This window comes from Dyella flava (genome assembly GCF_016904955.1).
GTDB classification, from domain to species: domain Bacteria; phylum Pseudomonadota; class Gammaproteobacteria; order Xanthomonadales; family Rhodanobacteraceae; genus Dyella_B; species Dyella_B flava.
In genome coordinates, this window is the sequence record NZ_JADIKE010000038.1 from 286,554 (window position 1) to 340,548 (window position 53,995).

At 60.3% G+C, this 53,995-nt stretch carries 59 protein-coding genes and 1 tRNA gene (2 of these 60 only partly in view); 34 read left to right on the forward strand and 26 right to left on the reverse strand.

All coding sequences use genetic code 11. The features are described 5' to 3' along the window. The 7 genes from ISP19_RS16995 to ISP19_RS17025 form a co-directional block, all read left to right on the forward strand. A protein-coding gene (locus tag ISP19_RS16995) for an AI-2E family transporter (RefSeq protein ID WP_379946037.1) crosses the window boundary here: on the forward strand, positions 1-398 show its final stretch. Its footprint begins 775 nt before the window's first position; 398 of the gene's 1,173 nt are visible here — the last part of the coding sequence; its start codon lies off the left edge, out of view; its stop codon occupies positions 396-398. Next, a complete protein-coding gene (hda, locus tag ISP19_RS17000; RefSeq protein WP_204683606.1) occupies positions 395-1,105 on the forward strand; it encodes a DnaA regulatory inactivator Hda in 711 nt (236 codons plus the stop codon). Before ISP19_RS16995 ends, hda begins: the two co-directional genes overlap by 4 nt. A gap of 103 nt (positions 1,106-1,208) precedes the next feature. Next, complete coding sequence (locus tag ISP19_RS17005; protein WP_204683607.1) at positions 1,209-1,607, forward strand: VOC family protein; 399 nt, start codon at positions 1,209-1,211, stop codon at positions 1,605-1,607. Between the two features lie 58 nt (positions 1,608-1,665). Beyond that, a complete protein-coding gene (locus tag ISP19_RS17010; protein WP_204683608.1) occupies positions 1,666-2,052 on the forward strand; it encodes a VOC family protein in 387 nt (128 codons plus the stop codon). A 61-nt stretch (positions 2,053-2,113) separates the two neighbouring features. Further along, the gene (locus ISP19_RS17015) at positions 2,114-2,428 is read left to right on the forward strand and encodes an antibiotic biosynthesis monooxygenase family protein (RefSeq protein WP_204683609.1); all 315 of its coding nucleotides are present in this window, start codon (positions 2,114-2,116) and stop codon (positions 2,426-2,428) included. 25 nt (positions 2,429-2,453) lie between these two features. Further along, on the forward strand, positions 2,454-2,789 hold the full coding sequence (locus ISP19_RS17020) for a VOC family protein (protein ID WP_204683610.1): 336 nt from the start codon (positions 2,454-2,456) through the stop codon (positions 2,787-2,789). A gap of 28 nt (positions 2,790-2,817) precedes the next feature. After that, positions 2,818-3,207, forward strand: a complete 390-nt coding sequence (locus tag ISP19_RS17025) for a VOC family protein (RefSeq protein ID WP_204683611.1) — start codon at positions 2,818-2,820, stop codon at positions 3,205-3,207. A 68-nt stretch (positions 3,208-3,275) separates the two neighbouring features. Here ISP19_RS17025 and ISP19_RS17030 read toward each other — a convergent pair whose 3' ends face one another. Next, positions 3,276-4,079: an inositol monophosphatase family protein gene (locus ISP19_RS17030; protein WP_204683612.1), complete on the reverse strand. Its 804-nt coding sequence runs from the start codon at positions 4,077-4,079 to the stop codon at positions 3,276-3,278. A 145-nt stretch (positions 4,080-4,224) separates the two neighbouring features. Here ISP19_RS17030 and ISP19_RS17035 point away from each other — a divergent pair, with 145 nt between their 5' ends. Further along, entirely contained in the window at positions 4,225-4,986 is a 762-nt protein-coding gene (locus ISP19_RS17035; protein ID WP_204683613.1) for an RNA methyltransferase, read from the forward strand. A 144-nt stretch (positions 4,987-5,130) separates the two neighbouring features. Here ISP19_RS17035 and ISP19_RS17040 read toward each other — a convergent pair whose 3' ends face one another. Beyond that, on the reverse strand, positions 5,131-6,450 hold the full coding sequence (locus ISP19_RS17040) for a hemolysin family protein (RefSeq protein WP_204683614.1): 1,320 nt from the start codon (positions 6,448-6,450) through the stop codon (positions 5,131-5,133). 156 nt (positions 6,451-6,606) lie between these two features. Here ISP19_RS17040 and ISP19_RS17045 point away from each other — a divergent pair, with 156 nt between their 5' ends. Then, positions 6,607-7,236: a DUF47 domain-containing protein gene (locus tag ISP19_RS17045; RefSeq protein WP_204683615.1), complete on the forward strand. Its 630-nt coding sequence runs from the start codon at positions 6,607-6,609 to the stop codon at positions 7,234-7,236. Between the two features lie 57 nt (positions 7,237-7,293). Further along, positions 7,294-8,418, forward strand: coding sequence for an inorganic phosphate transporter (locus ISP19_RS17050; protein ID WP_204683616.1), 1,125 nt, complete (start codon positions 7,294-7,296; stop codon positions 8,416-8,418). Positions 8,419-8,467: 49 nt separating this feature from the next. Here the strand turns inward: ISP19_RS17050 and ISP19_RS17055 are convergent, their stop codons facing one another. Then, a complete protein-coding gene (locus tag ISP19_RS17055) occupies positions 8,468-8,872 on the reverse strand; it encodes a hypothetical protein (protein ID WP_204683617.1) in 405 nt (134 codons plus the stop codon). 68 nt (positions 8,873-8,940) lie between these two features. On the opposite strand from ISP19_RS17055, the gene ISP19_RS17060 reads away from it, so the two are divergent. Next, on the forward strand, positions 8,941-9,282 hold the full coding sequence (locus tag ISP19_RS17060; protein WP_204683618.1) for an MGMT family protein: 342 nt from the start codon (positions 8,941-8,943) through the stop codon (positions 9,280-9,282). A gap of 84 nt (positions 9,283-9,366) precedes the next feature. Next, complete coding sequence (recQ, locus tag ISP19_RS17065; RefSeq protein WP_204683619.1) at positions 9,367-11,181, forward strand: DNA helicase RecQ; 1,815 nt, start codon at positions 9,367-9,369, stop codon at positions 11,179-11,181. A 98-nt stretch (positions 11,182-11,279) separates the two neighbouring features. On the opposite strand, the gene ISP19_RS17070 is transcribed toward recQ, so the two are convergent. The 3 genes from ISP19_RS17070 to ISP19_RS17080 all read right to left on the reverse strand — a co-directional run bounded on the left by ISP19_RS17070 (position 11,280) and on the right by ISP19_RS17080 (position 12,616). Beyond that, positions 11,280-11,618 (reverse strand): hypothetical protein, encoded by a 339-nt coding sequence (locus tag ISP19_RS17070; protein ID WP_204683620.1) that lies wholly within the window; start codon positions 11,616-11,618, stop codon positions 11,280-11,282. Positions 11,619-11,753: 135 nt separating this feature from the next. After that, positions 11,754-12,095, reverse strand: coding sequence for an MliC family protein (locus ISP19_RS17075; RefSeq protein ID WP_204683621.1), 342 nt, complete (start codon positions 12,093-12,095; stop codon positions 11,754-11,756). 128 nt (positions 12,096-12,223) lie between these two features. Further along, entirely contained in the window at positions 12,224-12,616 is a 393-nt protein-coding gene (locus tag ISP19_RS17080; RefSeq protein WP_204683622.1) for a thioredoxin family protein, read from the reverse strand. Between the two features lie 193 nt (positions 12,617-12,809). Here ISP19_RS17080 and ISP19_RS17085 point away from each other — a divergent pair, with 193 nt between their 5' ends. After that, on the forward strand, positions 12,810-13,535 hold the full coding sequence (locus ISP19_RS17085; protein ID WP_204683623.1) for a cytochrome c biogenesis CcdA family protein: 726 nt from the start codon (positions 12,810-12,812) through the stop codon (positions 13,533-13,535). A gap of 72 nt (positions 13,536-13,607) precedes the next feature. Here ISP19_RS17085 and ISP19_RS17090 read toward each other — a convergent pair whose 3' ends face one another. Beyond that, the gene (locus ISP19_RS17090) at positions 13,608-14,027 is read right to left on the reverse strand and encodes a PepSY domain-containing protein (protein ID WP_284384714.1); all 420 of its coding nucleotides are present in this window, start codon (positions 14,025-14,027) and stop codon (positions 13,608-13,610) included. Positions 14,028-14,276: 249 nt separating this feature from the next. On the opposite strand from ISP19_RS17090, the gene ISP19_RS17095 reads away from it, so the two are divergent. From ISP19_RS17095 to ISP19_RS17125, 7 genes are all read left to right on the forward strand, one after another. Then, positions 14,277-17,684 carry a hybrid sensor histidine kinase/response regulator gene (locus ISP19_RS17095; protein WP_204683624.1) on the forward strand — a complete coding sequence of 1,136 codons (3,408 nt, stop codon included), beginning with the start codon at positions 14,277-14,279 and terminating at the stop codon, positions 17,682-17,684. 69 nt (positions 17,685-17,753) lie between these two features. After that, a complete protein-coding gene (locus ISP19_RS17100; protein ID WP_204683625.1) occupies positions 17,754-19,085 on the forward strand; it encodes a TIGR00341 family protein in 1,332 nt (443 codons plus the stop codon). Positions 19,086-19,221: 136 nt separating this feature from the next. Further along, entirely contained in the window at positions 19,222-19,872 is a 651-nt protein-coding gene (locus tag ISP19_RS17105; RefSeq protein WP_204683626.1) for a response regulator, read from the forward strand. Positions 19,873-20,087: 215 nt separating this feature from the next. Further along, entirely contained in the window at positions 20,088-20,276 is a 189-nt protein-coding gene (locus ISP19_RS17110) for a hypothetical protein (RefSeq protein ID WP_204683627.1), read from the forward strand. A gap of 472 nt (positions 20,277-20,748) precedes the next feature. Continuing rightward, positions 20,749-21,324, forward strand: a complete 576-nt coding sequence (locus ISP19_RS17115) for a fimbrial protein (protein ID WP_204683628.1) — start codon at positions 20,749-20,751, stop codon at positions 21,322-21,324. Between the two features lie 110 nt (positions 21,325-21,434). Further along, a complete protein-coding gene (locus ISP19_RS17120) occupies positions 21,435-22,142 on the forward strand; it encodes a fimbria/pilus periplasmic chaperone (RefSeq protein ID WP_204683629.1) in 708 nt (235 codons plus the stop codon). Between the two features lie 201 nt (positions 22,143-22,343). Next, complete coding sequence (locus ISP19_RS17125) at positions 22,344-24,986, forward strand: fimbria/pilus outer membrane usher protein (RefSeq protein WP_204683630.1); 2,643 nt, start codon at positions 22,344-22,346, stop codon at positions 24,984-24,986. 757 nt (positions 24,987-25,743) lie between these two features. On the opposite strand, the gene ISP19_RS17130 is transcribed toward ISP19_RS17125, so the two are convergent. Together ISP19_RS17130 and ISP19_RS17135 are read right to left on the reverse strand one after the other, a co-directional pair. Then, complete coding sequence (locus ISP19_RS17130) at positions 25,744-27,579, reverse strand: AAA family ATPase (protein WP_204683631.1); 1,836 nt, start codon at positions 27,577-27,579, stop codon at positions 25,744-25,746. Positions 27,580-27,628: 49 nt separating this feature from the next. Then, positions 27,629-27,976: a hypothetical protein gene (locus ISP19_RS17135; protein WP_204683632.1), complete on the reverse strand. Its 348-nt coding sequence runs from the start codon at positions 27,974-27,976 to the stop codon at positions 27,629-27,631. Between the two features lie 229 nt (positions 27,977-28,205). Between ISP19_RS17135 and ISP19_RS17140 the strand changes: the two genes are divergently transcribed. Further along, positions 28,206-30,041, forward strand: coding sequence for a hypothetical protein (locus ISP19_RS17140; RefSeq protein WP_204683633.1), 1,836 nt, complete (start codon positions 28,206-28,208; stop codon positions 30,039-30,041). 165 nt (positions 30,042-30,206) lie between these two features. On the opposite strand, the gene ISP19_RS17145 is transcribed toward ISP19_RS17140, so the two are convergent. The 5 genes from ISP19_RS17145 to ftsY all read right to left on the reverse strand — a co-directional run bounded on the left by ISP19_RS17145 (position 30,207) and on the right by ftsY (position 33,848). Then, positions 30,207-30,282 (reverse strand) — tRNA-Phe (locus tag ISP19_RS17145). Between the two features lie 48 nt (positions 30,283-30,330). Then, complete coding sequence (locus ISP19_RS17150; RefSeq protein WP_204683634.1) at positions 30,331-30,615, reverse strand: oxidative damage protection protein; 285 nt, start codon at positions 30,613-30,615, stop codon at positions 30,331-30,333. A 22-nt stretch (positions 30,616-30,637) separates the two neighbouring features. Next, a complete protein-coding gene (gene mutY / locus ISP19_RS17155) occupies positions 30,638-31,687 on the reverse strand; it encodes an A/G-specific adenine glycosylase (protein ID WP_204683635.1) in 1,050 nt (349 codons plus the stop codon). Further along, on the reverse strand, positions 31,684-32,772 hold the full coding sequence (locus tag ISP19_RS17160) for an AsmA family protein (protein ID WP_239556889.1): 1,089 nt from the start codon (positions 32,770-32,772) through the stop codon (positions 31,684-31,686). Before ISP19_RS17160 ends, mutY begins: the two co-directional genes overlap by 4 nt. Continuing rightward, positions 32,772-33,848 (reverse strand): signal recognition particle-docking protein FtsY, encoded by a 1,077-nt coding sequence (gene ftsY, locus ISP19_RS17165; RefSeq protein WP_204683636.1) that lies wholly within the window; start codon positions 33,846-33,848, stop codon positions 32,772-32,774. Before ftsY ends, ISP19_RS17160 begins: the two co-directional genes overlap by 1 nt. Before the next feature lie 73 nt (positions 33,849-33,921). Here ftsY and rsmD point away from each other — a divergent pair, with 73 nt between their 5' ends. The 7 genes from rsmD (at position 33,922) to ISP19_RS17200 (ending at position 39,830) form a co-directional block, all read left to right on the forward strand. Next, positions 33,922-34,497 (forward strand): 16S rRNA (guanine(966)-N(2))-methyltransferase RsmD, encoded by a 576-nt coding sequence (rsmD, locus tag ISP19_RS17170; RefSeq protein WP_204683637.1) that lies wholly within the window; start codon positions 33,922-33,924, stop codon positions 34,495-34,497. 32 nt (positions 34,498-34,529) lie between these two features. Beyond that, a complete protein-coding gene (coaD, locus tag ISP19_RS17175; protein WP_204683858.1) occupies positions 34,530-35,063 on the forward strand; it encodes a pantetheine-phosphate adenylyltransferase in 534 nt (177 codons plus the stop codon). Further along, on the forward strand, positions 35,056-35,562 hold the full coding sequence (locus ISP19_RS17180; RefSeq protein WP_204683638.1) for a hypothetical protein: 507 nt from the start codon (positions 35,056-35,058) through the stop codon (positions 35,560-35,562). Before coaD ends, ISP19_RS17180 begins: the two co-directional genes overlap by 8 nt. Positions 35,563-35,759: 197 nt before the next feature. Then, positions 35,760-36,014: a YfhL family 4Fe-4S dicluster ferredoxin gene (locus ISP19_RS17185; RefSeq protein WP_204683639.1), complete on the forward strand. Its 255-nt coding sequence runs from the start codon at positions 35,760-35,762 to the stop codon at positions 36,012-36,014. After that, positions 36,011-37,726: a gamma-glutamyltransferase gene (gene ggt, locus ISP19_RS17190; RefSeq protein WP_204683640.1), complete on the forward strand. Its 1,716-nt coding sequence runs from the start codon at positions 36,011-36,013 to the stop codon at positions 37,724-37,726. Before ISP19_RS17185 ends, ggt begins: the two co-directional genes overlap by 4 nt. 184 nt (positions 37,727-37,910) lie before the next feature. Further along, entirely contained in the window at positions 37,911-38,759 is an 849-nt protein-coding gene (locus ISP19_RS17195; protein WP_204683641.1) for an MBL fold metallo-hydrolase, read from the forward strand. A 24-nt stretch (positions 38,760-38,783) separates the two neighbouring features. Next, on the forward strand, positions 38,784-39,830 hold the full coding sequence (locus tag ISP19_RS17200; RefSeq protein ID WP_204683642.1) for a TMEM43 family protein: 1,047 nt from the start codon (positions 38,784-38,786) through the stop codon (positions 39,828-39,830). Between the two features lie 25 nt (positions 39,831-39,855). Here ISP19_RS17200 and ISP19_RS17205 read toward each other — a convergent pair whose 3' ends face one another. The 4 genes from ISP19_RS17205 to cdd all read right to left on the reverse strand — a co-directional run bounded on the left by ISP19_RS17205 (position 39,856) and on the right by cdd (position 42,509). Continuing rightward, on the reverse strand, positions 39,856-40,422 hold the full coding sequence (locus tag ISP19_RS17205) for an NUDIX hydrolase (RefSeq protein ID WP_204683643.1): 567 nt from the start codon (positions 40,420-40,422) through the stop codon (positions 39,856-39,858). Between the two features lie 43 nt (positions 40,423-40,465). Beyond that, positions 40,466-41,383, reverse strand: a complete 918-nt coding sequence (locus ISP19_RS17210) for a 5'-3' exonuclease (protein ID WP_204683644.1) — start codon at positions 41,381-41,383, stop codon at positions 40,466-40,468. After that, positions 41,380-41,949 (reverse strand): nitroreductase family protein, encoded by a 570-nt coding sequence (locus ISP19_RS17215; RefSeq protein WP_204683645.1) that lies wholly within the window; start codon positions 41,947-41,949, stop codon positions 41,380-41,382. Before ISP19_RS17215 ends, ISP19_RS17210 begins: the two co-directional genes overlap by 4 nt. 146 nt (positions 41,950-42,095) lie before the next feature. Then, positions 42,096-42,509 (reverse strand): cytidine deaminase, encoded by a 414-nt coding sequence (gene cdd, locus ISP19_RS17220; protein WP_204683646.1) that lies wholly within the window; start codon positions 42,507-42,509, stop codon positions 42,096-42,098. A gap of 169 nt (positions 42,510-42,678) precedes the next feature. Here cdd and ISP19_RS17225 point away from each other — a divergent pair, with 169 nt between their 5' ends. Continuing rightward, positions 42,679-43,779, forward strand: a complete 1,101-nt coding sequence (locus tag ISP19_RS17225; RefSeq protein ID WP_204683647.1) for an NAD(P) transhydrogenase subunit alpha — start codon at positions 42,679-42,681, stop codon at positions 43,777-43,779. Between the two features lie 404 nt (positions 43,780-44,183). Beyond that, complete coding sequence (locus ISP19_RS17230; protein WP_204683648.1) at positions 44,184-45,257, forward strand: acyltransferase family protein; 1,074 nt, start codon at positions 44,184-44,186, stop codon at positions 45,255-45,257. 116 nt (positions 45,258-45,373) lie between these two features. Here the strand turns inward: ISP19_RS17230 and ISP19_RS17235 are convergent, their stop codons facing one another. From ISP19_RS17235 to ISP19_RS17245, 3 genes are read right to left on the reverse strand one after another with little or no spacing between them, the layout of a single operon-like run. Then, positions 45,374-45,892 carry a DUF3106 domain-containing protein gene (locus ISP19_RS17235; protein ID WP_204683649.1) on the reverse strand — a complete coding sequence of 173 codons (519 nt, stop codon included), beginning with the start codon at positions 45,890-45,892 and terminating at the stop codon, positions 45,374-45,376. Between the two features lie 3 nt (positions 45,893-45,895). Further along, positions 45,896-46,288, reverse strand: a complete 393-nt coding sequence (locus tag ISP19_RS17240; protein ID WP_204683650.1) for a hypothetical protein — start codon at positions 46,286-46,288, stop codon at positions 45,896-45,898. Then, a complete protein-coding gene (locus tag ISP19_RS17245) occupies positions 46,285-46,872 on the reverse strand; it encodes an RNA polymerase sigma factor (protein WP_239556891.1) in 588 nt (195 codons plus the stop codon). The genes ISP19_RS17240 and ISP19_RS17245 overlap by 4 nt, the downstream gene beginning before the upstream one ends. A 204-nt stretch (positions 46,873-47,076) precedes the next feature. Between ISP19_RS17245 and ISP19_RS17250 the strand changes: the two genes are divergently transcribed. Together ISP19_RS17250 and ISP19_RS17255 are read left to right on the forward strand one after the other, a co-directional pair. Continuing rightward, complete coding sequence (locus ISP19_RS17250; RefSeq protein ID WP_204683652.1) at positions 47,077-47,385, forward strand: NAD(P) transhydrogenase subunit alpha part 2; 309 nt, start codon at positions 47,077-47,079, stop codon at positions 47,383-47,385. Then, complete coding sequence (locus ISP19_RS17255) at positions 47,385-48,839, forward strand: NAD(P)(+) transhydrogenase (Re/Si-specific) subunit beta (RefSeq protein WP_204683653.1); 1,455 nt, start codon at positions 47,385-47,387, stop codon at positions 48,837-48,839. The genes ISP19_RS17250 and ISP19_RS17255 overlap by 1 nt, the downstream gene beginning before the upstream one ends. On the opposite strand, the gene ISP19_RS17260 is transcribed toward ISP19_RS17255, so the two are convergent. Continuing rightward, positions 48,836-49,279 carry a hypothetical protein gene (locus ISP19_RS17260; RefSeq protein ID WP_204683654.1) on the reverse strand — a complete coding sequence of 148 codons (444 nt, stop codon included), beginning with the start codon at positions 49,277-49,279 and terminating at the stop codon, positions 48,836-48,838. The genes ISP19_RS17255 and ISP19_RS17260 overlap by 4 nt on opposite strands. Positions 49,280-49,479: 200 nt before the next feature. Between ISP19_RS17260 and sufT the strand changes: the two genes are divergently transcribed. After that, positions 49,480-50,037 carry a putative Fe-S cluster assembly protein SufT gene (gene sufT, locus ISP19_RS17265; protein WP_204683655.1) on the forward strand — a complete coding sequence of 186 codons (558 nt, stop codon included), beginning with the start codon at positions 49,480-49,482 and terminating at the stop codon, positions 50,035-50,037. 46 nt (positions 50,038-50,083) lie between these two features. Here sufT and ISP19_RS17270 read toward each other — a convergent pair whose 3' ends face one another. Then, entirely contained in the window at positions 50,084-50,572 is a 489-nt protein-coding gene (locus tag ISP19_RS17270) for an asparaginase domain-containing protein (RefSeq protein ID WP_204683859.1), read from the reverse strand. Between the two features lie 61 nt (positions 50,573-50,633). Then, positions 50,634-52,277 carry an acyl-CoA dehydrogenase family protein gene (locus ISP19_RS17275; RefSeq protein ID WP_204683656.1) on the reverse strand — a complete coding sequence of 548 codons (1,644 nt, stop codon included), beginning with the start codon at positions 52,275-52,277 and terminating at the stop codon, positions 50,634-50,636. Positions 52,278-52,394: 117 nt separating this feature from the next. On the opposite strand from ISP19_RS17275, the gene ISP19_RS17280 reads away from it, so the two are divergent. After that, complete coding sequence (locus ISP19_RS17280) at positions 52,395-53,180, forward strand: acyl-CoA thioesterase (protein ID WP_204683657.1); 786 nt, start codon at positions 52,395-52,397, stop codon at positions 53,178-53,180. Here the strand turns inward: ISP19_RS17280 and ISP19_RS17285 are convergent. Further along, entirely contained in the window at positions 53,177-53,533 is a 357-nt protein-coding gene (locus tag ISP19_RS17285; protein ID WP_204683658.1) for a DUF2069 domain-containing protein, read from the reverse strand. The two genes, ISP19_RS17280 and ISP19_RS17285, sit on opposite strands and share 4 nt — an antisense overlap. Next, a protein-coding gene (gene wrbA, locus ISP19_RS17290; RefSeq protein WP_204683659.1) for an NAD(P)H:quinone oxidoreductase crosses the window boundary here: on the reverse strand, positions 53,530-53,995 show its 3' portion. It continues 134 nt past the right edge of the window; only the last 466 of its 600 coding nucleotides appear in the window; its start codon lies off the right edge, out of view; the stop codon is at positions 53,530-53,532. Before wrbA ends, ISP19_RS17285 begins: the two co-directional genes overlap by 4 nt.

Sequence of the window (53,995 nt, forward strand, 5' to 3'; positions counted from 1 at the left end):
CCGCGGCGATCATTGCCGTGCTGGTGCAATACGGTGACTGGACGCATCTGCTGCTGGTGATCGGCGTCTTCGTCATCGGCCAGTTGCTGGAAGGCTATGTGCTGGTGCCGCGGCTGGTCGGCGAGAAGATCGGTTTGCATCCGGTTGCGGTGATCTTTGCGGTGCTTGCCGGCGGTTATCTGTTCGGCTTCCTCGGCGTGTTGCTGGCCTTGCCGGCGGCTTCGGTGATCCTGGTGCTGCTGCGCTATCTCGCCGAGCGCTACAGGATGAGCGATTTGTATACCGAAGAAGGTGAGCCCGATTCCGTGATCGCCGAGGTCGTCGTCAGCGAAACCGCGGATGGCCAGTTACACACCGAAACCCATGCCTCTCAGGGCGACAAATCGCATAAGTCATGACCGCGCAGTTGCCGTTGAGCCTGCGTTGGCCGCGCCGCCAACGCTTTGAACATTTTTATCCAGGCGCCAATGCCGTCGCCGTGGCCGCCGTGCAAGTACTGTCGGCACAGGCGAGAGCCCCGTGGCTTTATCTGAGTGGTTCGGCCGGGAGTGGCAAAAGCCACTTGCTGCTCGCGGCCTGTCAGGCGGCTCATGAATCGGGGCGCACCGTGCAATACCTGCCGCTGAAAACGCTGCGCGATCGTGCCGTTGCCATTCGCGGCGTAGCAGGCAGCGAGTTCATCGCGCTGGATAATCTGGAAATGCTCGCCGGTGATCGCGATGCCGAACACGCGCTGTTCGATCTGTACAACCGCGCACGCGCCGAAGCGACAGCACTGATCTTCGCGGCAGAGGCGGTACCCACGCAGTTATCGCTAAGCCTGCCCGATCTGCGCTCGCGCCTCGGTGCCTGTACCCAGTTCGCCCTGAAACCGTTGGATGATGCCGAGCGCCGCGAGGTATTGAAAAACCAGGCGGCATCGCGCGGCATCGAACTGGATGACACGGTGCTCGATTGGCTGTTTGCACGCTATGTACGCGATCTGGGTGCGTTGCTTGATCTGCTTGATCGGCTGGATCAGGCGTCGCTGGCTGCGCAGCGGCGTGTGACGGTGCCTTTCCTGCGTGGTTTTCTGCGTGAGGTAAGTCCCCCCTCTGAGGGATAAGGGACTGCAGGAAATCCTCTGCCGAGGTGAGGATGCCGCCGGTCGCGGCAGACTTCTGCCAAGGAGTAATCTTGCAGTCTGAGCCAAACGCGAGGATACCGGCATGGCGCAAAGCATCACTCCTTTCCTCATGTTCGAAGGCGCTGCCGAGGCAGCGATGCGCTTCTATGTCTCGTTGTTCAAGGATGCGCAGATTGACCGGCTTGAGCGCTACGGTTCCGGCGAAACTGGCGTCGAAGGCACAGTAAAGAAAGCGGCGTTCACGCTGCGCGGTCGCTCTTTCATCTGTTCGGACAGCTCAGTGAAGCATGACTTCACCTTTACCCCATCGATATCGTTGCTGGTGGAACTGGATAGCGAATCCGAGATCCAAGAGCTGTTTCAACGTTTGTCCGATGGCGGCAAGGTGTTCATGCCACTCGATCATTATGGTTTCAGCAAGAAGTTTGGCTGGGTAAGCGACCGCTTCGGAGTGTCCTGGCAGCTCAATCTCGCTGCTTGATCTACGCAGCGCGTTTGTTTTGCGGCGTGTGCGGCGAATCGATAGAGAGGACGTCACGATGATCGATCACACGGGTGTTTCTGTCAGTGATTTTGCCGAGAGCAAGACCTTCTATTCGAAGGCACTCGCGGCCATCGGCTATGCCTTGCTGTTGGAATTTCCGGCTGCGGTAACCGGGCATACCGACGTTGCCGGATTCGGCGAGCCGCCCAAGGCGGATTTCTGGATCAGCCTTGGTGCGCCGAACCAGCCGCCTATACACGTCGCGTTTCGTGTTTCCAGCCGTGCGCAGGTCGATGCTTTTTACAAAGCGGCGATGGCTGCCGGTGGCCGTGACAACGGTGCGCCGGGCGTCAGGCCGCATTATCACGAGCATTACTACGGCGCGTTTGTGCTGGATCCGGACGGGCACAATATCGAAGTGGTGTGTCATCAGCCGGAGTGAATTCGAATGCCCAGCGGTTTTTCGTGGGCAACATTGGCCCAGTTTTAGCGGAGAGGCTTCCATGATCTGTCGCATCTGGCACGGGCGAACCTTGCGTGAACACGCCGACGAATACGCGGCGCTCCTCAAACAACTTGCCATACCCGACTATCGCTCGGTGCCCGGCAACATCGATGTCGCGGTATTGCGCCGCGACGACGGTGACGTCACGCACTTTCTGACTATCACGCACTGGGTTTCCGAGCAGTCCATTCGCGCCTTTGCCGGCGACGACCTATTGAAAGCCAAGTATTATCCGGAAGACGCCGGATTTCTCTTGGAGTTTGAGCCGTTCGTGCAGCACTTTGACGTGGTTGCCGAACAGGCATCGGGCTGACCGTGACAACTTTCGGGTGATCATCATGACGACTGCCTTCCGTTCCGCGCGCGACATCATCATTCGTACCGATGACTGGGCCCAGGCGGTATCGTTCTATACCTCGACGCTCGGTTTTCCCCAGGTCTATCGCAGTGAAAACATGGTGGGTTTCGAGACTGGTGCGTTTCGCCTTTACGTCGAAAAGGGCGAGGTGCATGGTCCGGTGTTCGAATACCTGGTGCAGGACGTGCAGGAGGCCAAGCGGGAGCTACTGGCTGCCGGTTGTACCGTGGTGGAGGAAAATGCATCCGTCCCGCGTTGCTATGTTCGCGATCCTTACGGCGTGACGTTCAATATCGGCCAGGCTCCGGCGACATAAGCGCGCTGTCTGTTGCTAAAGTTGGCGCATGCGTATTGAACACATTGCACTTTGGACTGGCGACATCGATCGTTGCATCCATTTTTATGCCACCTATTTCGGGGCCACGGCCGGCGTCCGCTATGTCAACGCCAGCAAAGGTTTTGAGTCGTGTTTCCTGAGCTTTATCGATGGTGCGCGTCTGGAAATCATGACAACGACGACGCTTGCCCTCGTGGGGGCGCCCGCAGGTGCGCAGCGCATGGGGCTGGCGCATCTGGCGATATCCGTGGGCTCCGAGCAGAACGTCGACGTGTTGACACGGCGTCTGCAGGAGGATGGTTATCCCTTGCTCGACGGACCACGGCGCACCGGCGATGGGTACTACGAGAGCGTGGTGCTGGATCCGGACGGCAATCGCATCGAGATCACGGCATGATTCGCGCTGTCGTTGCGCAAAAATAAAAGGCGCCGATGGCGCCTTTTATTTCGTCTGGACGGGGGCCTTCAGGCTTTCAGCAGCGAAGGCGTTGCGTTTGCGCCGATCGCTTCGGTCATCGCCTTGAACACATGCAGGTTGCCGGCAACGATGTTGCCGCTTTCGGGAATGCCTTCACGGCCGGCGAAGTCGCCATACTGGCCACCCGCTTCACGCACCAGCAGCACACCGGCGGCCATATCCCACGGCTTCAGGCCGATTTCGAAGAAGGCGTCGTAGCGGCCGGCAGCGGTGTAGGCCAGATCCAGCGCGGCGGAGCCGGAGCGGCGGATGTCTTCGGCCTGGGTCAGCAGGGCGCGGGTCATGGCAAGCTGCGAATCCAGATGGGCGCGCTGGCGATAGGGGAAGCCGGTGGCGATCATCGCGCCGGCCAGGCTTTCGCGCTTGCCGACGCGGATGCGGCGATCATTGAGATAAGCGCCATCACCCTTGCTGGCGGTGAACAGCTCGTCACGCAGCGGATCGAACACCACGGCATACACCGGCTCGCCCTTGTCGAGCAGGGCGATGGAGACGCAGAAGTGCGGGATGCCGCGCAGGTAGTTGTGCGTGCCGTCCAGCGGATCGATCACCCACACCAGCGGTCCCTTGCCCATGGCGCCGCTTTCCTCGGCGAGGATGGCGTGGGTGGGGTAGGCGCGGCGCAGTTCCTTGACGATCTCAGCCTCGGCCAGCCGGTCGACCTCGGACGCGAAGTCCATGCGTTGCTTTTCAACGACATTGAGGCCGTCGATGCGGTTCATGTAACGCAGGATCACGTTACCAGCGGAGCGCGCGGCGCGTACCGCGACGTTGACGGCGGGTCTGGTCATGGCTTTGGCTTGGCAAAAGAACGGGTTAGCGGCCGGGAATGGTAGCAGAGCGGGACATGAGGGGCGAGGCCGTGGTTCGCCGGCTCCCTCCCATTCCATCGCCTGTCCACTATCCTTGCCAGCCCCAGACGCATCGCTCCAGCGCATGAACACCAGTCTCGATTTGCCCAGCCGTTTCCGTTTCGTCCTTGTCCGTACTTCCCATCCGGGCAACATCGGCAGCGCCGCGCGGGCCATGCGGACGATGGGTTTCAGCCGGATGGAGCTGGTTACGCCGCATCGTTTTCCGGATCGTGAGGCCGCGGCGCTGGCGGCAGGTGCGGATGACGTGCTGGCCGGGGCAGGGGTGCACCAGGAGCTGGTCGAGGGATTGGCCGGCAGCAATCTGGCGTTTGGCCTGTCGGCGCGCCGGCGCGGCGTGAATTTGCCGGAGCTGACCCCGCGTGAGGCCGCCATGCAGGCGCTGGCCGCGGCGGAGCGGGGCGAGCAGGTGGCGTTGGTGTTCGGCAACGAGCGCACCGGGCTGGAAAACGAAGAGCTGGCCCGTTGCCATGCGATGGTGCGGATTCCCAGCGTGGATGATTTCAGTTCGCTCAATCTGTCGCAGGCCGTACAGGTGATGGCCTACGAATTACGCGTCGCCTTGCTGGGAGAGAGCATGCCGGTAGCGCCGCCTGTGCACGACGAACCACCCGCCGATGCAGCGCAGATGGAGCGTTTCTACGAGCATCTGGCGCAGACGCTGGATGACATCGATTTTCACAAGGGACGTGCGCCGACCACCATCATGTTGCGTCTGCGCAAGCTGTTTCAGCGTGCGCAGATGGATGCGCGCGAATTGCGCATGTTGCACGGCATTTTTGCCGATGCGCAGCGCATGGCGCGGCTGGCGGGAGAAAAGAAGTAACCGATGGGTATCGAGGTAGGCTGACGTAGGTTGGGTAGGTTGGGTTAGCGCAGCGTAACCCAACGATGTTTGTCGCTTCGATGGAATTCCGTTGGGTTACGCTGCGCTAACCCAACCTACCCAACCTACCCAACCTGCGCCAGCCTATTGTTCGTCGTCAGCGGCTTCAATGCGCGGCGCCGGCGTTATCAGCAGTTTGTCGATACGCGCACCATCCAGATCCATCACCTCAAAGCGGATGCCGCGCCACGCGAACACTTCGCCGGTTTGCGGAATATGCCCCAGCGCCGCCATGACCATGCCGGCAGCCGTGCGGAAATCGTGCTCGTCTTCGCCGGGCAACTGGTCCACATGCAGCAGTTCGCGCAAGTCGTCGGTGGAGATCGCTCCATCGACCAGCCAGCTGCCGTCTTCGCGTTGCACGATCGGCATATGTTCTTCGTTGCCGTGCCCAAGCTGGCTGGCGCCGACGACGGCCGCGAGCAGGTCATTGAGGGTCACGATGCCGTCGATGGCGCCGTATTCATCCACCACCAGCGCCATCGGTGTTTCGGCATCGCGGAATTCTTCCAGCAGGTCCAGTGCGCGGGCAGTGGCCGGCACGTACAGCGGCTTGGCCAAGGTACGAAACAGGTCCGGTTTGCCGGCGGTGATGCTGCCGAGCAGGCTTTTTACTTCGACCACCCCGACGATGTCGCTTTCATCGCCACGGTAGACCGGGTAGCGCGAAAAGGGCGTTTCCCGCAGTACTTCGAGGTTTTCCGCCAGCGGCGCGGTCATATCCAGCCAGGCGATGCGGGTGCGCGGGCTCATCACGCTGTCTACCGTGCGGTCGCCAAGGCGCAGCACGCGATTGACCATGGCTTGTTCGTCGGCATCCAGTACGCCCTGTTCGGCACTTTCGGCGACCAGCAGGCGGATTTCTTCTTCAGTGGCGGCGTTTTCGCCGCGATCCTGCACGCGCATCAGCTTCAGCAACAGGCCGCTGGAGCGGTTGAGCATCCACACGAAAGGTGCAGTGGCGCGGGACAGCACCAGCATGGGCATGCCGACCATGCTCGACACCTTCTCCGGCGCAGACAGCGCCAACCGCTTGGGCACCAGTTCGCCGACCACAATCTGGATGAACGAGATCACCATGAAGCCCAGCACGATGCCGATGATCCGGGTGTAGGGCACCAGCCAGGCGATGCTTCCGTTGTGCAACAGGTTCGCGATGTGCGAACCCACCGCGTCGCCGGCCACGGCACCGGTGGTCAGCATCACCAGGGTGATGCCCACCTGGACGGTGGACAGGAAGTGCTCCGGGGACTCGGCATGGCGCAGGGCGATCTTGGCGCGCTGGCTAGTGCGGGCCATCTGTTTCAGGCGGCTTTTGCGCGACGCCACCAGCGCCATTTCCGATAGCGCCAAGAAACCGTTGCACAGGGCGAGGATGAGGACGAGCGCGAGTGTGGTCAGCATCGCGACGGGGGATGGGATGCGGGCATGACGTCAGTGTAAGGCACGGCGGACGGTCAGTGCTGGGTGCGGGGCCGGGCTTTGATGCAGGCTTACGAGGCCCTCCTGTAACATGTGTGAAATATTTGCCCCCTTTTTTGCGCCCCTAGGCTGTAACGCATGTTTTCACTCCAGACGATTTTCGGCAAAGGCGACAAGTTCTATGGGCTGCTCGAACAGAGCGCCGACGCTGCCCGCGAAAGCGCCAAGGCCTTGCATGAACTGGTGACCCAGTCCAACCATGCCCCGATCATGGCGGCCTTCGCGGCCGCGCGGGCGCGCGAGAAGGCACTGGCCGGACAGATCAGCGAAGAGCTGGTGAATACCTTCGTCACCGCGCTGGACCGCGAGGACATCGAGGCGCTCAACAGCGCGCTCTACAAGATTCCCAAGAGCGTGGAAAAGTTTGCCGAGCGCTACGAGATCGTGGTCAGCCGCCTTGCCGGCGTGGATTTCGGCCAGCGCGCCCTGGTGCTGGCGCGTGCCACCGAAGTGGTCGCCGACATGATCGGCGAGCTGCGCAAGGGTTTGCGTATCGATCGGGTTAAGAAGCTGCAGGATCGCCTGCAGACCCTGGAGTCGGAAGGCGATCGCATGCTGCTGGCACCGTATCGCACGCTCTATATCGAGAATAACGACGCCATGCGCGCCATGCTGGCCAAGGACTTGTTCGAGCTGCTGGAGAAGGCCATCGACAAGTGCCGCGATGTCGGCAACATCGTCTATTCCATCGTCCTGAAGAACTCCTGAGGAATACGCCTTGCACGCTTTCCTGACTGCGTGGCGCGTCCCGACGGGAGTGGGCGCATGAGCCTTGGCCTGGTTATCGTGGTGGTGCTGATCGCACTCATCTTTACCTACATCAACGGCTTTCACGACACCGCCAACTCCATCGCCACGGTGGTGGCCACCAAGGTGTTGAGCCCAGGGCAGGCGGTGCTGCTGGCGGCGATCACCAACATGATCGGTGCGTTGTGGGGGACGGCGGTGGCCGCGACCATCGCGGCCGGGATCGTCAACACGGGCATGGTCGAGGCCGGCCCGCAACTGCTGATCTGTGCCTTGCTGGCAGCCATCGTGTGGAATCTGATCACCTGGTGGCTGGGTTTGCCATCCAGTTCCAGTCACGCGCTGGTCGGAGCGCTGGTGGGTGCAGCCATCGCCGAGTCCGGTGGACGCCTGGCGGCGGTGATCTGGGCGCAAGGCGGAGTCCATTGGTGGGAAGGCAAAGGGGTGTTGCCGAAGGTAGTGGTGCCGATGGTGATGTCGCCGATCATGGGCTTTGTGCTGGGCTTCCTGCTGATGGGCGGCCTGTACGCCCTGCTGACCTGGTTCGCCAGCAGCACCGGCTTTCTGCGCTATCTGGGGCGCACTCCGTTCGTGAACAGCTTCTTCGGCAAGGCGCAGATTTTGTCCGCCAGCGCGATGGGCCTGGCACACGGCATGAATGACGCGCAGAAGAGCATGGGCATCATCGCGCTGGCCTTGGCCGGCGCGACGGCGGCCGGTGATTTCGATGGTTTGCCGTCGTGGCTGTCGTTCCTGCAGATCCACGAATCCAGCGCGGGCGGTTTTGCTGTGCCGCATTGGGTGGCGGTGGTCTGCGCGCTCACCATGGCTGCCGGTACGGCGGGTGGCGGCTGGCGCATTATCAAGACGCTCGGCCACAAGATGGTCCGGCTGCATCCAATCAACGGTTTCGCCGCCGAAGGCAGTTCGGCGCTGGTGATTCTGGGAGCATCCGTATTCGGCTTGCCGGTATCCACCACGCATGTGGTGTCCTCGTCGATCATGGGCGTGGGCGCGGCCAAGCGCTTCAATGCGATCCGCTGGTCGGTGGTGGAGCGGATGGTGTGGGCGTGGATTCTCACGCTGCCGGTCACGGCGTTGATTGCTTACGGGTTTGTCTATCTTGCCCAGCGCTTCGGCTAGGGCCTGTTCGCGCTATGGGCGCGGGCCATGCCCATAGTGCGAACAGGTCCTAGAAGCTGTCGCCGCCGCTGACGATGGCCTGTTCGAGCTGATCGCCGAGGCTGCCCAGCTCGCCGATCAGTCGCCGCAGTTCCTGCTGGTTGAGCAGTTCGTAAGGCCGGTTTTCGCACAGGTGCAAGTACGGGGAGCCATCCAGATCGGCTACCGCCAGGAATCCGCTGCGTTGCTCCCAGTTGAAGCGCAGACAGCGCTTGGGATCGATGCCAGACAGCGGGCCAATGGGGGTGGAGATACGCAGATAGCGGCGTCCGTTCTCGTCCTCCAGTTCAGCCAGATAGATGCCCTGGTGACGGCCGTGCGGCAGCACCAGGTCAAAGCTGATCAGATACGGATCGTTCTGCCGCAAGGGATGCAGACTGCCGATCAGCGAACGCACCGCTTCGAAATGATGCATGCGACCACCCGAGTGCAACGATGGATGACTGGTACTCTGCCACGACCGACTCGTTGGTGCACCCTGTCATGAAAGCGGAATATATGAAGGTTTTCGAGGCCATTGCCGCGATTCCTCCCGGGCGCGTGGCCAGCTACGGCGCCATCGCGGCCCGCGCCGGCTTGCCGGGACGTGCGCGGCTGGTGGGCCGCTTGCTGGGCGAGGTGCCGGACGGCATGACGCTGCCCTGGTTTCGCGTTTTGCGTTCCAGCGGCCATATCGCCATGCCGCCGGGCAGTCGCGGTTTTCGCGAGCAATGCCGTTTGCTGCGTGCCGAGGGCGTGGAAGTGAAAAACGGTCGCGTGCCGCTGTCGCGCTTCGGCCTGGATGCGGATGTGGATCGCGCGCTGTGGGGGATGCCTGACGCGTAATTCGGATCATCGCGAAGCACTTTCGGCAGCTATGACTAGGCTGAAAGCGTGAGTGGTGTTGATCAGTTTGCTAGCATTTCGCCGATGCCCGCCAGTCCCCTCGATATCCTCCAGAGCGTCTTCGGTTACGCCAGTTTCCGCGGTCCGCAACAAGCCATCGTCGAACATGTCGCCGAGGGTGGCGATGCCTTGGTACTCATGCCCACCGGCGGTGGCAAGTCGCTGTGCTATCAGATCCCGGCCTTGCTGCGGCAGGGCACCGGCATCGTGGTCTCGCCATTGATCGCGCTGATGCAGGATCAGGTGGACGCACTGCGTGAAGCCGGCGTTTCTGCCGCTTATCTCAACTCCAGCCTGGACGCCCAGGAACAACGCGAGGTGGAGCGCCGGTTGCTGGCCGGTGATTTGAATCTGCTCTATGTCGCGCCGGAGCGTTTGCTGACCACGCGCTTTCTCGACTTGCTTGAGCGCACCGAAGTAGCGCTGTTCGCCATTGACGAGGCGCATTGCGTCTCGCAATGGGGTCACGATTTCCGGCCGGAATATCGCGAGCTGACGATACTGCACCAGCGATTTCCGCAAATACCGCGCATCGCACTTACCGCCACGGCCGATCCGCGTACGCGCGAGGAAATCGTTGAACGATTGGCGCTGCAGGATGCCCAGCAGTTCGTTTCCAGCTTCGATCGGCCGAATATCGGTTACGCGATTGCCCTACGTCACAATCCGCGCAGCCAATTGCTGGGTTTTCTGGATGGGCACCGTGGCGATGCCGGCATCATCTACTGCCTCAGCCGCCGCAAAGTCGATGACACCGCGGCATGGCTGTCGGAAGCGGGCATTGAGGCGTTGCCGTATCACGCGGGCCTTGATGCTGCGACACGTGCTGCGAACCAGCAACGTTTCCTGCGCGAAGACGGCATTGTGATGGTCGCAACGGTGGCGTTCGGCATGGGCATCGACAAGCCGGATGTGCGCTTCGTGGCGCATCTGGACTTGCCGCGCAGCATGGAAGGCTATTACCAGGAAACCGGACGCGCAGGTCGTGATGGCTTGCCGGCCAAGGCGTGGATGATCTACGGGCTGTCCGACGTGGTCACGATGAGCCAGATGATTGCGCAGTCCGAATCGGGCGATGAACGCAAGCGGGTCGAGCGCTCCAAACTCGATTCGCTGCTCTCGTACGCAGAGGCGACGCAATGCCGCCGCGAGCTACTGCTGTCCGCTTTTGGCGAGCATTTTCATGGTCCTTGCGGCAATTGCGACAACTGTCTGCAGCCGCCAACAACCTGGGATGCCACCATTCCCGCGCAGAAAGCCTTGTCGGCGGTTTACCGCAGTGGTCAGCGTTATGGCTCGGGTTACGTGATCGACATCCTGCGCGGCATCGATAGTGAGCGCATGAGCCAGCTCGGCCACGACCGGCTCACAACGTTTGGCATCGGCGCCGATATGGACGAAAAGCAGTGGCGTTCGGTATTCCGTCAATTGCTGGCGGCAGGACTGCTGGCCACTGACGCGGAAGGTTTTGGTACGTTGCGCCTTACCGCCGCCAGTCGTGATGTGCTCGTCGGCCAACGCGCGATCCATATGCGTGAAGAAACACGGCCCGCGCGCCGTGCCTCGCGTCGCCGCGATAGCCAACTGGTGACCGGAGCCAGCCTGGGTATCGAGGCTTACGAACAGCCGCTATGGGATGCACTGCGCGGGCTGCGTTCGCGCCTGGCCAAGCAGCACGGCGTGCCCGCCTATGTGATCTTTCATGATGCGACGTTGCTGGCGATGCTGCGCGCGCTACCGGAGAACGAAGAAGATCTCGCTTCGATCAGCGGCATCGGTGAGGCCAAGCTGAAGCGTTATGGCCGTGATTTTCTTGAGGTGATCAACGCCAAGGAGTGAAGCTGAATCAGCTTGGGAGACCTGATCGCCTCGTCACTATGCCGACATCGGTCGGATTCGGCATGTTTCAGCGATGCGCCTTAAAGGGGTGCAACCGATCATCCATGATCAGTCGCGCCACGGCTCGGGCGACCCAGCGTGCGCCGCGAGTGGCGCTTGCGCGTGGAGCCGGCATCGACACCGCTTGATCTGAATGTGGCCGTGGCGCGAGCCAGGCGTGCGTGCGGCAGGGCGGGCGATTCCGCCAGATAACGCCACTCGCTGAGGAACTGCGGCAGACGCGCCTGCGGCCAGATCAGCCGTAGCGCATCCAGTGCTGCTTCGGCCGTATCGTGACGCGCCACTTCGCGCGCCTCGAGCAACGAACGCCAGCGGTGGCCGTGCCTAACAATCCGGAACAGGCCGCGGCTCGACGGAAAAACATACTGCGACATCATCGGGGGATACTCCATGTCCGATGGTGAAAGCATGCTGTATGTCGATGACGCGATGGTTATTCCTGTGCGTCATTACGATGGCGGGCAACGGTCGGCTTGATGACGGCGTGACGTGTTTGTTAGGTCGGCGTGAATTCAGCCAGCGTGACAATTCACTTCCGGCGCGCTGGCAATGGTTTCACCCTTCGCCAACGGCGCGAGCATCCCGTCGCGCATGCCTTTGGTCCACCATTGCCAGCCATCGCCGATATAGCGAGCGCCGCTGCCGGACATGGCGACGTGCAAGGTATGGGTTTCGCCTTTGATCTTGACCAGCGCGGTATCGGTGTCTGGATACGCGGCCTGTACCACTTGCCCATCGCTGCAGGCATAGCTGGTCCAGGCAGGTGTGGGGGCGGGCGCTGTGTGATCGGCGGCCGCTGCGCAGCCCGCCAGGGTGAACAGGAATGCTGCGAGCACGCAGCTAGGGATATTCATGGCTGGCCCTCGGTTTGTCCCGAGAGCCAGCATAAAGCGACGGTGCCGTGGTGTCCTGCGCGAGGTGCCTATCTGATCTATATGACTTGGTACACCGGGGCTCCTTTCGCTACGTATCGGCCCGCGGTTCAGGGCATTGCAGACTTCGCCAACGCCTTGATCTGGTCCGGATCGGTAATGCCGACGGAGCGACCCGTCTCCTTGCTGCCGTTGAAGGCGATCAGCGTGCTCTGCGTGGTGATGCCCAGGGCGCGCTTTTCAGCCGTCTGGTTGTCGTAGTCGAGCCGCAGGATGAGCAGCTTGTCAAAAGCGGGGTCTTTCGCCATGGCGTCAATGGTGGGAGCCTGCTTGCGGCAAGTCGGACACCAACTGGCATAGGCATCCACCAGGACGGACTTGCCCGCCGTTTGCGCCGCTTTCAAGGCAGCAGTCGTAAAGGGCTGGATGGGCTGTGCCATCAGCGGTGTGGCAAAGGCCAGGCCAAGCAGACAGAGGATCGAAAGTTTGCGAAAAGCAGACATGGTCAGTTCCTGGGATGAATCCAATGGCTTATTCGTTGTCGACATGAAGGGGGTTACACGAAGTAACTCGCCCGGGCGGCAGAGCGAATGCACCGTTAGAAACCGTGAAACGAGAGCGTTAACGGTACTTGCCTTGGAGATTGAAGATGCAAAGCAGTGGTACTCATCAGGAAGATAGCGCAGGTGGCCCGGCATGAGCGGCAACCTTAATCCGCTGGTTGCGTATGCGGCAGGCGTATTGACGATTCTGTCGCCTTGCGTGATCCCGCTGGTGCCGATCGTGCTTGGCAGTGCGGCCCAGCGTCATCGGTTAGGACCGCTCGCGTTGTCGTTGGGGCTGGTGGCTTCGTTTACGCTCATGGGCTTTGCCGTGGCGACCGTGGGCGCTTCCATCGGGCTGGATAGCGAAACGGTTCGCACATGGAGCGCCGCACTGTTGCTGTTTGTCGGCATAGTCCTGGTGGTGCCCCGGCTGCAACAGTTCTTTGAGCATCTGATTACTCCGCTTGCCAATTGGGCCGGTGAGCGTCAGGCGCGGCTGGAGCGGTTCGGTTTGGCGGGGCAGGCGGGAATCGGCGTGCTGCTGGGCCTGGTATGGAGCCCGTGCGTCGGACCAACCCTGGGCGCTGCGACCGTGCTTGCCGCGCAGGGCAAGGATCTGGGGCAAGTGGCCTTCGTGATGCTGGCCTTCGCGCTCGGTATCGCCTCAGTGTTGCTGGCGATGGCCTTTGCGACACAGAGCCTGCTCGCGCGCTGGCGTGGAAAGCTGATGAGTGCAGGAGCACGTGGCAGACGAGTACTGGGTGGGTTGATCGTGCTGGTCGGGGTGCTGATCATCACCGGCACCGATCGCTATCTGGAAGCGACCATCGTCGGCGTCCTGCCTGATTGGGTGACGAACCTTACGACGTCGCTTTGATATGACGCGCCAGCTCCCGATGGCCCCACGCGCCTGGACGGTGGGGCCATGGGCATGGGGCATCGAAGGACGCTAGTTCGTACCAATGATGCGCCCCGATTGGGCGTCAATTTGCAATGACACGCGAACGCCGGCGGTATTCCTGGCTCTCACCGTCCAGATGCCATGCAGAAAATCCAGGTCATGCACATCTGTGTAGCCTTGCACGGAAAGCGATGAGCGAATATCCGCTTCGCTGATCAGTGAGATTTGTTTATTCGGATAGGCCTTGCCGGTCATGGGATCCACGCGGAGTTTCACGCGTTCGCCGTCAGCGCTGCGCGCGCGGGCCGTCCATACGCCATCCTGGAATTCCAGGTCATGTACGTCGGTGTAGCCCTGCTGCGTAAGCTGTGTGTCGACTTCCCGCTGGGTCAAGGCCTGCTGTTGTGCCATGGCGGTGCCGGCACATCCCAGCGCCAGCGCGATGATCAATGAAGCCTTCTTCTGCACGGACTTCTCCTCGTTGCTGCAGGAGACCCGAGTCTTGGCCGTTAAAGATCCATGCTTAGTGAAAAAAGTATTAGCCGGGTCAAGCCATGTTCACAGTCTCCGATCAGGAGCCATGCGACGCCTGGAGCGATCGGCTCGATCTGAATAGCCATTCGCGGCGGGTCATCCAGCGATCGTTTAACTGGTGTTGTGCGCAATCTCAGGCTAGATTGAGGACGTGTTTTTTCTTGGTCGTCACATGGGGCGTGGATGGACCAGAGTCTAAGCACGCAGGCACCGATGGGAGGGCGTTCCGGCGCCGCTTCGCAGGGAGGGCAGCTATCTGCGTTGCGCCGTTATCAGCGACGGCTGCTTTATGGCGGGGGTGGCCTGCTTACCTTGATCATCATGCTGGTATGGATTGTCGGCGCACTCTCCAGCATCGATGACTTTCATACCAGCCAGCGGCAGGTCTTCCGTGAAGGCCAGGCGGCCGCCAACGCCTTCCTCGTCCAGCGTGAAAGGGCATTTGCCAACAGCATCAATGCCAATGACATCATCTGGGCGACCCAGCAGAACTTCCTGATTCAGGCAGGTACACCTCTGGCGCATGAATTTTTGGCGCAGGGGGAACAGGCTGTGATTCCGGCGCTCAACAAGTCAAACCTGGCTTGGCTGGTGCTTGGTGATGGCGCAGCCGCCATGTCTCCTACGACACTCGCGGCTTATCTGGGAATGCTGCAGGAATATTCGGCGTACACGGCGCCGTCTTCAGATCAGTTGGTGAGCTATGCCTATGATCCATCCGGCAAGTTGCTGGTGCTGACCGGCATTCGCGATGAAGCGCAGCTGATGCAGATTCTAAAAGTGTCGACGCGCGAGCAGGCATTTGCGGCGTTAATGCGCGCGGGATCGCGCGCCAAAACCCTGGCTTCACCGGGCAAAGACATCGTCGCGGCAAACGACGCCCCGCTCGTTTCCTACTACGGTGAAAATCCACTGACTGGAAAATCTTCGCTGATCGGCATCATGACGCTGATGACGGACGGCAAGGTGTATTTCCATCGGGTGCTGTTCGAGGAAGTGGACGCCCTCAAGGCGTCACTGACCACGGCAACTTCGGGGAACTTTGGGATATTCACGCCTGACGGGCAAGCGGTGCTTGAAACCGGCGATATGCCGCCCATGTCGCCGACCGAGCGCGCGAGCTTGCTGCAGAACAGACATTTGCAGGGGAACACGTTTTCTGCGTTGGCCGTGTGGCGTGAACACGGCGCCTTCATCGTCGCCGGTCCGTTGCATGGCTTTGACTGGACGTTGCTGCACTTCTACAGCTGGCGTGATGTGCTGGCGGCCAACGGGCAGTACATGGTTATAACCGGCTCCGTGGCGCTGCTGATCCTGGCGTTGCTGTGGGCGCTGCTGTTGCGCCTTGATCGTCGTGTGTTTGCACCCGCGCTCGCCGATGCGTCGCGAGTCTATGAAAGTGAAGCCTTGAATCGCACCATTATCGAAACATCACCGGTGGCATTGTGTTTGCTGGACCCATCGTCAGGCAGGCAGATCCTGCGCAACGATGTGATGCGCAGCGTTATCGGCACGGATGAGGCCTCGGAAGTTGAGGCGCTGTTTCATCAACTTATCGCATATGCCAATGAGCAAGGGGCGCCAGCTTCACCTCACGAATTTCAGTGGACGCTGGATCTGCCCGAAGCACAGCGTCGTCATCTGCAGGTGGCGATGGCATCGTCGAGCTATCGCAATCAATCCGTGTGGGTGTGCGCCTTGCGCGACATCACCGCACAAGCTGAGCTGGAAGAGAATCTGCGCCGCGCACGCCGCGATTCCGAGCAGGCGCGAGTTGCGGCCGAATCAGCCAGTCACGCCAAGACCGCTTTTGTGGCGAGCATGAGTCACGAAATACGTACGCCACTCAACGGTGTGCTGGGTCATCTGGAGTTGTTGTCCCGTTCGTCATTGAGTCCCGCACAGCGAGAGCGCCTGGATCGCATTCGTCTTTCCGCCGATGCATTGCTCGGGATTATCAGCGACGTGCTGGATTTTTCGCGCATTGAAGCGGGGCAGCTGGATATCGATCCCATGCCGTTCGAGCTGCGACCGCTGATCGAGCAGGCCGCGCTGCTCTTTGCGCCTGCGGCGCAGCGGAAAGGGGTGAAACTGTATTTTTCGATCGATCCGGCGCTCGCCGACGGTTATGTCTCCGACGTGCATCGCCTCCGGCAGATTCTCAACAATCTGCTTGGCAACGCCGTCAAATTCACGGAGTCGGGACGCATCATCGTGCGTGTCAGCGCCGGTGAACCGACCGGCGAAGCACCGACATGGCTGCGCTTCCAGGTCGTCGATTCGGGCATAGGCATGAGCGAGCAGCAGGTGGCCGAGCTGTTCCAGCCATTTACGCAGGCCGATGCGAGTATCTCTCGCCGCTTCGGTGGCAGTGGCCTGGGGTTGGCGTTGTGCCAGCAGCTGAGCCACTTGCTGGGCGGGCAAATCCGTGCCGAGAGTACGCAGGATGTGGGCAGCGTGTTCACGCTGGATATTCCAGTCGAGCAGGTAGCTGCGACCAAGCCATCGGTCAGGCCATTGAGCGGGCTACGCGTGGCATTGCTTTCGGCGGCGGCGGAATGGCGCGCTGAAATCGGCACGTTGCTTAAGGCTTGGGGCGCGACGGTCGTGGCGGCCGGGCTTCCCGGTGACTTGAAGGGTAACGCCGCCGATGTGCTGTTGATTTTTGGCGAGCCACGTTCATGGAGTGTGGAGGAAGAGCAGGAGCTTCTTTCCTCCCAGGCACGCGTGATTCGTGCTTACGCAAACGGGCCGCTCATACCCGAACAGCGTGAAGGTGCCGTATTCGTTTCCTGTTATGCCAGTGAGGCGTTGTTATCTGCACTCCGGTTGGGAAGCGATCATGACACCGCCGTTTCGCCGCTCCAGCCAGAGTCGATCCAGACGGAAACACCGGCGAACCGCGGCAGGATCCTGTTGGTGGAAGACAATCCCGTCAATCGAGAACTCATCCAGCAGCAACTGGAAGAACTCGGCTTTGACGTGGACAGCGCCGAGCACGGCGAGGCCGGTCTGCGCAAATGGAAGCCGGCTACCTACGTGGCCGTGCTGACTGACATCAACATGCCCCATATGAGCGGTTATGAGTTGGCGCACGCCTTGCGCGAGCATGATGGACGTGTGCCGATCATGGCCATCACTGCTACTGCGCTGGCCAGTGAAAAGGCGCGTTGTCGAGAAGTGGGAATTACTGATGTACTGCTCAAGCCACTCACGCTCGAAAGCCTTAATGACGCGCTTAGTCGCTATGTCTCCGGGAGTGTGAGTATCGACGAGACAAAGCGTTCGCCAGTCCCCCACAAAGCATTTCCGGAAAAAGTCCTGCGCATCTTTGTGGAGCGGGGTACTAGTGATTTGGAGGCGCTTCGCGACGCTCTGGCCGGGCATGATGCCCAGGCGTTGATTGATGTCATCCACTCCTTCAAGGGTGCCTTGCTGATGCTGGGCGAGTCCGACGCAGCAGGAACTTGTTCCGTGCTGGAAAGCCGCCTTCGCGAGGAAGACGTGGTCGAGCTTGGCTCTGAACTGCAACGTCTCGTTGACGTGTTGGATGCCGTTGTCCAGCGATACAAAACGGATCTGGTCGAATAGGAAAGTCGCGAAATCGAAATGTGAGGTTTGTCGAACATCCCTTCATCACAACTTGACGGTCGTCCTGCCATGAACATGCAAGGCAGACAATCCCACCGACGCGGCTCCGATGTCAGGCGGTTCTGGCTCTGGCGGCGGCTGAGCATTATTCGCGGCGTGGACCACGATGCCGTGATGTCGAATGTCATGGAGGGTGGTGGTCTGACCCCGCGCTATGCCTTCATGGTGGTGATGTCTTGTGGCATCGCCATCCTCGGCTTATTGCAGTCGTCCGCGGCGGTCGTGATTGGTGCCATGCTGATCTCGCCCTTGATGGGGCCCATCGTGCAGCTTGGCTTTTCGCTCTGTGTGGTGGACTTTCGCCTGATGCGCAAGGCGCTCTATGCGCTGATGGTCGGGATTGCCCTGGCATTGTTTACGGCCATGTGCATCGTCTGGCTCTCACCCTTGAAAGAAGCGACCAGCGAAATTCTTGCGCGCACACAGCCCAACCTTTTCGATCTGCTGGTGGCTTTATTCTCGGGCCTGGCGGGTGGCTACGCGGTCATCACGCGCAAGGGTGAAACCATCGTGGGCGTTGCCATTGCTACCGCCTTGATGCCGCCGCTAGCGGTCGTAGGGTTTGGTCTGGCAACCAGCAACATGGCGATCGCTGGAGGGGCTTTCTTCCTGTTTATGACCAACTTGCTGGCCATCGCCCTCAGCATGACCTTAATTGCCAAATGGTACGGCTTCGGTGTCGAGAACTCTCCCCAACACGCGGCCTGGCAGGCGGGTGTGATTGCCGTCACTTTTATCTTGCTGGCAATTCCGCTGGGTTTGGCGTTGCGTGACATTGCCGAGCAGACATGGATGACCAAACAGACCCGGGTGGCTATCCAGTCCTACCTGGATGAACACGGGGGAAGTATCGAGCACTTAAAGGTTGAGCAGCGCAAGGATCGCTACGCGATCGATGTGGTGGCTCTCGTTCCCGCTTATCTGGATGATGCGAAAGCTAACATCGAGGCACGTCTTGCAGGGCGTCTCAAGCACAATTTTGTCGTGCAAGTGCGCCAGATGCTGGAGGCCAACAATAATATTCGCCTCAATCAAGCGGATCTGGATGATTTGCGCTTGCGTGTCGATGACCTTACACAGCAAGTTGCCGAGCTGCGGGAGCAATCGCGGCCGCTGATTGCCTTGCAGGTCAAGGATCTACTCAAGGGTGAGCCCGGCGACGTGGACGTGGATATCGATCAGAGAAAAATCAGCGTGACATTGCCAGCGACGACTCATCTCGATGAGCAGGATATCCAGGCGTTGAAGACGAAACTGAGCGAGGCTGAGCCTGGTTGGAGTATTGACGTCAACAAGCTTTCGCTGGCGGAGCAGGAGCGGAGTCGAGCGCAAACGCAGTAATCGACATCGTATCCGCCGTTACAATAGGTCGGCGTCCGACCCTCCAGACTGTTGTATGCCGAATTTCGCAGTTTGAGACGGTGCGGATCGTTGCCAAAATAAAATGGAGTGTCCAACCTTGGTTATTCGAGTGGTTGTGGCCGACGACCATCCTGTACTGCTCGCCGGCATGGAATGCCTGCTATCGGCTATCAGCGACGTGAGCGTGGCCGGTCTGGCTAAGAATTCGACGGAGCTTGTTGATCTATTGGCGCTTCACGATATCGATGTGGCGCTCATCGACTTTTGCATGCCGGAAGGCAAGTATGGCGATGGCATCGCGCTGTTGCGATTTCTGATGCGGCGTTTTCCCAGGATAAGGCTGGTTGTTGTTACTGGCGTAGAAAGTGTTCAGGTTCTGCAAAATATCCAGAAGATCACCATTGATGTGATTGTCAGCAAGGCTGACCATCATGACTGCCTCGAAGCGGCCATCCGGTACGCGTATTACCGCAATCGTTATCTCTCGCCCGAAATTCATAAGCTGCTTGAACAAGGCTTGCTTCAGGCCAAGGGCAAGGAGGGAATGCCCCTCAGTAAACGCGAGATGGAGGTGCTGCGCATGTACGCGGAAGGCTGTTCCGTTATCGACATAGGCAAGCGTGTCGGGCGCAGTCGAAAAACCATCAGCTCGCAAAAGATCTCCGCCATGCGCAAGCTCGGTTTGCAGACCGATTCTGAGATTTATGCCTACGCCATGGCTAGTGGTTTGATCGTATCTACGCAAGTCTCTCGCTGTCGCTCCTGAGTAAGGCCGAGGCGTGCCGGGTTGGCGGCGGTTCGATGGCGCGATGGCCTGCGTCAGTGGCGCGCAAAAAGGTTGTTTGTCGGCTATCACGCGTGTGTCGAGCACGTCGCATATCGGCGAATTGGGACTGGTCCGATAGCGCTTCCTGCTTGCATGGATAGGCTTGGGACTGTGCTGCGTCTGGGCGGCGAATCAGTCAAAAGTGGGGAGGGGAAGTGAAAGAGGCCGATGAAATGGAAGTCTATTCGCTGCTGCTTGGGTTTAGTGATATGAGCGAGGAGCAGCAGAAACTATTTACGGATGGGATGAACAAATATATGTATATTTCGTCAGCCCGGCGTCGCCAGTTGCGGCTGTGCTGGGAGAGGTGCTTCCCGGACTGGAATAAATATCCCGGTTCCTGATGGCTGGGAGTTCTGGCTATGCATGCGATGGGAGGTTTCGATTCGTCTTTGAATCGATGGCTTTATTCCCTTGAGACTTATTATTCCTCGCGGCGCTGGCTTGCTCTTTTTTGTCAGTAAAAAAATTCACCGCGGCGAAAAGTTGTAAACCAGATTTGGCTGAATTGGGCATCAGAACCGCCTGCGCCGCTTGAAGGGTTTGTTCGCGACTTGTGTAAGGTTATTCGGGTGATCTGACTTCGTAACGTGACGGTGATTTCCGCCGAGTCCGATAGTGCGGGTAAGACGTACTTCATACCATTTATTTGCTCGTTCTTAACTGCGAGCAAATGCGTTGTGTCGTCTTCGGGGTCATACGTTTGCGGTTCGACGCCGTGCCTTATTTCGTCGGCAACCAAGCCTGTGCCGATGGTTAAGTGCGTAAAGAAGATGGGCACGTCCAATCAAGTCATTTGAAGGAATCAAAGCATTTATGAAGAAGATTAAGCTTGGCTCTGCGCTGGCTGTCATGGGGTTGGCTGTTGCTGGTGGGGCTGCCAACGCTGCTGATGGCGGCGTTATCACGTTTCATGGTGTGGTTACCGACACCACCTGCACGGTGCAGGGCGGCTCGGGTACCGATGGCGGCGTGAACAATTTCTCCGTCGCCCTGAATGGCGTGGATGCCAACATTCTTGACCGGGCCGCCAAGACCGCGAATGCCACGGCTTTCCAGGTGCTCGTCGGTGGTCCGGATGAGCCGTCCTGTGGTGCTGGCGACGGCAAGGTGGCTTCCATGTCGTTCCTGGCTTCCAGTCCGCAGGTCGATGGCGCTACCGGCAACTTGAACAACCTGCTGACCAACGAAGCTGGCAATGTGCAGGTCCAGCTGCTGCAGCGCGATGGCTCGACTGCCATCGACCTGCGTGATCCCAACAAGGGCTTGCAGTCCGCCAACATCGTCAACCATCAAGCCACCTTGCAGTACTACGCCCAATACTACGCTACTGCCGCTGCTACTCCCGGTTTGCTCGAGACCAACGTCGTTTACGCCGTTAACTATAACTAATCGGTCTTGCGACGTCTTTGCCGGCGGTTTTCGCCGCCGGCACTTTTTCTCTATTCAGGTGATTTATGACGACCAGATTTGGGCGTCGCGCCATGGCGTGCGTGTGTGCCATGGCCGGCCTATTTGCAACTTGCAGTGAGGCGAGCGTGGTGATTGGCGGGACTCGCGTCGTGTATCCGTCAGTAGACAAGGAAGTCACCGTCAAATTCACCAACCAAGGCAAGCATCCTGCGCTGGTGCAGGTGTGGATGGATCGCGGTGATGAGAATTCAACACCTGATTCAATCAGGGTGCCCTTCACGATCATGCCACCGATCTTCCGGGTGGAGCCCGATAAGGGTCAGGCGGTACGAGTGCTCTACACCAAGGAGGCGTTGCCTGCGGATAAGGAGACCCTGTTCTGGTTCAACGTGCTTGAAGTGCCGCCCAAGACGGCCAATCAGGACGGCCAGAATCTGCTGCAATTTGCGATTCGTACACGCGTCAAGTTCTTCTTCCGCCCATCCGGTTTGCCGGGCAGCGCGGCGGACGCATTCGATCAGCTCACTTGGCAGCTGGTAAATGGCGAGGGCGGCAAGGGCGTTGCATTGCAGGTAGCAAACCCTACCCCTTACTACGTCAACTTTGCCCGTGTCGGCGTAAAGGCTGATGGGAATAGTTATATGGAACGGGGCGGTGGCCTGGTTGCTCCAGGGGGAACCAGCACTTTTCCGCTCAGTGGCATCAGCGCTCGCCCATCGGGCGATGCGAAAGCCCAGTTCGATGTGATCAACGACTACGGTGCGATCGGCTCGCATGAGAAACCGATTGCCCCCTGATTTTGTTCTTGTTCGGGTCGTCTGATTTGAATTCGAGTCGCTGATTTGAACGGCTTTGTTGTAGCCGGGTTTGTACATGCGTTTGGAGAAGCATGCATGTTGTCCGTGATGTCAGCGACCAGCCGGTGGCGTTGCCCATTGCCATTGCGCCGGGTAGTGCTGACGGTGCTGATTCTGAGTGGGATGACATCGCGGGTCTGCATGGCAGGCCCCGTGACGCCGATCAACCCGGCGGCTCCGAGTTCGCCGGTTGTTGCGGAACCTGTTTCGTTCAACAGTCTGTTCTTTCCCGGCGGCTCGGCGCCGCAAGTCGATTTGTCGCGTTTTGACCGGAGCGGGTATGTGGCGCCCGGGACTTACTACGGCGATATTTTTCTGAACAAGGCATGGCGCACGCGGGCTGATATCGTATTTGCCAATGTACCTGGCACGGACGATTCGGAGCCTTGCTACGACACGGTCGCGCTTGCAAGTTACGGTATCGATCTCGCCAAGGTCGCGTCTGATCAGGCTTATCCCGCGCGAAAATCCATTCCAAAAGGTCGTTTCTGCGGCGATATCGGTGACTACATTCCCGGTGCTTCGGCCAGTTTCGACGGCAGTGAACAGGCGCTGTCATTGTCGGTGCCGCAGATTTATATATCGCGTACCGCACGTGGTTATGTCGAGCCTTCCCAATGGGAGGCGGGCGTTGACGCCGGCGTGCTGAACTACACGGCCAACCTCTATAGCAGTGCGCAGCAAAGGCACACCAGCACCAGTGGTTATCTTGGCATCAATGCCTCGATGAACCTGGGCTCCTGGCATGCCTATCACATCGGCTCGCTTAACTGGTCCCGGGCAATGGCCACCCGCTATCAGAGCAGCGCCACTTACTTGCAGCATGATATTCCCGCGTGGCGCACGCAGTTGGTGGTGGGCGACACGTTCACCTCCGGCGACTTCTTCGACAGCGTGCGTTTACGCGGCGTGCGCCTGTATACCGACGATCGCATGCTTCCCCAGTCATTGCGCGGCTATGCGCCGGTGGTGCGCGGTGTAGCCGAAACGAACGCCCATGTGGTGATCCGTCAGAATGGATACATCATCTATGACACCACAGTGGCGCCTGGTCCTTTCGTCATCGACGATCTCTATCCCACGGGTTATGGCGGTGATCTGGATATCGAAATCACCGAGGCGGACGGCCGGGTGCGACGTTTCAGCCAGCCGTTTTCCGCAGTGCCCCAGTTATTGCGGCCCGGCGTTGATCGCTTGAGCCTGGCGGCTGGCAAGGTGAGTCAACAGAATCTGATCGATGCGCCGATCATTTTGCAGGGGACGTATCAGCGGGGGCTTAGCAATCTGCTTACTGGCTATACCGGCGCGATTATCGGTAGCGGTTATTTCTCGACATTGATCGGTACGGCTTTCAATACCCGTATCGGCGCGTTTTCCACGGACCTCACCTACGCTTCGACCAGCTTTACTGGTCAATCGACCCTTGACGGGGGCAGCTTGCGCGTCGGTTACGACAAGAATCTTGCGGGTTCGGGTACCAATCTGAGCGTGGCCGCGTACCGCTATTCCACCAGCGGGTTTGTGGGGCTCAATGATGCCGTCACCTTACGCGATGCCTATGCACGCGGTTACGGCAATGCGGTAGGGCGTCAGCGTAGCCGTATGGATATCACCCTCAATCAATCACTGGGTGATGGCAATCGCTACGGCCAGCTTTATCTCAATGGCTCGATGGCCGACTACTGGAATCAGCACGGGCGGCAGGTCAATCTCACAGCGGGTTATAGCAATAACTGGAAACGGCTTAGCTACAACGTTTCCGTGCAGCGGACGCGGGACAGTGCGTCGCAGTTCCTGCCGAGTCCGGTGATCCAGTACGGTCTGCCTGACTATTTCAATGCCTCCACCCCGCTGGCTGTTCGCGACACGCTGGTGTTCTTCAACGCTACCTTGCCGATGGGTCGCACGGACAAGTCGCCGACGCTCAGTACCATGATCAGCCACGCCAAAAGCACGGGCAGCAGTGAGCAGGCTTCCCTCACTGGCAGGGCTGGCAGTAACAACCGCGTTTCCTATGGCGCTACCGTTGGTCGTTCGGGCGATAGCAGTACGGCTGGGCTCAATGGCCAGTACAACGGCAACCGTGCCAACGTGTCGGGTTCTTATAGCTACGGCAGTGGCTACCAACAAGCGAGTATCGGTGCCACCGGCACCATCGTTGCGCACCGGGGAGGAATGACCTTCTCGCCGCCCGCGGGCGACACCATCGGCTTGATCTACGCCCCGGGCGCCGCGGGGGCACAAGTGGGCAACACCCAGGGCGCGGTGGTGGATACGCATGGCTACGCCATCGTCCCCTATCTGATGCCTTACCAAGTCAATGCGGTTGCGTTGGATCCCAAGGGCGCGTCCGCCAATGTCGAGTTGAAAAATTCCGTCCAGAACGTTGCGCCACGTGCGGGCAGCGTGGTGCGCCTGGACTACCAGGTCGATAACAGCAGTTTGTTGCTGATCGACACCCAACTTCCGGATGGCCGACCGGTGCCGTTCGGGGCGGACGTGCTGAATGAGAAGGGCGACACGATCGGAGTGGTAGGGCAGGCTAGTCGCCTGATCGTTCGCGGTGTCGATGACAACGCCACGCTTACCGTGCGTTGGGGAAGCGGGAGCGACGAAAGCTGCCGCGTGCACGTTCACCTGCCACAGGCCGGTGACAAGCTGGACGATGTGCAGACGCTGCAAGCGCCGTGCACATCGTCAACGATTGATGAATCCACGACGCAGACACCTGCCATGCAACCGTCGATTCCATCGCAAGCCGCTGTTGATGAACCGCAAGGCTGACATCGATGGTGGGCCAGAGCGTATCGCTCTAGCCAAGAGCGCGGCCATCGAAGACGACCAATGGCGTTATACGTACAGCATGTGTCAGCGAAAGCCTATATTCCGCCACACCGCCACTTCGTTACTCTAGTGGGGTCATCGATGCAGTTCGCGAAACAGCCAACACCGATGACTCAGGCAGCCATGCTTGGAGGCGCGGATCGTGAGAGTTGACGCTCCCACGACCCGCTAAATCACAAACAACTGTAGAAGAGTTGCTCATGATCTCCCAACATCATACGGCACCGCCGCGCCCCTCGGATTGCAACGATTCCGATTCTGGCCCCACCTTAAACCTCGACGGCACGCTCCCAACGCGGAGTTCGGGTCGGGAAATGCGGCAAATCCCCACATCCAGGCAGGCTGAACTTGCACTAGCCGTGCTTGCGGCTGAAGGCAAAGGCCGGGCGGACAACGCCTTCACATCCCATCGCACCGGCGAACGCAACGGCCTGCACGCCGCCCCTCACTTCCTGCATCACCTCGTCGACACGCACACCCCAGCGTAGGGTGGATCAACGCGTGTACGTATGAGGGCGGCCATGCTGGTTCGCTGAGTCAGGACAGTGCGCCATTTTCGGCACGTTGGTTGGCGACAACGTGCCGTTTTTTTTCGGGCTGGCAAACCACCCCATGTGTGATGCGTAAATGCGTAGGTTGGGTTAGCGCAGCGTAACCCAACGAATCTTCATCAAAGCGCCCAACATCGCTGCAACATTCATGGGAGCAATCCAGTAAGCCATTCTGCTAGCTCTTTGATGGCTTCAGTGGGGTGCCGCACAAGGTATTTCGTTAGCATGGCCCCATGTCTAACTTTGTCATAGGTAACCCTCTGCTCAGTAAATTCACTGAAGATGTCCCTCAACACTGTCGCCCCTTTAACAATTACGGCCCAATCCGCTGTCTCATAAGCGACTACGCTGTTCTTTTCAAAATATCGCTCCTCCTCTCCATGTTGTCGAATCCAATGCAAAACGTCCTCTTCCGTGACTGCATCGATCCGCCCCCGGTCCACCTCGTTGAGCACATGCGTTATCGCATCTGGTTCTAGCAAGTAGTTCTCGTACATACGCCTTGGAAACCAGTGCAATTTATCATTGCTCAGTCGCTGCATTTCTTTCATTTTAGACAGCGAGCGATCCTCCGGATCAAGAACGAAAGCCGTTGCCGGTGGAAGCAGCGAGGCACCCTCGGATAGACGCGCGTAGATATCAAATACGCGCCTCGCTTGCTTCGCAGCTAGCTCGTCTGTGCTAACCACTCCAAGCACCTGCACACCATGCAGAGTTCTTCCGCCGAGCGTGGTAATAAGTTCTGGGAAGCACATTTCCTCTGTCTTCCCTTCAACCCATAGTATCGAGTCGACACCAAAAACATCGCTCAAGCGAATACCAACTTCAGCCAACGTCATTCGTAGATCTTCGTGTTTGTCGGGAGAGATTGGCAGCACGATGCTCTTTGCCTCTTCGCGCCGTACGATGAACAAGCGGTCATCGCTGCCTTGCGAAACAGCTACCGGAGAATGGGTCGTGATGATGTACTGATGTTGGCGGTATTGTCGCAACACTTCCATCAGCTTTTTCACGGCCCCCGGATGCAGGAAGCTCTGCGGTTCGTCGATCATAATGATTCGCGATTTTTTGTCTTGTACGACGACATACAACATCGCCAAGACTTGCCCAATTCCCGTGCCGCTATCTCTAAGAGATACATCCAAGTCACCGCGGGACTTCTTCGGATCGACTGTTGAGACCATGACTTCGATCTCGCCGCTTGATTTTGGAATTGGGTTGATATCAGTAATATGCGGAAATATCTCGCGCAAATGGTCCATTAGCACCGAAAAAGTATGTTTGTCTCCCGACAAAAGAGTGTTTAGCACTTCAGCTAGATTGCTTGCGTCAGGTGATAGAACAGTGCTACCCCGTTGAGCGGTCGAAGAAAGATTAAGACGCTCAGCGCGAAAAGCGTAGGACCGCTCTCGCAACCACGAGGCGAGCCCTTGATGATACGTTGCATTGGGCGGGCTCATCATCGCTTTCTGAGAAAGCACGACTTTATTTGGATATCCATTGTTGGAGAACAAATGAGCCTGTCCGACCCGCTGTGGGTCACCAAATGCGCCAAAGAAGCCAGTTCGCGGCACGGGAATTTGGTTGCGACTTTCGCTGGACCACTGTGCCGTAAAGGCGCTACCCGTTTCCAACATTGCGCGGAACGCATGCATAGCTGATTGAACACTGCTGGCATTATGAGCTGGTCCCGTTGGAAGGGAAAACTCTTTCTGTTTGGAAAAATAGTTATGCAAATCATCTGCCGTTAATGCGTATTTTAAGTGACAGGCGGACACTGGATCGTCGATGTCGTCGCGATCGGGCGCAGTTTCCAAACTTCGGTGTGGCACTGCAGAATGCCGTAGGCCAATGGCCTCGATCAGTGCGCTCTTCCCGGCGTCGTTTTTACCCACAAGGATGTTAAAACATGGGCCAAAATCAATATTTATTTGGCCCTGAAAACACTTGTAATTCCCTATGGTCACACTCAATAGTTTCATTCCCCCTCCCTGTTACCGAATTTTCGGCGTTACATGCCTTGGATTGTAGTCAAATCCTAATAAAGGGGGCAGGGTGGAGTTCCCAGGATTTAGTGGGCACGGGTTCGATTGCGGCTTGAAGGCGGTTTGTCCCAAGTGCACGCTGCTGTTGAAGATGAGTGCGTATGTCGAGCAGTTGATCGTCGCTGAGGGCGGTTTTGAATAGCTCGCGATAGGCGGCATGCCGATCGGTAGGTTCCACGCCGAGGGCCAGGTATTCGTCGTGTGGATGGATCAATGGATCGCTGGTTCCTAGAGCATTGGCGTGGAAGCTGGTCCAGCGATAATCCTGTGGAATAGCTACCATGGCAGCCCTTAGCGGAGGGTCGGCTATATCGAGGCGAGGTTGGCGTGGCATGATCAAGCTTCCGGTAGGGCGGCCCGAAAGCTTGGCGGTTTATGGGTGGGAAGTTAGTCGGTCAACTCCGCATTTGTGTGTAGGAAAAGTGTTCTGACGTCTTTGTTCTCGACGTCATCGAAGGGAGGCGTTCATGGGAAGGCGAGTCTGGCGGATAACGCGAAGTAGAATTTTTAATTCTGACGAACATCACTTCAATAATTGCGGTCCCAAAAGGCTACATCCTGATATGCAGATGCTGAAAGACATACGTTCAAACTTACTTAAAACGTTTCGGTTCCGACACGGAATATCGTGGCTCATACTAATCTCGATGGTGCTAGGACTAACGCTTGTGCTGAGCGTTGGATCAGCAGTTCAATCCTGGATTGTAGGGATAGCCAGTTCGAATCACGCATCTATCTACGAAAGTGTCTACCACGACAACCTGATCCAGCCGATCGATTACCGATCTTGGATTCTTTGGGTTCTCTGCATTGACTTTCCAGTGATGGCTATTGCAATCGTCGCCTTAGGCCTCACAGCAGTGACGGCAAGGCGCATCTCGCTACACTTGACCGTATGCACGATGATTGTCCTGACGTTGGATGACGCCATCAGAACTGCAATGGCGCATACAATCACTGTGGCAGACATGGCGGTGAATATTGTATGCAATGCGGCAGGGTCAATCTTTATTGCGGCATGGGTCATCGGCACATTAAAAGTTGCCGGATTCCTCGCGTTGAAAATGAGGACTGACAAGGGAATCGTAAACGTCTTCGCGCTACTTACACCTGTGCTCTTTGGCTTGCTTACTACTTCAATTGTCTTCGAGACTTGCAAGGTAATGTTCGAAGCTGTGCCGATTAGACTGCAGGCGACATTGCGTCCCGGGGCGTCCGCTTGGTACTCGCGTAAGATTGATGCGGCATTACTTGAGAGAGATGACCAGCCTGCAGATCCTTCTAGGGGATCTGAAATTAGCTCGGGGCCGTTCGACTGGTATCCGGTGCACAATTTAGATGGTCAGGTCTTTGCTGTGTCCCCGGCTCAGTCCGTACAGCTGACATGGAGAAAGCCCAGCGACGATAGAAAGTTTGATCTAACAATTCAGCAGATCATGAACTGTTCATGGTGGACAATCAGCTCGCTAAAAAGCGGTAGTGATGTTTTGAAGTTCAAAGATGTGCACTCGATGGCCGCAGCCTTCGACGGCGGAGGTGAAATCTCGTCGGTGGAGAAAAGTACTACCTCAATGCACGCGGCACTAGTTGCTGACGATTCTCGAGGTATTTCTATCCAAAATGGCTCGACGAAGGGGACGCTTCAGTTTCAGCAAATGGTTGGGAACGCGAGCCTAACTTATGGTGGCGGATATGATGGTCTCACGGCAGCTTTGACTACCTACCTGTTTCGATCGAGTAACGATGCCGTAATTCCGACGTCTCGCGAATTGACATTGACGATAGACGGAAAAGTAAACAGGGTAAAGCTCATGCCTCAATGGAGTAAGGTGAATAAACATGCACTATGCGAGTCTATTTCACCACTCACCTTGGGCGAGAATGGATTAGCCAATGAAACCCTACCGGACGCCGTCACGGCTGGGATCGTTGTAACAATCCAGCCGGAGCAGCTGCGGCAACTTACTACGCTCAATTCCAATGGGGAATTCAAAGTTAGCAAAATCAACGGATGGGTTGCCCTAAATAATATTCAAACGAATTCAGCCCCTTTTTCAAGCAACCATGGGATGTCGACTTACCTGACGATGTACGGAAAGAACGTAGATCTGAAGGCGGATGATCGAGTTCTGAAATTAGAACCTGATGACCTGTTCTTCATCGAAGGTCCGCTAGAGCTATGGGTTGATTCTGATGATCACATAAAAATTGCCGGCATCGGTAAGTTCATCTACAAAAACAATGTGAGATTCAACAAAACGTTATGGGAGGAACTCTCTTGGTCCTACCGCAGCGTAATCGTGGGATTGCTTGCGACAGCTTTATGGTGGGTAGCTAAGCAGATATGGAAATGGGTCGCGTCGGATGGATCTATGCCCATACTTGAGAGAAAGATCTAAGGGGCTGAACATCGATTCCCCGTAATTCAGTGCCAAACTAAATCAGAGGTCGCCGGCTCATTTTGAATTCGAAACTCGGAAGGCGTGAGGCCGATGAGCGGCAACCAAAGAGCAGGACGCAAAAATGAAAAACGGCCTGCATCGCTGCAGGCCGTTGAAATTCAATGGTGGCCGGGGACGGAATCGAACCGCCGACACGGGGATTTTCAATCCCCTGCTCTACCAACTGAGCTACCCGGCCATGGGTATTGCGTGGAGCCGCACATTAAATCGGATGAGCGGCTGAACGTCAAGACTCCTGGTCCGGAGCGATATAGCCTTCGGGCTTCTTCGCCGCCTCGTCGCCGCCAAACAGGAATTTTTCCATTTCGCCACCCAGGAACTGACGGGATTTGGGATCGAGCGGGTTGAGGCGGTATTCGTTGATCAGCATCGTCTGGTGGTTCAGCCATTGCTGCCAGGCGGGCTTGGAGATTTCGGCGAAGATGCGCTGGCCCAGCGGGCCGGGCCAGGGGGCAAAATCCAGGCCTTCGGCGTCGATGCCCAGCTTGGCGCAATGAATCGTACGGCTCATCTGTGTTCTCGTCTTGAGTAAGTTACGGCGCGGCCGGTTCGGGCAGGGCCAGCAGCAGGGACCGCACCGGAGCGGGCAGGCCGAGTGCCGAAAGGTCGGCGATGGCGGACCAGCGCAGGTCGGCATTATCGGCGATTGCGTGTGCCGGTGCTGCATTGTCGAACAGCAGCGGCTGAATCTGCAGGCGGTAGTGGCTGAACACATGTACGAAGGGTGTCAGCGACTGCGCGTCTTCGATCCGCGCCTTGAGCTGCGCTTCGCGCCATGCGCCGTCGGTGTCCTCGGCTTCCGGCAAACTCCATAAGCCGGACCACACGCCTTGCGGCCCGCGCCGTTGCAGCAGCACACGGCCTTCGGCATCGCGCAGGACCAGCATCACCGTGCTGCGCGTGGGGATGGCCTTGCCGGGTTTTGGCGTGGGTAGTTGCGTGGTCAGATTGTCGCGTTGAGCCACGCAGTCGCCAGCGACTGGGCATGCGGCGCAGAGCGGCCGCGAACGCACGCACAGGGTGGCGCCGAGATCCATGATCGCTTGCGTGTAATCGGCGGTCCGCGCCGCTGGCGTATGTTCATCGGCACGCAACCACAGCTGCTTTTCCACCTCGCGCTCGCCGGGATGACCGAAGATGCCGTGGAAGCGTGTCAGTACACGCTTCACGTTGCCGTCGAGGATCGGATAGCGCAAGCCGTAAGCCTGGGCGAGGATCGCGCCGGCCGTGGACCTGCCGATGCCCGGGAGTGCCGCCAGTGCATCGAAATCGCTTGGCAGTTGACCGTTGTGGCGCTCCACGCACAGTTGCGCGGCTTTGTGCAGGAAGCGTGCGCGGCGGTAGTAGCCAAGACCCGACCACAGTGCCAGCACGACGTCTTCTTCGGCGTCGGCAAGCTCGCGCAGGCCAGGCAGCCGCGTTACGAAGCGCTGGAAGTAGGGGATCACCGTGGCCACTTGGGTCTGCTGCAGCATGATTTCCGACAACCACACGCGATACGCATCCCGTGGATGTTGCCAGGGAAGATCATGACGGCCGTGGCGATCAAACCAGGCGAGCAGGGCGTTAGCGAAAGAGGTCACGGATGCGGTGCAGCAGCGGTGGCGGGGGTAGTGACGCTGCTTGTGCTGGCGGGCACGGCGTCGCCGGTCTGAATGCTCAGCCCTTCGATATGGAGGTTGCCAAGATCGAGCTTGGCCATGTCCACTTGGCCATTACCGGGTGGCGCGGCAAGTCTGGGGCCTTGTGGATTGGCGAGCTGATTCCACCACTGCGCCAATGCCAATAGCGGCAGTTCCAGGTCGATGTGATTGTCCGTGCCCAGCAGTTTCACATGCAGCAGCAGGGGGTTGTTCTCTCCGGCCGGTGCCAGCACTACGGCAGCGTCGTAGCTGCCCTTGTCCGCCTCGCTGAATTTGCCCTGTAATTGCAAGGCCATGTTGGTGCTGCCCATCCAGCGCCCGTGACCGGCAAGATGCAGTGCCGTGGCGCTGCTGTCGGTGGCATGCACGCTGAGATTGTTGAGCATCAACACGCCGCCGGCGATGCTTGGCACCATCGATAGCTGCAACTGCAGCGGTGTGCCATCGGGTTCCTTGCCCGCCAGGTTGATGCTGAAGACTTGTCCGGCCATCAGGTGGCCGGTATCGAGCGACACGTTGCTCAGCCACTGGTTGTTGTTTTCCACCACGCTGCCGTTACGGATGCGCACGCCCGTCACGATGCTCGGGATTTGTTCCGGCACCGCGGTCGATTGCGGCGGCAGCGACATCATCCATGCCTGCAATGCATCCAGATCCACGCGTGGCGAGTTGATCTGCATGAGCGAAATCACCATCGGACCACCGAACAAGGTGTGCCACGGCAACACCAGCCGGCCGTTGGCGGCCTGCACAATCGGCATGTTGGCGGTGTCGTTGGGGTTCGACGCTCGCGCAATCAGCGTGATGCCTTCCAGATGCAAGGATGGACGCGGGAACAGACTCGGGCTGGCGGGACTGGACAGGGTGAGCTGCAGGCCGGCGTCCGCCGCCTGTTCTTTCAGCATGGCGGTGAAACGATCCGGCTGCAGCAGCAGATACAGCGCCGCCAGCACGGTGAGCGTGACGCCGCCGAGCGCGCTCGCGAAGACGATCAGCAGCACTCGCAGCGGGCGCGGCAGATTCATCAGGTTTGTGCAAACTCGGCCGGAAGCAAGCCGTCGACATAGGCTTGCGCGTCGAACACACGCAGATCCGTGGCTTTTTCGCCCAGGCCGACAAAGCGAATGGGCAGGCCGAACTCGCGCGCCAGCGCAAACACCACGCCACCCTTGGCCGTGCCGTCCAACTTCGTGACAACCAGGCCCGTTACGCCGACGATCTGGCGGAACTGGCGCACCTGATTGACCGCGTTTTGGCCGGTGGTGCCGTCGATCACCATCAACACTTCATGTGGCGCGTCAGCGTCAAGCTTCTTGAGCACGCGGGCGATCTTGCCCAGCTCGTCCATCAATCCGCCCTGCGTATGCAGGCGACCCGCCGTGTCGGCAATCAACACATCAGCGTTGCGCGAACGAGCGGCTTGCAGGGCGTCGAAGATCACGCTGGCGGAGTCGGCATCCTGGCCTTGCGAAATCACCGGCACCTGGTTGCGGTCACCCCAGGTCTTGAGCTGCTCAACCGCGGCAGCGCGAAAGGTGTCGCCGGCCGCCAGCAGCACCTGCCGGTTTTCATCGCGCCATTTGCGGGCGAGTTTGCCGATGGTGGTGGTCTTGCCCACGCCGTTGATGCCCACGGTGAGCACCACGAACGGTTTGTGGCCGCTCGCATCCAATGGATGTTGTACGGGCTTGAGCAGGCCGATCAGTTCTTGTCGCAACGCTTGCAGCAGGGCGTCGGCGTCGGCGAACTCGCGCTTGTGCATCCGCTTGCGCAGATTCTCGACCAGCATGGTGCTGGCTTCGATGCCGACATCGGCAGTGATCAGAGTGGTTTCCAGCTCATCCAGCAGGCTGTCGTCCAGCTTGGGGTGGCGGGAGAATATTGAGGAAATACCGCGCGCGAACGCGCTACCGGAAAGCCGTTCGCGCCAACCGCGCTTGGCAGCCGGGCCTGCGGCGCCTTCAGCCTCTACGGCAGGGACTGCATCCGATACGGGAAGCGCCTCCGGCGCGGCCGTTTCGGCTGGCGCCTGGTCGATCGCTTCCTCGCTGTTTTCCCCGGTGCCGTTCTCGGCTGGCTTCTTCTTCCAAAACTTGAGCATGGGGCATGGGATTCAAAGACAATGGGCGAATGCTATCACCCCGACCCGTACTCTCCGCTGAGGATGCCCGTGCATGAAGGCGGCGTCCGGACGTATTCGCATTATTGGCGGCCACTTGCGCAACTCCCGCCTGAACGTGCCCGATCTCCCCGGGTTGCGGCCCACCCCTGAGCGGGTGCGCGAAACCCTTTTCAACTGGCTCGCACCAACGATCGCCGGGGTGCAGGCGCTGGACCTGTGCGCGGGTACCGGTGCCTTGGGTATCGAGGCCCTGTCGCGCGGGGCTGAGACCGTGCAGTTTGTCGAGCCGGATGCATCGGCCGCCGACGCCTTGCGCGACAACCTGTCCCGCTTGAAGGCTCACGGCGGCGAGGTGGCGAGCGTGGATGCGGTTCGTTTTCTGCAGCGCACGCCGCAGCGGTTTGGCCTGGTGTTTCTGGATCCGCCCTTTGCGTTGCAGTTATGGGCGCCGTTGACCCGAACGCTGGAGGAAGGTGGTTGGCTTGCTGCTGCCGCACAGATTTATGTGGAATCGCCGCGCGGGCAGGCACCCGCTGTACCGGCAAACTGGGCGCTGCATCGCGAGGGGCATGCCGGCGAGGTCCGCTATGCACTCTATCGCCGCATCGGAAGTGATCCGTTAAGCTAATGCTTTCCTCCCGCGAAGCTGTTTTCGTGAACATTCCGCCGGTCAATACCCGCCTCGCCGTTTATCCGGGCACGTTCGACCCGATTACGAATGGCCATGCGGATCTCGTCGCGCGTGCCGCGCCGTTGTTCGAACGCATTGTTGTCGCCGTGGCGGAAAGCCCCAACAAGGGCAAGGGCCCCGGCTTCACCATGCAGGAGCGGATCTCCCTGGCGCGCCTTGCGCTGGCCGATCTGCCCAACGTGGAAGTGCGTGGTTTCGATTCCCTGCTGGCCCAATTCGTCAGCGAGATTGGCGCTGGCGTGATTATCCGTGGATTGCGCGCCGTGTCGGACTTCGAATACGAATTCCAGCTGGCAAGCATGAATCGCCACCTCATTCCCAATGCCGAAACGTTATTCTTGACGCCGGCGGAGCAATACAGCTTCATTTCGTCGTCGCTGGTGCGCGAGATCGGTCGCCTGGGTGGCGATATCTCCGGCTTCGTGCATCCTGCGGTCCAACAGGCCATGCGGCAGCGCTGGCACAAAAAGCAACCCGAAACCGAAGGGGATAACTATGCGTAAACTCACTTTCATCGCCACTGCCCTTGCGTTGACTGGCTGCCTGGCTCTGACTGCCTGCAACAACCAGAGCGGCGACAATCAGCAGCAGGCGGCCCAGCCGCAGAAGGTCAGCAAGCCGACCGACCCGAACGACAGCAAGGGCTGGAACGCCTACCTGGGCCAGATCGTGCAGAACAACATGCAGGGCATGAGCGCGCCGCAGCCGTATGCCTATCTGGTACCGGCCGGCGACAGCGACGATGCCAAGGATTCTCGCGACCGTCAGCTCAGCAACGTGCAGGACATCGTGGCCCGCGGCATCCTGCCGGGTAACCTGGTGGCGATCGGAGGCCCGGATTCGGGCAAGACGGCCGACCTGGTCACCGCCGCTTTCAAGGATGCCAAGCCCGGCTCCATGAAGGGCGTGATCATCGTGGTGATCGGCGACAAGGCGGATGAGCAGCGCGTGGATGCGGTGCTGAATCCGACCAACGCCACGGTCCGTTACGTGGAAATGTAAGGTCTGTTTTCCCGCTCCCCCAAGGGGAGCGGGACGGAGTAAGGGGCGCCCTGGCGTGGCTGCCGATCGAAATTTGTTTCGATGCAGCTCACCGCAAGTGGCGTCCCTCATCTCCCCCTTCTTTCTCTGGAGAGAGTGGGTTTAGTTGCTTCTTGCTGCTTCGCACAATAAGCGCCGGCCCTGTAGACTAATCCGGCATGTCCCTCAAGATCCTCGACACTTGCGTCAACTGCGACGTCTGCGAACCCGTCTGCCCTAACAAGGCGATTTCGCTTGGCGAGGACTACTACATCATCGATCCCGCCTTGTGCACTGAATGCATCGGTCATCACGACGAGCCGCAGTGCGTGGTCGTGTGCCCGGTGGAATGCATCATCGTCGATCCCGCGCATACCGAAACGCGCGACCAGCTTGAAGACAAATACAAACATCTGATGGAGGCCAAGGGATGAAGCTTGCGTTGCGTTGGCATGTGCTGTTGATCGGTTTTGTACTGGGGACGAGCGGGGCGTTTGCCGCCGATAATCCGAAACCATCCACACAGGCCGCGCCGCTTGCACAGCGCCCCGGCCACGCCGGTATCGCCAGCGCCAACGCACTGGCTACCGAAGCCGGTTTCGAGGTGTTGGCCAAAGGCGGCAACGCATTTGATGCCGCGATCGCCGTCGCGTCTACCTTGTCGGTGGTCGAACCGGAAAGCTCCGGCATGGGCGGCGGTTTCATGGCCACCATGCATGTCGCTGCGTCGGACCGCAACGTGTTCATTGATGCGCGCGAAGCGGCGCCGGCGGCGGTCAACCCCAAGGACTATCTCAACCCCGACGGCACGCCCAATCGCGACACTGCGCTGAAGGGGCCGCTGTCAGCGGGTATTCCGGGCGAGCCGGCAGGCCTGGTCTGGCTGGCCAAGCACTACGGCAAGCTGCCGCTGACGGAATCGCTGGCACCGGCGATCCGTACCGCGCGCGATGGCTTCAAACCGGACAGCCGCCTGGTCGGCGCCATCCAGGAAGAACAGCAGAATCTGGAGCGCTGGCCGGCGTCGGCGGCGGTTTATCTGCCCAACGGCAAGCCGCCGGTCGAGGGCGAAATCTTCCGCAATCCGGACCAGGCGCATACGCTGGAGCAATTGGCGCAATACGGTGATTCCGGTTTCTATAGCGGCGAGACGGCGCAGAAGCTGATCGAGGCGGTGCATGCTGCCGGCGGCAACTGGACCTTGAAGGATCTGTCCTCGTATCGCGTCAAGGAACGCACGCCGATCACCGTCGATTATCACGGCTACCAGATCATCACTGCGCCGCCGCCGTCTTCAGGTGGCGTGGCGATCGCCGAAATCCTGAATATTCTTTCCGGCTTCGACCTGAGCCAGATGGATCAGGTACATCGCGCGCACTATGTGATCGAGGCCATGCGTCGTGCCTTCCGCGATCACAACGATTACCTGGGCGATCCGGATTTCGTGAAGATGCCGCTGGATATGCTGCTCTCGCCCTATTACGCCGACGGCCTGCGCCAGACCATCCTGCCCGACAGGGCCACGCCGTCGTCGATGCTGGCGCCGACCAGCGGTCAGGATCCGGGCATGCACACCACGCATTTCTCGATCATCGATGCTGACGGCAACATGGTATCGATCACCTCGACGGTGAATTACATCCTCGGTTCCACCTTTGTCGCGCAGGGCACCGGCGTAGTGCTGAATGACGAGATGGACGACTTTGCGCTGGTGCCGAACAAGCCGAACGTCTACGGCCTGCTCGGCAGCAAGGCGAATGCGCCCGAACCGGGCAAGCGCATGCTGTCGTCGATGTCGCCGAGCATCGTGATCGGTCCGGATCGCACGGCGGTGATCGGTTCGCCGGGCGGCTCCACCATCATCACCCAGGTGCTGGAAGGCATTCTTGCCTTTATCGATGGCGGTGACGCGCAGCAGGTGGTCGCGCACAAGCGCTTCCACCATCAGTTCATGCCCGACGTGGTCAATGTGGAGCCGGGCGCGTTCGATGCCGCCACCAGCGAAGCCCTGACGCGCATGGGCTACACGCTCAAGAACCGCGAGCCGTGGGGTTTCATGAACGTGGTGATCTGGGATCGCCGCAGCAACAAGCTCGACGCTGCCAGCGATCCGCGTCGTCCGGATGGCCTGGGCAAGGTGCAGTAATAAAGCTCGTCCCGGACGTGGTCCGGGACAGAGCCGGGGCTCGGTCCTGCATTGAGAATGTGCAAGCGCGTTGTGCTTTCGCAGCGGCACAACAGCGCTCTCACATCAAGGAAACTCCTGGGTGCGATAATCGCGCATCATTCCACGCAGTTTGCTGCGCTGAAGCCCCCGGCAGGATGAACCCATGCAATTGTGGTCGATCAACGGTAATACGCAGAAACTCGATGGCGGCGCGATGTTCGGCAATGCGCCCAAGGCGATGTGGTCGCGCTGGATCGCGCCGGATGAATTCAACCGCATTCCGCTGGCCTGCCGCTGCTTGCTGGTAAAGGATCTCGACGGCCGCAACGTGCTGTTCGAGACCGGCATCGGCGCCTTCTTCGAACCCTCGCTGCGTGAGCGCTACGGCGTGGTGGAAAGCCACCACGTCCTGCTTGATTCGCTGGCCGAGGCCGGCGTGTCGCATGAAGACATCGATGTGGTCGTGCTATCGCACCTGCACTTCGACCACGCCGGCGGGCTGCTTGCCGCGTGGGAGGAGGGCAAGCCACCGCAGCTATTGTTCCCGCATGCGAAGTTCCTGGTCGGCGCCCACCATTGGCAGCGCGCCTTGAAGCCGCACCCGCGCGATCGCGCTTCGTTCATCCCCGAATTGCAGCATCTGTTGATGCAGAGCGGCCGGCTGGAGCTGGTGGCCGGGGAGTATTCGCAGACGCTGGGACAATCCGTGCGTTTTCATTTTTCGGATGGCCACACGCCAGGGTTGATGCTGGCGGAATTCGCCGGCGTAGTTTTTTGCGCCGACCTGATCCCGGGCCGCCCCTGGGTGCACTTGCCCATCACCATGGGCCACGACCGCTTCCCCGAAGCGTTGATCGAAGAAAAGCGCGCCTTTCTTGACGACAAGCTTGCGCGCAACGTGCGGTTGTTTTTCACGCATGACCACGCCTGCGCCATCGCGCGCGTGACACGCGATGAGCGTGGGCGCTATGGTACGGCGGACGAGCAGCCTGAATTACACGGCGCAATCTGATAGTTGGCCAACACCGGAGGTTCGATGAGCGGCGAGCGCAAGCCACCCCTCTCCATCCGTGAATTGCTATTGCCTGCACTCGGTGCAGTGATCCTGCTTATCGGCGTCGGCGTAGCCGCGGTCACCGAACAAGGTCAGGTCGAATACCGCGCGCAAATGCAGCGTCATGGTGGCGATGTGCTCAATCTTGGCAGCGATGGCCGTCCGGATGCCGACGAGCAGGGCTATATGGTGCGCGTAGTCGGCCCCTTGCAGGTGGTTGAGTCGCCGCTGGATCAGCAATTCAACCAGCAGAGCAACCAGCCGGTGCTGATCCGCCACGTGCAGATGTTCCAGTGGCATGAGCTGCGTTATGGGGGGCCGGCAAGCTACGAACTCGATTGGGAAGATCATCCGATCGACTCAAGCCATTTCGAACACCCCGAAGGTCACACCAACCCCGGCAAATTTCCGCTGGAAGGCGCGCAGTTCGACGCCGGTCTGGTGCGTTTGAACGATTTCGTGCTGGATCCGGCATTGGTGCATGCATTGACGGGGAGCCAGCCGGTGACACCGGACCTGCGTAGTTTGCCCAGCAACCTGGCCGCCAGTTTCAGCCTGTTCAACAACAGCCTGGTGACCAGCGCGGTGCCGTCCAATCCGCAACTCGGTGATCTGCGTGTGATCTGGGAGGCGGTACCGGCGCAGGAGATCACGGTTATCGCCAAAGTGAGTGGCAATCGCCTGATTCCCGCCACCGATGCAGCCGATGGCGTGGGCTTTGCCGTGCAGTCCGGCGATGTTTCGCTGGCTGATATTTTTCCCGACTTGCCGCTGCCGCCCGATTACCCCTGGCTGCGTCGCATTGCCTCGATCCTGCTGGCGACGCTGGGCACGACCATATTGCTGCGCTGGCACTACCAGCGCATTGATCCGGTGCTTGCGCCCGCCATCGCCGTGCTGGTGATTGGCGCAGTGGATGCGGTGTTGTGGCTGGGCAATGACAACACCCGTGCAGCGGGGTGGTTGGTGCTTGCGCTGATTGGCATCGCTTTGGCCGCGTGGCGTGTGCGGGTGTTGCGGCATCACTGATGCGGGTGAGGGCTACCCGAACAGGCTACCCGAACAGGTTTGGGTGCTCGATAAACCACAAACCTGCAAACAGCTTCGGGTCGATCGAATAACCTTCGGCCCCGCGTGCGATCAGCCATGCGGCGGCATGCTTGCGTGGCACTTCATGCACCACAATGTTTTCGCTCTCGTCGCCACCGCCGTTACTCACCTTGACCAGATCGTGCGCGCGCACGAACGCAATGATTTCGCTGCTCATGCCTGATGACGTCGGCCCCTCGTGCACGAAACTCACGCGGCTGCAGCGATAGCCGGTTTCTTCTTCCAGTTCGCGTTGCGCGGCGAGCAGGGCGCTTTCGTTTTCGCTACCGGACAGATCGCCGACCAGGCCTGCGGGCATCTCGATCGTGAATTTCTGCACCGCGACGCGGTACTGCTCCACAAACAGAATATTGTCCTCGGGCGTTACCGCCAGAATGATCACCGCCCCGCCCGGGTTATTGCGCTCGGCGTATTCCCAGCGACCGCGTTGACGCAGGCTGAGCCAGCGGCCCTGATAAAGCGTTTCGGGTTCGGCGCCGGCGTCTTTGGGTTTACGGTCTGGGTGATTCATCGGAAGAGATACCCGTTAAGGAGTGGGGATGTGTGCAACATGCTCAGCGGCCGGTTTCCGCGCTGTTGAGTGCACGCAGACGGTTGCGCGTCAGCGGGCCGAAGCGAAGCTGTTCGCACAGCGGTTCTAACGCATCCGGGGCGACGCGGCGCAGCAAGGCATCCGCATGGCTTTCAACCGGAGCGTCCAGGGCAATCCGGGTAAGCCGGCGATATAACCTGGCGGATTCGCCATGCTCGCGCAGTTTCGCGGCGCAACTGGCTGCGCCGCGCAGGCGCAGGAACGGTACTTCTTCGACGCGTTCGAGCAAGGCATCAAGACTGCCGAAGTGAGCAAGCAAGGCTGCGGCGGTTTTCGCGCCGATACCGGGTACACCCGGAATATTGTCGACCGCATCGCCGCATAGCGCGAGATAGTCCGCCACCTGCTCGGGATGTACGCCCAGCCGCTCGAACACACCGGCCGGTCCCCAGCGCTGATTGCGGGCGAAGTCCCATTGTTCGTCCTGCGCGCTCAGCAACTGGCCGAAATCCTTGTCGGCCGAAACGATCACGCTGCGAAAACCGTTGGCACGCAGGCCCCACAGCGTGCTGCCGATCAGGTCGTCGGCCTCAAAGCTGTGGTCGATCAATACGCGGATGCCCAACGCTTCGGTCACCGCACGGCATTGCACGAACTGCCGTTCCAGATCGGGCGGCGGCAGTTCGCGATTGGCCTTGTACAGCGGATAGATCGCGTTGCGAAACGAGGTCGTCAGCGAGGCATCGAAAGCCACGGCAAGATGCGTGGGGCGCTCGCGTTCCAGCAACTCGCACAGGAAGCGCGTGTAGCCATGCACGGCGTTGACCGGATGACCGTCTACGTCATGGAATTCGTCCGGCATGGAATGCCAGGCGCGAAACACGTACAGGCTGCCATCGATCAGGTGAGCGGTAGGGTGGCTGGAGCGAGACACGCTCATGCCTTCCATTCGCTAAGCAGATCGTCCAGCGCGGGGCGCTCACGATCGGGAATATCCGTCTGCGGCGTGCCGATATGCACGAAACCGATGACGCATTCGTTGCTCGCCAGGCCAAGCAGCTTCGCGACTTCCGGATCGTAGGCCGCCCAGCCGGTCAGCCACTGTGCCCCAAAGCCCAGCGCATAGGCGCCGAGCAGAATGTTGTAGGCCACGTTGCCGGCGCAGAGTTTCTGCTCGATGTCCGGAATGCCGGCGTCGGCATGCAGGCGAGCCACCACCACCATGACCAGCGGCGCAAAGGTGTAACGGAAGCGCTCTTTCTCGCGCTTGGATTCGGGCAGTTCCGGATCGCGGCGAATAGCCCGCTCGGCAAGCTGTTCACCGAATCGCAACTTGTCCTCGCCACGCAATTCAATCAGCCGGAAGGGCACCAGCTTGCCGTGATCGGGCACGCGGATGGCCGCTTCCAGCAAGGCGCGCAGGGTCGTGGCATCGGGAGCGGGTTCACCGAGCTGGCGGGAGGGGGCGGAATGACGTTGTTGGAGCAGCGAAAGCGCGTCAGGCATGGGCAGCCGTCCCTGAGAAAACGCCTATCCTACAATCGTCCGTGTTCAGAACCACTCACAACGATGGATAAGGGCGGGGCAAGTGCCTGGAATCCTCCGTGCACACAGGCGTGCGTTTGTCCGTACCTTCTTTGCTGCGCTGCCGCCTAAGGCGACGGGCGCAAGCGGAAGCTGTCGGGTAACAGCGCTTCCACGGTGGTTTGTCGCGTCGCGCCAGCGATGTTGGCGAGCAACACCGGCATGGCGGGATCGCACAACTCGTCCAGCACCTGGCGGCAGGCGCCACAGGGGGCGACCGGTTCGGGCGTATCGGCGATCACGGCGATAGCACGGAAGTCGCCCGGCTTGTAGCCCGCAGCGATGGCGCTGAACAAAGCTGTGCGTTCGGCACAGTTGCACAGCCCGTAAGCTGCGTTCTCCACGTTGCATCCTGAAAATTGCTTGCCATCGCGGGTTTGCAGGGCGGCGCCCACCTGGAAGCGTGAGTAGGGGGCGTAGGCCGATTGACGTGCATGGCGGGCAAGCTCCAACAAGGCGCTGCTGACGGGCTGCTCGGACATACGATCTCCAATCGGCGGACGGGCCAGTCTAACCCGAAGCGCATATGGCCTAGGGCCTGTTGGCACTATTGGCAACGCGGGCTACGCCAATAGTGCTAACAGGCCCTAAAGGTTCGCCCGGACGCGGGTATCGGCTAGGATGGTCGAACTACTCCGCTGGGGATAGCCGATGTCAATCACCGTGTCCGCATTGCGTGAAACTGCCGCCGGCGAGCGGCGTGTGGCGATCACGCCGGAAGTGGCAAAGAAGCTGCGCAGCAAGGGCGCGCGCGTATTGCTGGAGCGTGGCGCAGGCGATGCGGCTGGCTTTCCCGACGCGAGCTACGCCGATGTCGAGTTTGCCGAAGCCGCCCAGGTGGCAAGCGAGGCGGATTTGCTGGCCTGCGTGCTGCCGCCGGATGACAACGCGCTGGCTCGCTTGCGCGAAGGCAGTGTGGTGCTCGGCCAGCTGCGCCCGCACGGTGCGTCAGCGCGGATCCAGGCGCTGGCGCAGCGCAAGTTGACGTCCTTTTCGCTGGAAATGCTGCCGCGCACGACGCGCGCGCAGGCCATGGATGTATTGAGTTCGCAGGCCGCCGTTGCCGGCTATCGGGCCATGCTGATGGCCGCCGAGAACGCGCCGAAATTCTTCCCCATGCTCACTACGGCGGCCGGTACGATCCGCCCCTCGCGCGTCTTGGTGATTGGCGCCGGCGTGGCCGGTTTGCAGGCGATTGCGACGGCGCGCCGCCTGGGTGCCCAGATCGAAGGCTATGACGTGCGTCCGGAAACGCGCGAGCAGGTCGAGTCGCTCGGTGCAAAATTTCTGGAGCTCGGCGTAAGCGCGGCGGGCAGCGGCGGCTATGCCCGCGAACTTACCGCCGAAGAGCGGGCGGCCCAGCAGCAGGCGTTAGCCGATCATCTGAAAGTATTCGATGCAGTGGTGACGACTGCGGCGGTGCCGGGTCGCGCTGCGCCGAAAATCCTCACTACCGCGATGGTGGAGGGCATGAAGCCGGGCGCGTTGATCGTCGATCTGGCTGCCGACAGTGGCGGCAACTGCGAACTGACCCGACCCGGTGAGCGCGTCGAGCACGGCGGCGTCGTGATCCTGGGGCCGTTGAATCTGGCGGCGGGCGCGCCGTTGCATGCGTCGGAAATGTATGCGCGCAACATCTACAACTTTGCCGAGCTGCTGATCCGCGATGGTGCCTTGCAGCCGGACTTCAATGACGAGCTGGTCGCAAAAAGTTGCTTGACGCGCGGTAGCGAGATTCTGTTCCAGGGCTGAGCGGCCAACAGCGCCGCCACAGACGCAAGCAGCAAAAGCCGCATCATGGCGAGATCCTGGCCTGCACGATGTGCAAGCTTGCGCATGCCTCGCTGAAAGATCTTGATGGGCCTGGGTTCTGTCGAACATGTTTGCGCTGCGTAAGCGGGGCTTCCGGATCTTTGCCTGAGATCATTGACAGCGTTGTCATTCCGCGACAACACTGGATCAAGGGGCTACGCGTCGTGATTGGCGATGACATCGCGATACAGCGCTCGCCGCAGATGTTCTGCTGCAAAGGGGGGGGGCGCGGGAGTGTGCGTGATTATCACTGCGCCGGTCGATGGACTGTTTGACGCATGGGATCGCATTCGGCTGACGCCGCGCCAATCAACAAATCCATTGATCGATACGCGGGTAAATGCATGACGTTGTCATCCAAACGCTTGGCCTCCCTGGACGCGCTGCGAGGCTGCACGGTTGCGGCCATGCTGTTGGTGAACGACCCGGGTGACTGGGGGCATGTCTTTACACCGCTGGATCATTCGCCATGGAACGGTTGTACGCCGACCGATCTGGTGTTTCCGTTCTTTCTGTTCGTGGTTGGTGTGTCGTGCGCACTATCTCTCGTGCCACGTCATGAGCAAGGTGTGCCGCCTGCTGGATTGATGCGTAGCGCACTGTGGCGTGGCTTGCGCATTCTCGCCCTGGGTGTGTTGATAAATGTACTGGCCTGGTGGTGGATGCCCGGCGTGCACTTGCGCTTTCCGGGCGTTTTGCAGCGGATTGGTGTGTGCTTTGCCATCACCGCCGCCTTCGCGCTCTACACCAAGCCGCGCATTCAGTGGAGTGCGATCGTCGTATTGCTGCTCGGCTATTGGGGCTTGCTGTTGGCCAGCGGATCACTTGATCGCTGGGTGAATATTGTCAGCCGCACTGATACAGCAGTGTTCGGGCATTTTGTCTATCTCATCGACCCGGCCACCCAGCGCGGACACGATCCGGAAGGCTTGCTCAGCACGTTGCCTTCGATCGCCACGGCGCTGCTTGGTTTGTGCATGGGCAGCTGGCTCCGTGCCGACTACAAGAAGGCGTTGATGCTTGCCGGCGTGGTCATGGTGATGCTTGGCTACGCGTGGTCGTTCGTGTTGCCGCTCAACAAGAACCTGTGGACGCCATCCTTCGTGTTGTGGACGGGTGGTTGGGCCACGCTGGCATTGGTGTTGTTCCACGTGTTGATCGATCAGCATGATTGGCCGGCGATCGGTCGCCGCTTTGGCGTGAATGCCATTGCTGCTTATGCCGGTTCGGAACTGATGCAAATTGTTCTGCCTGCCGTGGGTTGGCAAGATCCGATCTATCAGCATGTGTTTGCCGGCTGGATCACGCCGCTGGCCGGTCCGTATATCGCATCCCTGGCGTATGCCGTGGCGTTCGTTGCGGTCTGGTGGGTGATCGTGGGGGTGATGGATCGCCAGCGGTGGTACGTAAAGCTCTGAGTTATCCACGCATCTTTATAGAGGCCCTTGAGCATGCCTGCCGCTACGCAGAATTGATCAGAGCATCGATGCCATTGCGTGGATATCCGCGCTTTTTGCTGGCTAATGGACGTTGATCAGCGTCCCGGCATGCCGAAGGCATGCTTGCCGGGCAGGGTCGAGTGCGGTCCCATATGCTGCAGCCACTGCCGCCGTTCTTCCGGGCTTTGCTCCTGCCATTGGCGACGCAGCGCGTCGCGCTGTTCGGGCGGAAGCTGCTGGAAGCGTTTGAACGCGTCGTGCAGTTCCTGCTGCTTGGCAGGCGTAAGCGTGTCGTAGAGGTGCTGGTTCTGACGCGCCTGTTCGCGCTGTTCGGGCGTCATCTGTTGCCAGCGTGCGATGCGATCACGAATTTGCTGCTGCTGTTCGGGCGGCAGCTTCAGCCAGTCCTGGGTGCGCTCCAGCATATGTTCCTGGCGCTTGGGCGGCAGGGTGTTCCACTGCGATTGCAGCGGTTGGAGCATGTTCTGCTGGGCAGGGCTAAGCGTGTTCCAGGGATGCGTCATGCCCTGGTTTTGCGCATACGACGGCGCCGCGGCCATCAGGCCGAGCGTGAAGGTGAATAGCGAGGGCAGGCAGAGTCGTCGTAGCAACATGGATCAACGTTTGGACTGGTTGTTGCTGCCGTTGGCAGCGAGCCAGCTGTAGAAATCGAGATTCTGGTAGAGACCAGGATCCGCCTTGTCAGCGCCGGGCGGCAGCTCGCTGTCCGGATCGGTGGCAGTAGCCATCGCAGCCGGCGCCTGGATGCTGTCGGTCTGGTGCGGTGTCGGTTGCCAGATCATCAATGCGGCCAAGGCCATGACCGCCAGCGCACCGACGGGCAGCAGCATGCGCGCACGGTGGTGCGACGAGCCGTGCGTCGAGGCGGCCTCCAAGGCAGTGCGCCGCGCCGCGCGCAGACGTCCGGCGGTGGCCGGGTCCATGCGCTGGGCCGCTTCCTGATATAGCGCGCGAGCGCGCTTTTCGAATTGCTTGTCGGACGAGTTCATCGCCACGCCTCCAATTCCTCACGCAGGTGTTGCATCGCCCGCGAGAGATGTGTTTTCACGCTGCCCTCCGAGCAGCCCATTACCTGGGCGGTTTCCGCCACGTCCAGACCTTCCAGCACCCGCAGGATGAAAGCTTCCCGTTGTCGTTGCGGAAGCTGCTTCACCGCTGCGGCCATGTCCGCGTAAGACTGTTCGCCATGCAGTTTTTCCAGTGGATCCGGGCCGTTGTCGGCCGGTTCCCAGGCGGGTAGTTCATCACCGTCGTCATCGTGGCCGCCGCCAAGCCAGCCCACCACGATGGAGCGCACCTTGCGGCGGCGCTGCAGGTCTACGATGCGGCGGCGCAGGATGCCCCAGAACAGCGGTGTCCATTCCTCGGCGGGTTTGCCACGGTAATGCTTGACCAGTCGGAGCATGGCGTCCTGTACGGCATCCATGGCGTCTTCCCGGTTGCCCAGATGCAGTTCGGCCATACGGAAGGCACGCCGCTCCATGCTGGCGAGGAACGCATCCAGGGAGGTGGGTACCGCCCGGCCGTCCTGCGCAAGAAGTTCCGCCTCGAACACCGCCGAGACGCTATTCATAGCGTTTTGCTCCGAATCGTCAGGGCGAGCATTCCGGGGCTCCATCTGTTCGACTCTCGACATCAACGCGCAAGCCCCGCCTGGGTTGACCAGGGTCGCCCAGGACAAGTCTGATAACAGGGCGTAAACGCCTGTACGGCATGGATCAGTGCAACCCAGTCACCGTATGATGGGCCAGCTGCGACTGATTGGCGGGGAAAACACATGCTCGACGGGTTCCTGGCGCTTTACATCTTCATGCTGGCGGCATTCACGGGATACGAGATCATCGCGCGGGTGCCGGTGATCCTGCATACCCCGCTGATGTCCGGCTCTAACTTTATACATGGCATTGTGCTGGTTGGAGCCATGATCGCGCTAGGCCATGCCCGAACCCCGTTCGAGATGGCCATTGGCTTCATTGGGGTCCTGCTCGGCGCCGGCAATGCCGCCGGTGGCTATGTGGTGACTGAACGGATGCTGGAGATGTTCAAGTCCAGCAAGCCCGGGAAGGGCCGCGGGGAGGCTAAGTGATGGCCTGGATACAGACCCTGATCGACGCCTCCTATTTCCTCGCTGCTCTTCTATTCATTCTTGGTCTTAAACGCATGAGTTCCCCGCGTACGGCGCGGGGCGGCATCGTGTGGGCCGGCTTCGGCATGTTGCTGGCGGTGGTCGCGACCTTGCTGCTGCCCGACCTGGCTCATCGGGTACTGATCATCGTCGCCGTGCTGATCGGCGTGGCGGCTGCCTGGTGGTCCGGCCGCCGGGTGGCGATGACTGCCATGCCGCAAATGGTGGCGCTCTATAACGGCATGGGTGGTGGCGCGGCGGCGGCCATCGGCGCCAGCGAACTGGTGTCCCATGTGCAGGATCTGGCCGCTCTGAATGGCGTTGCGGTATCCGACAACGGGTCGCTGCTGCATGCCGCGGCAGCTATCGCGCCGCTCAGTCCGGTCGCGCTGGTACTGGGCGTGCTGGGTGCGCTGATCGGGTCGGTGAGCTTTTCCGGCTCGCTGATCGCCTTTGCCAAGCTGCAGGGCTGGCTGGACCGGCGCTTCGTGTTTCCCGGGCAGCGCGTGGTGAACATGCTGGTGCTGGCGGCGGCGGTGGTGATCGGCGTGATGCTGGCGACCGGGCACCTGACGCTTGCGCTGATTTGCGCGTTCTTCGTGCTCGCCCTGTTGTTCGGCCTTTTGATGACGCTGCCGATTGGCGGCGCGGACATGCCGGTGGTGATTTCGCTCTACAACGCTTTTACCGGCCTGGCGGTGGCGTTCGAAGGCTTCGTGCTGCATAACGAGGCGATGATCATCGCCGGCATGGTGGTTGGCGCGGCCGGTACCTTGCTGACCCAGTTGATGGCCAAGGCGATGAACCGTTCGCTGGGCAACGTGCTGTTCGGCAATTTTGGTGCTGCGGCCGGGGCATCGGCACAAGCCATCGGTGGCAGCCAGAAGCCCATCGAAGCGGCTGATGCCGCCGTGATGATGGCGTACGCCGAGCGGGTGGTGATCGTGCCGGGTTACGGCATGGCCGTGGCTCAGGCGCAACACAAGGTGTGGGAGTTTGCGCAATTGCTGATCGCGCGCGGGGTCAAGGTGAAGTTCGCCATCCATCCCGTTGCCGGCCGCATGCCCGGACATATGAACGTGCTGCTTGCCGAAGCGGGCGTGCCTTACGACCTGATCGCCGACATGGAAGACATCAATCCCGAATTCCCCGCCACGGACGTGGCGCTGGTGATCGGCGCCAACGATGTCGTCAACCCGATGGCCAAGACCGATCCTTCCTCGCCGATCTACGGCATGCCGATTCTCGATGTCGCCGAGGCCAAGCAGGCGATCGTGGTCAAGCGCGGCAAAGGCACCGGCTTTGCAGGCATCGAGAACGCGCTGTTCTATGCCGACAATGCCCGCATGCTGTATGGCGATGGCCAGGCTGCCGCAGGCCAGCTTGTTTCCGAATTGAAATCGTTGGATGGCTAGCCGGCCGGCCGCTTCGCGGCAGGCGGCCTACGTAGCGCCGTGACGATGGCGATGACCACGCCCACGGCGCACCAGGCCATGTCCAGCGGGCGCAGGCTGATGCGGGCAAAATCCAGCAGCATCGACAGGCCAGCGGTACGCATGGTTTCGACCAGGCCATAGCCGGTCATGAGCGAGATATTCACGGCAGAGATCAGCACGCGGATATAGAAGCTCGCGATCACGGTTGCCAGCGCCGCCAGCAGGGCCGCATGCCACCCGCGTCCCTGCACCCACTGTCGCACAGCGATGGCGAGCAGCCAGCCGGCGGGCACGGCCAGCCAGGGCAGGGGCCGGTGCATGACCACCGTGGGCAACAACCAGACCGCGCCAGCCGCCAGGCCCAGCATGACGCTGCAAAGCAGTGCGAAACATTCGCCGACAATCTGGCGCACGATCATGGTTGGCAGCTCACGGTCACGCAGTCCTGCGGGGGCAAAGCATTCATCTTAGCGTGGACGGGCCGCATTTCTCAGTCGGCATCCCTCTTGAGATTCAGCACTTTCAGCCTGATGTGGGGGACATGTCCTACAGGTGGCCGGCATAATAGAAGGCCGGACGAGCCGCTGGATGGCTTTCCATAACGATGACTTGAGATGGCATGAGCGGTTTCAGCCTTAGCAGCGAACCCTTCACCCTGGCACGGGACTGCAGCGCAGTCATGGTGCCGCAGGGCGAAAGCGTCACCCTACCGGCGGGTCAGGTCGGCTATATCACCCAGGCGCTGGGCGGTAGCTTCACCGTGTACGTGGAGGGTAACCTGTTCCGCGTTGCCGGCAACGATGCCGATGCGCTGGGCAAGGAGCCGCCGCCGCCGCTGGAACTGGCCGCGGATGCCAGCGACGCCGATGTCGAGAAACTGGTGTGGCAGCAACTGCGCACGGTGTTCGACCCGGAAATTCCGATCAACGTGGTCGAGCTTGGGCTGGTCTATGACGTAAGCCTGGAATCCGTATCCGCGGACCAGCGCAAGATCTACGTAAAGATGACGCTGACCGCGCCGGGCTGCGGCATGGGTGACGTGCTGATCGATGATGCACGCACCAAGCTGGAGCTGATTCCCACCGTGGTCGAGGCCGATGTGGATCTCGTCTTCGATCCGCCGTGGAACCATTCGATGATGTCGGAAGCGGCCAAGCTCGAAACGGGAATGCTCTAACATTTTCTTCGTCTCCCCGCGTTGAGGCGGGGAGACGGCGCTACCGTCAGCGCACTTCTTCGAATCGGTTCGCGTCGCGATTCTTGCGAACCTTGGTGGGATCCCACACGCGGCCGTTCATCGCGATGTAAACACCTTCCGGCAGCGTCTGCACTGCTGCCACGGCGCAACCGATGTTGAACACGGCATCCGAGCCCTGGAAACGGGCGGGATTGAGCGCACCGGTCAGTACGATCACCTTGCCCTTGATGCTGGCGAGTTCCTTGGCGGTTTCCACCATCGTGTCCGTACCATGCGTCACCAGTACGTAGCGGTGCGGCTGCGCTTCGATGGTGGAGCGGATCAGCGAACGGTCTTCGTCGTTGATGTGCAGGCTGTCCTTGCGCAGGATCGGGATCACATCGAACTGGAACGCCACGCCAAGCTGGCTGAGGATCTCGCTGATCTGCGGTGCGCCGATCTTGTAGTCCGACTTGTCGTCGAAATAGATCTTGTCGATGGTGCCGCCGGTGGTGACGATGGTCAGATGCTGCATGATCGTTATGCCGAGGGGGTGGATGCGCATTTTAACCATTCCGCAGGCCGGGCGTAGCGCGTTACTCCAGGAGCAGGCGGGTGTCCTCGCCATTGATGTCGGAAAGGCGCAGCAGTCCGTGGCCGAGGAAGCGCCGCAGCGCGGCCGCCGGACGTTCATCGCCGCGCGAGGAAGACCATGCAGCCTGACGCGCCATCAAGGCCGCGGCGGCGCAACGTGCGAGTGTTGTCGCAATACCGCGCGCACCGGCCTCCAGCACGCTGCGTTCTATCTTTTGCGCATCGAGATGCGTAGCCGTCGCATCAAGCGCGGCGTGTACCGCGAATGACGCCTGTGCGTTGTGTGCTTCGCTCAGCCAGCCGGCGATGACCTTGCGCAACGCGGCGAAGCTGTTGTTGCCGGCGAGCGCGCGCAAGCTATCCAGCGACAGCACATTGGTGGTGCCTTCCCAAATGGCGTACACCTGCGCGTCGCGCAACAGTTGCGGCAATCCGGTGTCTTCGATGTAGCCGGCGCCGCCAAAACACTCCAGGGCCTCCGAGCACAGGCTGACTGCCATCTTGCCAGTCCACAACTTGGCCAGCGGCGTCAGCAGGCGCAGCGATGCGGTTTCCTGCAGGGTGGCGACCTGCTGTTCGACGCGTCCCAACAGGTACGCCACTTCGAATGCGAGCGCAAACGCGCCTTCGAATTCGGCCTGCATGTCGGCGAGTGTTTGCCCGTGCAGCGGTTGCTCGATCAACGCACGGCCAAAGACTTGCCGCCGCCGGGCGTAATCGCGCGCCAGGCCGATGGCGCGCGCCATGCTGGCAACTGCGCAGATGGCATTCCAGGTGCGCGTGACATTAAGCATGGGTGCGACTTGCCGCACACCGTGCGCGAGTTCGCCCAGTGGCCATGCGGGCAGGCCATCGAGATGGATCTCCGCGGTCGGCAGTTCCTGTGTACCCAGTTTGTCTTTGAGGCGATCGATGATCAGCTGTGGCTTGCGCTCAACACCATCCATGGTTTCCACGTAGAACAAAGCGAGGGCGGCGGGTCCTTGCCCTGTGCCTTCCGGGCGCGCGAGCGCCAGCGCGGCTTCGCCCACCACGGCTGAACTGAACCACTTGCGGCCATACAGTCGCCACTGGCCATCCGCATCCTGCTTGGCCACGGTCTCGGTATTGCCGACATCCGAGCCGCCGGTGTTCTCGGTCATCCATTGTCCGGACAGCCAGAAATCGTGTGCGTTGCGACTGAGAAGATGCGGAAGTGCGCGATCGATCAGCGAGGTGTTGCCGGATGCTTTCAGGGCAGTCGCTGCGCCATCGGTCATCGCCAGCGGACACGTATAGAACTCGCTGGCGATGTGGTAGACGTAGACACGGGCAAATTCGGCAAGCCGCGCGTGCTCATGACTTTCATGGCCCGACGCCAGAATGGCGTGGCGCGTGGTGAGTTCCGGGCCCTCCAGCCACGCAGTGGTCAATTCGACCCGATCAACGCGACGTCCCCAGGCATCCCACTGTGTCAACACCGGCTTGCGGCGAACGCTGCGTTGGCTGCGCTCGAAGGTCATCTGTGCGTAATCAGCCAAGGCGTCGAGATCGGCATCCAGGGCGCCGCGACGCTTGGAGGGAAAAACGCGATCGAGCAATGCGATCAACAAACGGTCGCCACGATAGGGGTGCGACAGTTGCGGAGCGTCTTGCAGGAATCCCATGACAGCCACCTCGTGGAATCGTCGATGCCAGTATAGGCACGATTGCGGCTCGCGCCGTTGCTGCGCCGCGACGAGCGCTTCCGGTAGCATCGCGGTCTTGAGCTTAGAGGCAAGAACATGCGATTTTCGGAAGTGTTGAAGAGCGTCCGTCGCGATGGCAAAGCATGGATTGCGACGATCAGCGAAGACTGGCTGCAAGGCCGCAGCGCCTTCGGTGGCATGCAGGCAGCCTTGGCGGTGCGGGTCATGCGCGAGCTTGTGCCGGCGGACGTGCCGCTGCGTAGCTTGCAGGTAGCTTTCATCGCGCCGGTTTCCGCTGGAACCGTACGCATGACGGCCGGCATTCTGCGTCGGGGCAAGAGTGTGATGCAGGTCGAAGCGCGCTTGATGGATGGCGATACGACTGCGTGTCTGGTCATCGGCATTTTCGGTGCGGCGCGAGAATCCAGGTTGCGCATCTGGCCGGCGCAACCGGACGTCGAGGCGATGGCCAAACCCCACGTGCTTCGCTACGTGCCCGGCCTGTTGCCGCAGTTCACCCAGCACTTCGATGCGCGGTGGTTGCAGGGAGACATCCCTTTCACCAGCAGCACCAAGACGACCCAGATCGTTGAAGTGGGTTTGAAGGATGATGGCGTGGCGGACGAGGCTCAGGTGATTGCGTTCGCCGACTTCATTCCGCCCGTTGCGCTCTCGATGCTTGATCAGCCGGCGCCCGGAAGCTCATTGAGCTGGATGCTGGAACTGTTTGCCGATCACCGAGGCCTGCCATTGAGCGGCTGGCGCATCGACGCGCAACTGCAGGCTGCGCAAGACGGCTATACCAGCCAGCAGGTCATGCTGTGGGGACCTGGCGGTGAGCCGGTGGCCTTGAGCCGCCAGAGCATGGTGGTGTTCGGTTAATCCGGCCGTGGCTTGCGCTTACGTTTCACGCCCGCGCCCAGCGCCCCAATCAACAACAAGGTCAGCAGCACTTCCATCAGCGCAGGCCCGCGCTCCTGGGTTGAACTCCAACCTTCTGCGATGCCATGGCAGAAATAGAACAGGCTGAGGATGCCGGTCCACAGCAGCGCACGGCGCGGGTTGCGGATGGCGAAAAAGGGCAGCAGCAGCGGGATCACGGTGATCGCCAAGGCCAGCCCTTTCGACATCTGCTGTGGCGGAAACAGCCATGCGTACCACGCGCATTGCAGCGCGATGAGCGCGATCCAGGCAGCGAGGCCAAGGCGGGACGTCGCGGATAACGGTGCGCTCATGCGTTCATCGCCAGCCTGCGCGCGGTATCCGCCAGGCGCCGGCCCAGGGCACGTGCCAGTTCGCGTTCATGCTCGCTGATCGCGTTGTCGCCCTTGGCGCCGGCGACATGGCTGGCGCCGTAAGGCGTGCCGCCGCTCAGTGTGCTGCTCAGCGCCGGCTCGGTATAGGGAATGCCCAGCAGCAGCATGCCGTGATGAAGCAGGGGCAGTGCCATGCTCAACAAGGTCGATTCCTGGCCGCCGTGCATGGTGCTGGTGGCGGTGAATACCGCGGCCGGTTTGCCGACCAGCGCGCCGCTCGCCCATTCGGCGCCGGTGCTGTCCAGGAAATACTTCAACGGAGCGGCCATGTTGCCGAAGCGAGTTGGGCTGCCCAGCGCAAGGCCGGCGCATTCGTACAGGTCCCGCAGGGTTACATAGGGCGCGCCTTCTTCGGGCTCCGGAGGTTGGGCGACTTCGGTG

Excerpts from the sequence above, each read along its gene's own strand:
- hda (WP_204683606.1), top strand. The coding sequence starts at position 395 with ATGACCGCGCAGTTGCCGTTGAGCCTGCGTTGGCCGCGCCGCCAACGC.
- ISP19_RS17005 (WP_204683607.1), top strand. The coding sequence starts at position 1,209 with ATGGCGCAAAGCATCACTCCTTTCCTCATGTTCGAAGGCGCTGCCGAG.
- ISP19_RS17010 (WP_204683608.1), top strand. The coding sequence starts at position 1,666 with ATGATCGATCACACGGGTGTTTCTGTCAGTGATTTTGCCGAGAGCAAG.
- ISP19_RS17015 (WP_204683609.1), top strand. The coding sequence starts at position 2,114 with ATGATCTGTCGCATCTGGCACGGGCGAACCTTGCGTGAACACGCCGAC.
- ISP19_RS17020 (WP_204683610.1), top strand. The coding sequence starts at position 2,454 with ATGACGACTGCCTTCCGTTCCGCGCGCGACATCATCATTCGTACCGAT.
- ISP19_RS17025 (WP_204683611.1), top strand. The coding sequence starts at position 2,818 with ATGCGTATTGAACACATTGCACTTTGGACTGGCGACATCGATCGTTGC.
- ISP19_RS17030 (WP_204683612.1), bottom strand. The coding sequence starts at position 4,079 with ATGACCAGACCCGCCGTCAACGTCGCGGTACGCGCCGCGCGCTCCGCT.
- ISP19_RS17035 (WP_204683613.1), top strand. The coding sequence starts at position 4,225 with ATGAACACCAGTCTCGATTTGCCCAGCCGTTTCCGTTTCGTCCTTGTC.
- ISP19_RS17040 (WP_204683614.1), bottom strand. The coding sequence starts at position 6,450 with ATGCTGACCACACTCGCGCTCGTCCTCATCCTCGCCCTGTGCAACGGT.
- ISP19_RS17045 (WP_204683615.1), top strand. The coding sequence starts at position 6,607 with ATGTTTTCACTCCAGACGATTTTCGGCAAAGGCGACAAGTTCTATGGG.
- ISP19_RS17050 (WP_204683616.1), top strand. The coding sequence starts at position 7,294 with ATGAGCCTTGGCCTGGTTATCGTGGTGGTGCTGATCGCACTCATCTTT.
- ISP19_RS17055 (WP_204683617.1), bottom strand. The coding sequence starts at position 8,872 with ATGCATCATTTCGAAGCGGTGCGTTCGCTGATCGGCAGTCTGCATCCC.
- ISP19_RS17060 (WP_204683618.1), top strand. The coding sequence starts at position 8,941 with ATGAAAGCGGAATATATGAAGGTTTTCGAGGCCATTGCCGCGATTCCT.
- recQ (WP_204683619.1), top strand. The coding sequence starts at position 9,367 with ATGCCCGCCAGTCCCCTCGATATCCTCCAGAGCGTCTTCGGTTACGCC.
- ISP19_RS17070 (WP_204683620.1), bottom strand. The coding sequence starts at position 11,618 with ATGATGTCGCAGTATGTTTTTCCGTCGAGCCGCGGCCTGTTCCGGATT.
- ISP19_RS17075 (WP_204683621.1), bottom strand. The coding sequence starts at position 12,095 with ATGAATATCCCTAGCTGCGTGCTCGCAGCATTCCTGTTCACCCTGGCG.
- ISP19_RS17080 (WP_204683622.1), bottom strand. The coding sequence starts at position 12,616 with ATGTCTGCTTTTCGCAAACTTTCGATCCTCTGTCTGCTTGGCCTGGCC.
- ISP19_RS17085 (WP_204683623.1), top strand. The coding sequence starts at position 12,810 with ATGAGCGGCAACCTTAATCCGCTGGTTGCGTATGCGGCAGGCGTATTG.
- ISP19_RS17095 (WP_204683624.1), top strand. The coding sequence starts at position 14,277 with ATGGACCAGAGTCTAAGCACGCAGGCACCGATGGGAGGGCGTTCCGGC.
- ISP19_RS17100 (WP_204683625.1), top strand. The coding sequence starts at position 17,754 with ATGAACATGCAAGGCAGACAATCCCACCGACGCGGCTCCGATGTCAGG.
- ISP19_RS17115 (WP_204683628.1), top strand. The coding sequence starts at position 20,749 with ATGAAGAAGATTAAGCTTGGCTCTGCGCTGGCTGTCATGGGGTTGGCT.
- ISP19_RS17120 (WP_204683629.1), top strand. The coding sequence starts at position 21,435 with ATGGCCGGCCTATTTGCAACTTGCAGTGAGGCGAGCGTGGTGATTGGC.
- ISP19_RS17125 (WP_204683630.1), top strand. The coding sequence starts at position 22,344 with ATGGCAGGCCCCGTGACGCCGATCAACCCGGCGGCTCCGAGTTCGCCG.
- ISP19_RS17130 (WP_204683631.1), bottom strand. The coding sequence starts at position 27,579 with ATGAAACTATTGAGTGTGACCATAGGGAATTACAAGTGTTTTCAGGGC.
- ISP19_RS17135 (WP_204683632.1), bottom strand. The coding sequence starts at position 27,976 with ATGCCACGCCAACCTCGCCTCGATATAGCCGACCCTCCGCTAAGGGCT.
- ISP19_RS17140 (WP_204683633.1), top strand. The coding sequence starts at position 28,206 with ATGCAGATGCTGAAAGACATACGTTCAAACTTACTTAAAACGTTTCGG.
- ISP19_RS17150 (WP_204683634.1), bottom strand. The coding sequence starts at position 30,615 with ATGAGCCGTACGATTCATTGCGCCAAGCTGGGCATCGACGCCGAAGGC.
- ISP19_RS17160 (WP_239556889.1), bottom strand. The coding sequence starts at position 32,772 with ATGAATCTGCCGCGCCCGCTGCGAGTGCTGCTGATCGTCTTCGCGAGC.
- ftsY (WP_204683636.1), bottom strand. The coding sequence starts at position 33,848 with ATGCTCAAGTTTTGGAAGAAGAAGCCAGCCGAGAACGGCACCGGGGAA.
- rsmD (WP_204683637.1), top strand. The coding sequence starts at position 33,922 with ATGAAGGCGGCGTCCGGACGTATTCGCATTATTGGCGGCCACTTGCGC.
- ISP19_RS17180 (WP_204683638.1), top strand. The coding sequence starts at position 35,056 with ATGCGTAAACTCACTTTCATCGCCACTGCCCTTGCGTTGACTGGCTGC.
- ISP19_RS17185 (WP_204683639.1), top strand. The coding sequence starts at position 35,760 with ATGTCCCTCAAGATCCTCGACACTTGCGTCAACTGCGACGTCTGCGAA.
- ggt (WP_204683640.1), top strand. The coding sequence starts at position 36,011 with ATGAAGCTTGCGTTGCGTTGGCATGTGCTGTTGATCGGTTTTGTACTG.
- ISP19_RS17195 (WP_204683641.1), top strand. The coding sequence starts at position 37,911 with ATGCAATTGTGGTCGATCAACGGTAATACGCAGAAACTCGATGGCGGC.
- ISP19_RS17200 (WP_204683642.1), top strand. The coding sequence starts at position 38,784 with ATGAGCGGCGAGCGCAAGCCACCCCTCTCCATCCGTGAATTGCTATTG.
- ISP19_RS17205 (WP_204683643.1), bottom strand. The coding sequence starts at position 40,422 with ATGAATCACCCAGACCGTAAACCCAAAGACGCCGGCGCCGAACCCGAA.
- ISP19_RS17210 (WP_204683644.1), bottom strand. The coding sequence starts at position 41,383 with ATGAGCGTGTCTCGCTCCAGCCACCCTACCGCTCACCTGATCGATGGC.
- ISP19_RS17215 (WP_204683645.1), bottom strand. The coding sequence starts at position 41,949 with ATGCCTGACGCGCTTTCGCTGCTCCAACAACGTCATTCCGCCCCCTCC.
- cdd (WP_204683646.1), bottom strand. The coding sequence starts at position 42,509 with ATGTCCGAGCAGCCCGTCAGCAGCGCCTTGTTGGAGCTTGCCCGCCAT.
- ISP19_RS17225 (WP_204683647.1), top strand. The coding sequence starts at position 42,679 with ATGTCAATCACCGTGTCCGCATTGCGTGAAACTGCCGCCGGCGAGCGG.
- ISP19_RS17230 (WP_204683648.1), top strand. The coding sequence starts at position 44,184 with ATGACGTTGTCATCCAAACGCTTGGCCTCCCTGGACGCGCTGCGAGGC.
- ISP19_RS17235 (WP_204683649.1), bottom strand. The coding sequence starts at position 45,892 with ATGTTGCTACGACGACTCTGCCTGCCCTCGCTATTCACCTTCACGCTC.
- ISP19_RS17240 (WP_204683650.1), bottom strand. The coding sequence starts at position 46,288 with ATGAACTCGTCCGACAAGCAATTCGAAAAGCGCGCTCGCGCGCTATAT.
- ISP19_RS17245 (WP_239556891.1), bottom strand. The coding sequence starts at position 46,872 with ATGAATAGCGTCTCGGCGGTGTTCGAGGCGGAACTTCTTGCGCAGGAC.
- ISP19_RS17250 (WP_204683652.1), top strand. The coding sequence starts at position 47,077 with ATGCTCGACGGGTTCCTGGCGCTTTACATCTTCATGCTGGCGGCATTC.
- ISP19_RS17255 (WP_204683653.1), top strand. The coding sequence starts at position 47,385 with ATGGCCTGGATACAGACCCTGATCGACGCCTCCTATTTCCTCGCTGCT.
- ISP19_RS17260 (WP_204683654.1), bottom strand. The coding sequence starts at position 49,279 with ATGATCGTGCGCCAGATTGTCGGCGAATGTTTCGCACTGCTTTGCAGC.
- sufT (WP_204683655.1), top strand. The coding sequence starts at position 49,480 with ATGAGCGGTTTCAGCCTTAGCAGCGAACCCTTCACCCTGGCACGGGAC.
- ISP19_RS17270 (WP_204683859.1), bottom strand. The coding sequence starts at position 50,572 with ATGCAGCATCTGACCATCGTCACCACCGGCGGCACCATCGACAAGATC.
- ISP19_RS17275 (WP_204683656.1), bottom strand. The coding sequence starts at position 52,277 with ATGGGATTCCTGCAAGACGCTCCGCAACTGTCGCACCCCTATCGTGGC.
- ISP19_RS17280 (WP_204683657.1), top strand. The coding sequence starts at position 52,395 with ATGCGATTTTCGGAAGTGTTGAAGAGCGTCCGTCGCGATGGCAAAGCA.
- ISP19_RS17285 (WP_204683658.1), bottom strand. The coding sequence starts at position 53,533 with ATGAGCGCACCGTTATCCGCGACGTCCCGCCTTGGCCTCGCTGCCTGG.